The sequence below is a fragment of the Magnetospirillum fulvum MGU-K5 genome (assembly GCF_000442515.1).
GTDB lineage: Bacteria > Pseudomonadota > Alphaproteobacteria > Rhodospirillales > Magnetospirillaceae > Phaeospirillum > Phaeospirillum fulvum_B.
In genome coordinates this window covers 1-52367 of sequence record NZ_AQPH01000019.1, presented here as the reverse complement: position 1 = coordinate 52367, position 52367 = coordinate 1, and the positions used below count along the sequence as shown (strand labels likewise).

Here is a 52367-nt window from a genome sequence, read left to right as displayed (position 1 = left end):
TCGGCTCGACCCCTAGACGCCGGAGGAACGGGCCGCCCTGGTCGCCGCGATCATCGAACGGCCAACGGATTGGGTGGCGCAGGAGGTCGGCGGGCTCTCGACCACCCCGGTCTGGCAGCGCGGACGACTGGAACCGCACCACATGGTGATCCGCGTCTTCGCCGTCGCCACCGACCGGGGCTGGTCGGTGATGCCGGGCGGGCTGGTGCGGGTCTCGGGCGAGAACGAACTGACCACCGCCCGGCTTCAGGCCGGAGGCGGCGGCAGCAAGGATCTGTGGGTGCTGTCCGAAACCCGCCCGACCCCGGAAAATGCCGAGCGCAGGGCGACGGCTCCGGTCAAGCTGGTGCGGGGCAGTCGCGATCTGCCCTCGCGCGTCGCCGACACCATGTTCTGGCTGGGCCGCTATCTCGAACGTTGCGAGACCACCACCCGATTACTGCGGGCGGCGTCGCAACGGACCGAAGACGCGCTGGATCAGGGCGACGGCCAACGCGCCACCGATACGATCCAGACCATCGCGCGGTTGGGGCTGACCCTGCCGCCGGGGCTGTTGAGCTATCCGCCCCATCATTTGCCCGCCGCCGTGGTCGAATTCCACGCCACCGGCCATCCCGGCAGTCTGGCCGACCATGCCGGACGGATGATCCGGCAGGCGGGCAATCTGCGAGACCGGCTGTCGCTCGATACCTGGCGGGCGCTGCAACGCCTCAAGGACGAGATCGACGCGATGACCAGCGCCAGCGGGCGCAGCGACACTCAGGGTCGGCTCAATCAGGTGGTGCTGACCGCCGAGGCGGTCAGTGGGCTGGCGATGGAGAACATGACCCGGGGGCCGATGTGGCTGTTCTGGGACACCGGCCGCCGGGTCGAACGCGCCGGAGCGATCGCCGACACGCTGGGCGGCGCGCTGGCGGGCGCGACCCACGAGCAGATGGTGCCGATGGACCTGCTGCTCGACATCTGGGACAGCGTGATGACCTACCGCTCGCGTTATCTCGCCGCGCCGCGTCTCGCCGCCGTGCTTGATCTCTTGATGTGCGACGAGAACAACCCCCGCGCGCTCGGCTTCCAATTGGCGGCGCTGGCCGGGCATATGGACCGGCTGGTCGCGATTTCGGGCGAGACCGGGTTCCTGCGCGCCGAGCAGCAATTGATGACGGTGCTGTGCGGCACCGTGCGGACCACCGACGTCACCGTGATCGCGCGTTATGACACCGATGGCGGCTTCATTGATGCCGAACGTCTGCTCGAAACGCTGCGCTCGCGCCTGTGGGAACTGTCCGAGGTAATCTCGCGCGAATACTTCACCCATGCCCAATGGCATTTGCCGCTGCATCCGATGGACCCGCTGCCGTGAAATACCGTGTCCGCCACCTGACCCGCTATCATTACGGCGCGCCGGTTTCGCTGTCGCACCATGCCGCCCACCTGCGCCCACGCGGCGACAGCAGCCAGCGTCATCATGGCGTCGATCTCGACATCACCCCCTTTCCGGCGGTGCTGAAGGATGACCGGCTCGATTATTTCGGCAACCCGACCACCTTTTTCACGATCCAGGAGCCGCACACTACCCTGGAGGTCGAGGTGCGTTTCGTCGTCGAAACCCACGCCCCGCCGCCCTTGCCCGCCGATGGCGGCGGCCCGTGGGAGACAACCCGCGACCGCCTGACCGCCGGCACCGGAGCCGGGATCGAGCGGAGCCTCGACTTCCTTCACGCCTCGTCGCAGGTGCCGCTGCTGGCCCAGGCCGCCGCCTATGCCGCGCCCAGCTTCCCGCCGGGGCGGCCGTTAGCCGAAGCGGTGCTCGATCTGGTCCGCCGCATCCACACCGATTTCGTCTTCGACCCCGATGCGACCTCGGTCGGAATCCCATTGGCCGAGGTGTTTTCGGGCCGTCGCGGCGTGTGCCAGGATTTCGCCCATGTCGGCATCGCCTGCCTGCGCGCCACCGGGCTGGCGGCGCGCTATGTCAGCGGCTATATCCGCACCCTGCCCCCGCCCGGACAGGAAAAGCTTCAGGGTGCCGACGCCTCGCACGCTTGGCTGTCGGTGTTCCTGCCCGGCTGGGGCTGGCTGGAGGTCGATCCGACCAACGACATGATCGCGGGCGAGGATCATGTCGTCGTCGCCTGGGGACGCGATTATGACGATGTCAGCCCGATCCGGGGGGTGGTTCTGGGCGGCGGCGATCACCATGTTGAGGTTGCGGTGGACGTCGACGTGATCCGGCCTTGAGCCTCCACCGCCAGCCTGATCGGCAGGCGGAGGTGTCTCTCATGACCAGGGGAAACGGACTCTCTCGGGACGGATGGCGATGAGCCCGCTGGAATCCTGGGCGGGATTCTGGTCCGGTCTTGGCCCGGAAACGCTTGACCGCCTCAACGATCTGGCCAGCCCCGATTTGCGCTTCGTCGATCCCTTCAACGATGTCCAGGGCCGTGATCAGGTCAAAGCCCTGTTGGGCCGGATGCTGCGCGATCTCGGTGCCCCCTCATTCGTCGTGCTGGATTGGGCGATGGGCGGCAAGGGGGGCTATCTGCGCTGGGATTTCGCCGCCACCATCGCCGGACAGCGCCTGTCGATCGCCGGGATGAGCGAGGTTCACTTCACCCCGGCCGGTCGGGTGTCGCTGCATCGCGATCATTGGGACGCGGGCGGACAGGTCTATGCCCGGGTACCGCTGCTGGGCCTCGGCATTCGAATGATGCGCAAGCGTCTGGCGTCATAAAGCTTTCCTATTCCAACCGCCCGACAAGTGATCTACGGTCGTCACTGAATCGACGCGAGACGTCGGCCGGGCCGAGTGCGATGCTCGCCCGGACCTTTTCGCTATACTGGACGTGACGACCATCATGACCGCGCTGTCTCCGCTTGCCCCCGCTTGTTTCCCCGACATGCCCGTGATCGACGGCGTGCGCCTTGCCAGCCACGCCTGTGGCGTTCGCTATGCCGGGCGTACCGATCTGCTGCTGGTCGAACTCGATCCCGGCAGCCGCGCCGCCGGTGTGTTCACCCGTTCGCTGACCGCGTCGGCCCCGGTCGAATGGTGCCGCACCGCCGTCGCCACCGGACGCGCGCGTCTGCTGGTGGTCAATTCCGGCAATGCCAACGCCTTCACCGGCGGGGCCGGGATCGCCTCGGTCGAGCGCACCGTCGCCAAGGCCGCCGAGATCGCCGGGTGTGCCACGACCGAGGTCTATGTCTCCTCGACCGGCACCATCGGCGTGCGCCTGCCCGACGAGAAGATCACCGCCGCCCTGGCCGACGCTCACGCCAAGCTTGCCCCCACCGCGTGGGAAGAAGCGGCGAAGGCGATCATGACCACCGACACCTATCCCAAGGGCGCGGCCCGCACCGCCACCATCGACGGCGTTACGGTGCGGATCAACGGCATCGCCAAAGGCTCGGGAATGATCGCCCCCGATATGGCGACGATGCTGTCTTATGTCTTCACCGATGCCGACATTTCGGCCGAGGCGCTTCAGGCGCTGCTGAAGGCGGGCACCGACCGCTCGTTCAACGCCATCACCGTCGATAGCGACACCTCGACCAGCGACACGCTGCTGCTGTTCGCGACCGCCAAGGCGGGCAACACCCCGATCGCCGATGCCGCCGATCCCCGCCTCGCCGATTTCAAGGCCAAGCTGTTCGACCTGCTGCTCGATCTGGCCCATCAGGTGGTCAAGGACGGCGAAGGCGCCAGCAAGTTCATCTCGATCAAGGTCACAGGGGCTGACACTCCGCGTGCCGCGCATGTGATCGGCATGGCGATCGCCAACTCGCCGCTGGTCAAGACCGCGATCGCGGGCGAGGACGCCAATTGGGGCCGCGTCGTGATGGCGGTGGGCAAGTCGGGCGAAAAGGCCGACCGGGATAAGCTGTCGATCCGGATCGGCGGCGTTCTTGTCGCCGACCAGGGCGAAGTCGTGCCCGGTTATGACGAAACCCCGGTCACCGCCCACATGAAGGGGCAAAATATCGAGATCGAGGTCGATGTCGGCATCGGCAGCGGCGAAGCCCAGGTGTGGACCTGCGACCTGACCCACGCCTATATCGACATCAACGGCTCGTACCGCACCTAAGACCAAGAGCGGACGGAAGGGGAGGCGGTCGCCTCCCCTACGCCAGCAGCATCGCCAGCACCGAATCCAGCAACGGCCAGCCCTCGGGCGTCGCGCGCAATCGCCCGCCGACGCAATCAACCAGCCCGGCCGCGCAGAGGCGATCCAGACCGCGCCGGTCGATCACCTGATCGACGCTCAGCCCGCACCCGGCGGCCAGCCGGGCCAGATCAATCCCCTCGGCCAGACGCAGCCCCATCATCACCCGTTCGGCGGCGAGCGATTGCGGCGACAGTCCCTCTTCGCTCGCGGTGCCGTGACCGTCGGCCTCGACCGAAGCCAGCCACGTCTCTGGCTCGCGGGTCTGGGCAAACGCAGTCCCGCCCACCCGTCCATGCGCGCCGGGACCGATTCCGATCCAGTCGCCACCGCGCCAATAGGTCAGATTGTGGCGGCATTCCGCGCCGGGACGGGCATGGTTGGAGACTTCATAGGCGGGCAACCCGGCCTCGACGGTCATCGCGCGGGTCAGATCGAGCAAGGCGCGGCCCAGATCGTCGTCGGGCGGTTCGATCCCGCGCTGCCCGAAGATTGTGCCGTCCTCGATCGTCAGTTGATACAGCGAGAGATGCTCGGGAGCGAAACTCAGCGCCTCGGCCAGTTCCGCCCGCCATGCCGCCACGCTCTGGCCGGGGCGGGAATGGATCAGGTCGAACGACAGGCGGGGAAAGACGGCGCGGGCCATCTCCAGCGCGGCGCGGCCGGTGGCGACATCGTGGGGACGACCCAGCCAGCGCAGCGAAACGTCGTCAAGCGCCTGAAGCCCGAGCGAGAGGCGTTCGATGCCGGCGGCGCGATAGGCGCGGAAGCGACCGGCATCGGCGCTGTCGGGATTGGCCTCCATCGAGACTTCCCAATCCGGCGCACAGTCCCACAGGCCTTGCGCCCGCGCGATGATCGCGGCAACGATGTCGGGATCGAGCAGCGAGGGCGTGCCGCCGCCGAAAAACAGGCTGGTCGGTCGCCGCCCTGGTGTCCGCTCCGCGAAATGCTCAAGCTCGGTCAGCAGCGCCCGACCCCAACGGCGCTGATCGACCGCCCCGGCGACGGGTCGGCTGTTGAAATCGCAATAGGGGCATTTCGACCGGCAGAACGGCCAATGGACATACAGCCCGAAACCGGCATCCGGTTCCGTCGTCACCCCGGTCAGCCGGGGGTAAAGCAGGCCGCGACCAACTGCCGGAAGGCGTCGGCGCGGTGGCTGATGGCATGCTTGGCGGCGGGCTCGATCTCGGCAAAGGTCAGGCTGCCGCCGATCGGACGAAAGATCGGGTCATAGCCGAACCCCTTGTCGCCCTGGGGCGGCCAGACGATTTCGCCCGCGACGGTGCCTTCGAAGCTGTCGCAATGACCATCGGGCCAGGCCAGCGACAGCACGCAGACGAACTGGGCCGAGCGATCGGAAGTGCTGCCCAATTCGGTATTGATCCGCGCCATCGCGGCGGCGAAATCCTTGTCCGGCCCAGCCCAGCGGGCGGAAAAGATCCCCGGAGCGCCGCCCAGAGCGGTCACCGCCAGACCGGAATCGTCGGCCAGCGCCGGGAGACCGCTGGCGGTCGCGGCGGCGCGGGCTTTCAATTCGGCGTTGGCGACGAAGGTCGCCCCGGTCTCTTCCGGTTCGGGCAGTCCCAGCGTCGCGGCAGAGACCACATCGGCGCCGAACGGCGCAAGCAGGTCGCCGATCTCGCGCACCTTGCCCTGGTTATGGCTGGCGATGACCAGCTTTCCTCCGCCGAAACGCCGGGTGTTCATCACGCCTCCAGAGCCCGCTTCTGGATTTCGACCAATTCGCCGATGCCTTTTTCGGCCAGCGCCAGCAATTCCAGGAACTGGTCGCGGGCGAACGGGCATTCCTCGGCGGTGCCCTGGATTTCGACGATGCCGCCGCGCCCGGTCAGGACGAAATTGGCATCGGCCCAGGCGGTCGAATCTTCGGGGTAATCGAGATCAAGCACCGCGACCCCTTCGCACAGGCCGCAAGAGACGGCGGCGACATGATCGGTCAACGGCACCGCCGCCAGCAGGCCCTGCTCGACCAGCTTGCGGAAAGCCAGTGCCAGCGCCACCCAGCTTCCGGTAATCGCAGCGGTACGGGTGCCGCCATCGGCCTGAAGCACGTCACAATCGATGCGGATCTGACGCTCGCCCATCGCGGCGAGATCGACCACCGAGCGCAGCGAGCGGCCGATCAGGCGCTGAATTTCATGGGTGCGGCCGGATTGCTTGCCCTTGGCCGCCTCGCGGTCGGTGCGGGTGTGAGTCGAGCGCGGCAACATGCCGTATTCGGCGGTGACCCAGCCCTTGCCGGTGTTGCGCAGGAACGGCGGCACCCGCTCTTCGACCGAGGCGGTGCACAGGACGTGGGTGTCGCCAAAGCGGGCAAGACACGATCCTTCGGCATGCCGGGAAAAGCCCGGTTCAAGGCTGATGGTGCGAAGCTGATCGAAGGCGCGGCCGGACGGTCTCATTGCAAACGGGTCCTCTTGGTTCATACGGGCGGTGACCCTAGCCCGGATTTCCCGCCCTGTCACGAGCGAGGGAGTCGGGTCATCGTCTCTGGAGGCGGCGGAGCCGCCGACTGGGCCATTGAGGCCCCGCGAGCTGATGCGAGCGAGAGCCAAACGGGCCGGATGGACCGTGCCGGCGATTGAGGGCGCTCTCCTTAAGAATCGCGTCAGCGACGGCTGGAAGTCAGACCGATCCCATCCTGGCGGCGCAACGCCACCTCGCGGCGGGCGTCGTCCTCACGGGCTTCGCGCAGGGCGTCCTCGGTGGCGTCGATATGGGCTTCGCTGAGGCGACGGGCCAACGCCCCATCGCGGGCCAGGATCGCCTGCCACATCGCCCGGTGCTGAGCCAGAAAGCCGTCACGGACCCCCCGGCGGCGGTACAGATCACAGCGGTCATAGAACACCCCGCCGCGCAGCATCTCGAAAATCCGCAACATCACCCGGGTGGTGACAGGGTTGCCCGCCGCTTCACACAACGCGGTGTGAAAGTCGGTATCGGCGGCGGCTTCCTGATCGGGATCGTCGTGGAGGTGGGCATCCTCCAACGCCTGGACACAGGCGGCGATCCGGGCCAGATCGGCCTCGGTCGCCCGCGTCGCCGCCATCTCGGCAACCGATCCGGCCATCAGGCGGCGGAATTCGAAATAATCGAAGGCGGTCTCGGGATGGCCGTGCAGCAGCCCGGCCAGCGGCTCGGACCCGCCGGTGTCGGCGTCGCGGCTCACCATCCCCCCTCTCCGGGCGGACGATAGCGGACGTCGATGCCCCGCAAAGACAACAGCTTGGCCAGGGCCAGGGTGATGAAGATCCCCAGCCACGCCCCGGCCACCACGTCGGAGAAATAATGCACGGTGGTCAGCACCCGGCTCGACGCCACCAGAATCGCCAGGGCGATATAGGCAAGGCTATAGCGGGGAAACACCAGGGCCAGCGCGATCATCGCCGAAAAAATCGCCTGGGAATGACCCGACGGGAAGGAATTGACCGCCCAGCCATGCGAGAAGGGGGTGAAGGTCGCAATCCCCTGCTCGAACAGAACCTGGGGACGGCTGCGCCCGACCAGATACTTCAGCAGAGAACCGATCAGGCCCGACACCGCCATCGACAGGAAGACAAAGCCGGGCGCCCAGGCCAGACGGGTGAACCGCTCACGCGCCGCCGGGCTGACCGCAATCCGCCGCGCCAGCAGGAACACCAGGGTCAGAATCCCGGTCGGGATCAGCCACACCCCGGCGATGCCCACTTCGGTGACGATCTTCAGGAAGCCCTCGAAATCGCCCGACACCGTTTCCTTGAACAGCAGCGCCAGCGGCTCGTCGAGCAGGAAGACGCCAAGGCCGCCCAGAATCAGGGCGTACACCGACAGCCATTCCATCGGCGAAGTGATGGTGCGCCGCCATTGCCGCGCCACCGCGCCACGCAAACGACTGGACTTCTCCCACCGCGCCGCGATCGAGATTGCGACCCGCTCGAACGGCAGCAGCATGCTATCGATCACACTCACGGCTTCATATCCTCCACCGCATAGGCGGTCAGCACCACCGGGCGGCCGCGCGAGTAATTGAATCCCTTGACCTTGCCGACCGCCGCGACCTTCAACGTCCGCGCCGCGCATTCGGCCTGGAACGCACTTTCCTCGCGGTCGGAAATCAGAACCAGGGTTCCGGGGCGGTTGGCCAGGATGATTGCCGCCTCGCCCCCGTTGCTGAGCTTGGTATCGGTACCGAGCAGGAACACCAGGCTGGGTTCGGAATAGCCCGCCACCACCACCGGCCCCTGATGCGGCCGGGCGGCGGCCAGTTCGGCAACCGAGCGGCTGACCCAAAGCTGGTTGAGCTGGGGCAACACCCCGTCCATCACCACCGGGAAAGCGGCACAGGCGGTCACCAGCACCGCGAAGGCAGCCCCCAGCACCCGGCTCTGGATCATCAGCCACGCCGACAACAGCCCGGTCCCGGCAATCGCGACAAAGGCGGGCAGACTAGTCAGGTCGAACCGATCACCAAAGCCCAAGGGGGCGAGCAGCACCGCGCCCGCGATCGCCAGCGCGATCAGGCTCCACGCAATCGCCCACAGCCGCGAGGTGCGGCCAAAGCGCATTTCGCCGCCCCAGGCCGCCGCCGCCATCAGCAGCGCCAGCGCGGGAAAGGTCGGCAGAACGTAATGCGGCAGCTTGGTCGGGATCAGTTCGAACATCACCCAGGCCGGAATGATCCAGGCGAAACAGAACCGGACCTCGGGCCGGGCCCGCTGGCTCCAGGCCCAGATCAGCCCCGGCACCAGCAGCAGCGAGGCGGGCCACAAGGTCACCGGCGACAGCAGCAGATACATTCCGGGCGGCGCGCCGTGGCTTTCCTGCGCCCCCAGCAATTTGGGCAACAGATCGCCTTTGACCGCTTCGCCGACAAAGGCGCCGTCGGTCGCCTGACTGATCGCGAAGAACCACGGTGCCGCGATCGCGGTCGCGATCGCCAGCCCCTCGATCGGGCGCAATCCCCACAGCCAGCCTGCCCCGATGACCCGCCGGTCGGCGATCACCAGGGTCAGAATCGTCAGCAGCAGGATCACCGGCACCACCGGCCCTTTGAGCAGGACCGAGACGCCGATCGCGACCCAGAAGGTCAGCGCGGCACCAAAACCGGGGGTGGTATCGTTGCGCCGTGCCGCCAGATAGAACCGCCCCAGCACCGCTTGGGCCAGCACGACCGAGGCCAGCAACATCGCATCGGTTTTGGCCTGATGGGCCTCGGCGACCAGCAGCAGACACGACGCCAGCAGCGCCGCGCCCAACAACGCCGCCGGAGGCCCGAACAGCCGCCGTCCGATTCCAAAAGTCATCAGCGCCGCCGCCCACGCCGCCAGCACCGAGGGCAGACGATAAGGCCACGGCTCGCGGGTGGTGGGATCGGAAAAGGCAAGAACGCTGGCCGCCTGAGCCCAATAGGCCCCGGCCGGTTTCTTTGCCCGCATCTCCGACTGGAACTGAATCCGGACGTAATCGCCGGTTTCCAACATCTGACGGGTCGCCTGCATGAAACGGGATTCGTCACGGTCAAGCGGAGGCACCGTGACCAGTCCCGGCATGTACAGGAACAGGCACATCAGGGTAAGCAGTAGATAAGGGCGGGTGCCGCCAGTCAGCCGATCCACGTCCTGGTCTTCCTGCAATAAAAGAAATTTACGAGGGCATCAACAGCACGACACCCCCCACGAGGTCAAGCCCACTCCTTAAGGAAGCGGGTCGTAACGGCTTTCGTTCCGACCGAAGAGGCTAGGCCGCCGCTTCGATCCGGTCGCACAGAGCATGACCGATCAGGATGTGCATTTCCTGAATACGGGCGGTCACCGGACTGGGCACCACCAGCAACGGATCGGCCAGACCGACCATCGCCCCGCCGTCGCGGCCCGACAGACCGGCGGCGACCATGCCGTTGGCCCGCGCGGCCTGAAGCGCCTTCAACACATTGGGGCTGTTGCCCGAGGTCGAAATGCCGATGGCGACGTCACCCGGCTGTCCCAACGCCTCGATCTGACGGGCATAGATATCGTCGAACGAGAAATCGTTGCCGCAGGCGGTCAGGATCGAACTGTCGGTGGTCAGCGCCAGCGCCGCCAGCGCCGGGCGATTGACCCGATAGCGGACCACCAGTTCGGCGGCGAGATGCTGGGCATCGGCGGCGCTGCCGCCATTGCCGAAGAACAGAATCTTGCCGCCACCGGCCAAAGCGGCCAAACAGGCTTCGACCAGATGGCGGAACGGCGCACGCACCGCCGGGCCGGTCAGGGCCAGCACTTCGGCATGTCCGGCAATCTGGTCGTCAAGAAAATCGGCGAAATCCACGGAATCGGACTCCTCTCGGCACGGTGTGGCGCGATGATTACCGCGCCGCACCCTTGGCGGCAATGCTTTATCCCGCAGTGCGGCGTCCCCGCGTCGCCCCCGGAGCCATCGGCGGCCGCTTGGCCCCGTCGGCCCCGCTGGCCCCCGGATCGAATCCGGCCATCAGCCGACGCAGGCGGGGGAGATAACCGCCCTTGTGTACGCTCTGCCAGCTTTCCAGCCGCCACACCCGGTTCTCGGCCTGGATATGGGGCGGGCAGACATAAAGTCCAGCGGTCACCCTCCGCCCCGCCGCGTCGGTGACGGCAACGATTCCGACATCGTATTCCCAGCCTTCGTAATAGGCCAGCCGCGCCCGGTCCAGTTCGCTCAGACCGCCGACCAGATGCCCCTCGACCCGCCCGCCGGGATGGGGTCGCAGCATCGGATAAGACCGCCCGGCGACGTGAACCCGGCGCACCCCGCGCACCGAGGCCGGTTCGATCCGCACACTGGCCAGCGAATGGCCCAGCACCAGGGCCAGCACGTCCGGGTCCATCAGGGTGCCGAAGAAGAACATCGGCGCGTCGGTCGCCACCGCGTTCATCCCAGGTAACGCCCACGCAAATGGGCCTCGAACAGTGCGGGGTCAAGCGGCCGCCCGGTCGCGGCAATCATCAGATCGGAGGTCGAGAGCGACGAGCCCTTGCCGTGGATTTCGGCGCGCAGCCAGTCGAGCAGCGGCCGGATATCGCCCTGGGCCAGCGCGTCGGTCAGGCCGGGAATTGCCCGACGGGCGGCATCGAACAGTTGGGCAGCGGTCATCGCGCCTAGGGTATAGGTGGGGAAATAGCCCCACGACCCGCTGTACCAATGGATATCCTGCAAGCAGCCCAGGCGGTCGTTGGGCGGCGTGATTCCGAGCAAACGGCGATAGCCTTCGTTCCAGGCGGCGGGAAGGTCTTCCAGCTCCATCCGGCCTTCGATCAGCGCCCGTTCCAGCCGATAGCGGATGATGACATGGGCGGGATAGGTCACTTCGTCGGCATCGACACGGATAAAGCCGGGTTCGACCTTGATCCCGCGCCGGTACAGCGCCTCGGCCTCCCAGGCCGGACCGGCGACGTCGAAGGCGGCGCGGATCGCCGGTGCGGCGAAATCGGCAAAGGCCCGCGAGCGGGCCACCTGCATCTCGAACAGCAGCGATTGGGATTCGTGCATCACCATGCCGCGGGCGCGGGCGACCGGCTGGTGACGCCAACGCCCGCCCGGCAGACCAAATTCATAAAGGGAATGGCCGGTTTCGTGGATCACTCCCATCAGCGCCGAACTGAAATCGGCCTCGTCATAGCGGGTGGTGATACGGGTATCGTCGGCATGGCCGCCACAGAACGGATGGTGCGAGATGTCGAGCCGACCCCGGGTGAAATCGAACCCAAGGCGTGTCATCATGTCGAGGCCCAGGGCGCGCTGACGCTCGATCGGGAACGGTCCGGGCGGCGGCGCGGGCGGCGGATTGCGGCGCTGGGCCTCCAGCACCTCGGCAATAAAGCCGGGCAGGAAGCCTTCCAGATGATCGAACACCGGGTCGATCGCGGCGGCCCGCCCGCCCGGCTCGTACTGATCGAGCAGAGCGTCATACAGCCCGACTCCCAGCCGCTCGGCCTTGACCGCGCCGACCTCGCGCGCCAGCGACAGCACCGTCTTCAGCGAAGGCAGCACCTGGGCAAAATCGGCGGCGGCACGGGCCTCGCGCCAGACCATCTCACAGGCGGCCTCGGCCCGGGTCACCGCCTCGACCAGATCGGCGGGCAAGGCGGCGGCATGGACCCAATCGCGCCGCATCTCGGCCAGATTGGCCCGCTCCCATCCCTCCAGCGTTTCGCCCTCGGCGGCGTCGAGCAGGTCGGGCAGGTCCGGCGCGGCCATGATCTGATGATGCAGGCCGCGCAGCACGGCGAACTGCTCGGCACGGGATTCGGCGCTGCCGTCCGGCATCATCGTCGCCATGTCCCAGTGCAAGATCGACAAGGCATCACCGATCACCGACGCCTTGTGAAAACGGGCTTCAAGCTGGGCATAGGCACTGGTCATGGCAGATCACATCTCGCGCGCAGGGGGGATCTCGTCGTTTGACCAAGGATAGACCATGGCTCCGACGGCGGGAAATCGTATAATCGCCCCCTTCCCTTTCCTCGATCAGGAGTCGCGCCGCCATGTCCGCTCAACCGAGATTCGCCGTGATTCTGTCGGGCTGCGGCGTCTTTGACGGAACCGAGATTCACGAATCCGTCCTGACCCTGCTGGCAATCGACCGGCTGGGCGGAACCTATCGCTGCTATGCCCCCGACCGCCCCCAATTGCATGTCGTCAACCACCTGACCGGCGCGGTCGCCGCGGGCGAGACCCGCAATGTCCTGGTCGAATCCGCCCGGATCGCCCGGGGCGTGATCACCGATCTGGCCGAGTTCGACCCGGCCGAGTGTGACGCCCTGATCCTGCCCGGCGGCTTTGGGGCTGCCAAGAATCTGTGCGGCTTTGCCATCGATGGAGCCGCCTGCGCCGTCGATCCCGCCACCGAACGGGCGGTGCGGCTGATGCTGGCGGCGGGCAAGCCGATCGGGGCGCTGTGCATCGCCCCGGCATTGCTGGCGCGGATCGTCGGCGACGGGGCCGAACTCACCATCGGCAATGACAGCGGCACCGCCGCCGCGATCGACCAGATGGGCGCGCATCACCGCACCGCCGGTCCGGGCGAAGTGATCATCGACCCGGTGCACAAGATCGCGACCTCGCCCTGCTATATGCTGGACTCGACGATCGCGACGATTGCCGTTGGGGTGGAGAACACCGTCCGCGCCTTGCTGACTCTGATGGGACGCTGACCGTTGGATTTCACCGAAGCGCAGACCCACCGCTATGCACGCCACATCCTGCTGCCCGAAATCGGCGGAACCGGACAGGCGCGTCTGCTGGCGGCAAAGGTGCTGGTGGTCGGGGCCGGGGGCCTCGGCTCGCCGCTGATCCTGTATCTCGCCGCCGCCGGGATCGGCACCATCACCGTGATCGATGACGACACGGTCGAGCTGTCGAACCTCCAGCGTCAGGTGCTGCACAAGACCTCCGGGTTGGGCCAGCCCAAGGTCGACAGCGCCGCCGCCGCGATTGCTGACCTCAACCCGGACGTCCGGCTGGTGCCGGTGCGCGACCGGCTGACCGCCGCCAATATTGACGCCCTGATCGCCGAACATGACATCGTTGCCGACGGGTCGGACAATTTCGCCACCCGCTTCCTGATTAACGATGCCTGCCGCCGCGCCGGCCGGACCCTGGTATCGGCAGCGATCCGCCGCTTCGACGGACAGCTTTCGACCTTCCGCGCCGATGGGCCGTGCTATCGCTGCCTCCACCCCGAAGACGTCGTTGATGGCGACGGCCCCACCTGCGCCAATGCCGGGGTGCTGGGCTCGGTGGCGGGAACGCTCGGCACGATGCAGGCGACCGAGGTGGTCAAGGAAGTGCTGGGGATCGGCGAAAGCCTATCGGGACGGCTGCTGCGCTATGACGCGCTGAAGGCAACGGTCAGCATCGCCCGGCTGCACCGCGATCCCGCCTGCCCGGTCTGCGGCGACCATGGCTGAGGCCACCCGGACCGAAACCGGACCGCTGGCGCTGGTGGTGTTCTCCCCCGCCTTCGAGCGGGTTCACTATGCCCTGGCGATCGCCGCCGCCGCGCTGGCCTGCAATCGCCCGGTCACTCTGTTCTTTGCCATGGCCGCCACCCGCGCCCTTGCCCGCCCCGCTGCGGATGGGACTCCCGGCTGGGCCGGGCTGGGGTCGGATCAAGGCGGACAAAGCCCCGTCGAGATCGATTCCGCCTTGCGTGCCAAGGGGATCGCCGGATTCGAAGACCTGTTCGCCGCCTGCGTCGGGCTGGGGGCGTCGGTAATGGTGTGCGAGATGGGGCTGCGCGCCCTCGACCTCACCCCGGATGCCCTGCGCGACGACGTCCCTCTGCGTCCCGGCGGCCTCGTCACCTTTCTCGGTGAAATCGGCGGCGCTGGGGCACCGATGTTTATCTAGGACATCGTGCGTCCTGTTTGACGCGCACGGCTCTACACATCGCGCTCGGGGTCGATGTCGAGATGGCGTTTGCCGTATTTTCCGGTGAAGGTCGGTCCGTCGTCGATTTCGACATGGACGCGGACCAGACCATCGGCCTGGCGCACCAGTTGCTCGTTCAGCGCCAGAACCTGTTCCCACGACCGGAATGCCAGGGTGGTCAGGCTCAGCCACCCTTCGAGAGCGGCCTGGTGCATCGTCAGCATCGCTCGGAATGGATCGGTCATCGCGGGTTCTCCCCAGCATGGCCCGATCCCGCAATGGAATCGGGGCGACTGCTATCGTAAACCGCAGCGCCCCGAGATACCATCGTCACGCAATTTCGAATTGAAAATACCGTGACACAATGACGACAGATAGGATCAGTTGGCCTGAGCGGTCTGGTTCTTCTTGGGCTGCTGATGACGCGGGGTCTTGCTGGCCGCCTTGGTCACCGGAGCCGCGCAATCCGACATATGGTCAGGACGGCCGACCGTCTGTCCGGCAAAGGCGATCAACTGAGGCGGGCTCATTTGCATCACCTGATCGAACATCTGCGCCCGGGTTTCGCAATACGAATCGACCTCGTGCACCCGCACCGATTCGCGGTTGGTGACCTGAGTGTTGTAGCGATCGAAGGCTGCCGGGCTCTTGAAATGGGTCCGCAGGACCTGAGCATTGTCGGACAGGGTCGAGCCGAAACGGCCGACATAGCCGCCCCATTTGGCATGCAGCGAGGAATCTTCGCCCCGGCAATTCAACGCCGCAACCTGAAGCTGGTTATGCAACTGCCGCAACTGAGCGGCTTGAATTTGTTCGGGGGTAGCGCAGGCCCCGCCGGTTTTCCCGCTGCTACGGGCATCGGCGGCAAAAGACGGAAGGACAAGACAGCAGGCGACAGCAAGGACGCGGATCCGATTCACGGCCGACACCTCCAGGGAACTGGGACTAGAAAAGCGGCGTCAGTATCTGCCCCTCGTGTCCAAGACTCAACTGGCTTCAGCCGTACTAGGTATTTTATCGGTCGAATCCCCGAACGGACGCAGATGGCCGAGAAAGTCGCGGGCGACCGTCGCCCAGGAAAAACGGGCGGCGTGCTCGCGGCAGAGCTGGGGCGACAGCGCCAGCGCCGCCCGCGCCGCCTGCCCCAAATCTTCGGACAGCACTCCAACCGGGGCATCGCCGACGACGTCGCGGGGGCCGGTGACCGGAAACGCCGCGACCGGCACGCCACAGGCCAGCGCTTCCAGCATCACCAGACCGAAGGTATCGGTGCGGCTGGGAAACACGAACACGTCGCCATCGCTATAGGCTCGGGATAATTCGTCGTCGCCATTGACGATGCGGAAATGGGCCTCGGGATAGCGCTTGATCAGCCCGGCCCGCGCCGGACCATCGCCAACCACCAGCTTCGACCCCGGCAAATCGAGGTCGAGAAAGGCGGGCAGATTCTTTTCGACCGCGACCCGTCCGACATAAAGGAACACCGGACGGGGCAGATCGAACAGCCCCTTGCCGCGCGGGCGAAAGGCATCGGTATCGACCCCGTGCGACCATTCGACCGCCCCGGTGAAATCGCGTTCGCGCAATTCCCGATAGACCGAGGGCGATGGGCACAGCGTCGCCGCCGCCGGCTGGTGAAAATAGCGCATCAGCGCATAGGACCATTCAAGCGGCAATCCGGTCCGGGCGGTGACGTAATCGGGAAATTTGGTGTGATAGGCGGTGGTGAACGGCAGCGACCGCTCCAGACACCAGGACCGCCCGGCCCAGCCCAGCGGCCCCTCGGTGGCGAGGTGAACCGCATCGGGGGCAAAGGACTCCAACATCGCCGCCAGCCGCGCGGCGGGAAACAGCGCCAGGGGGATTTCGGGATAACTGGGGCAGGGAATGTTGGGAAAGGCACCCGGTTCGAACACCGCGATCTCGTGCCCCATCGCCTCCAGCGTCGCGGTCAACGCCGTCAGCACCCGGACCACGCCGTTGCGCTGCGGTGTCCAGGCGTCGGTGACCATCGCGATACGCATCGGCGCGCTCTCCCCTATCTATCGTCGCAGGGTTAGGCCCTCTGGCCTATCGAAGGCAAGTGACGAGACAATGACAGAGGGGGAAACCCCTATGATGCAGGCAGCGTAAAGGAAAACACCGACCCTTCGCCCGGAACGGACTCGACCCAGATACGGCCACCGTGGCGATCGACAATCCGCTTACAAATCGCCAGCCCGATCCCGGTGCCGTCATAGCGCCCCTGGGGATGCAGCCGCTGGAAGATGCGGAAAATCCGGTCGAAATAGGCCGGTTCGATCCCGATCCCATTATCGGCGACGTCAAAGCGCCAGTCGGCCCCTTGGCGGGAACAGGCGATCCGAATCTCGGGCACGCGGTCAGGCAGACGGTATTTGAGGGCATTGCCGACCAGATTCTGAAACAGCCGGGTCAATTGCGCCCCGTCGCCCATCACGTTGGCCGGACTGGTCGGCTCCTCAACCGTAATCCGGGCATCGCATTCGGCGATGGCCGAGCCAAGATCGCGAACCGCCTGATCGATCGTCGAGCGGACATCGACCGGAACAATCGGATCGCCGCCACGTTCGATACGGGCGTAATCGAGCAAATCGAGCACCAGCCGATCCATCCGCCGCGCCCCGTCGCGGGCATAGTCGAGGAATTGGCGGCCATCCTCGTCCAGCACCGCGGCGTACCGTCGCTCGATCAACGACAGATAGCTGCTGATCATCCGAAGCGGTTCGCGCAGATCGTGGCTGGCGACATAGGCGAATTGTTCCAGTTCCTCATTCGAGCGCTGGACCTCGGCGATGTGGCGGGCGATCTGAGCCTCGGCTTCGGTCTGATCGGTGATATCGCGCGAGAACACCGCGACTCGAAACGCCTTCCCCTCGCTGTTGACGACCGGGTGAATCATATTGTCGAACACCCGACCATGGCGCCGGTCGACCAGCCGCTCGGGGCGGCCCGACGCGATCACCGTCGCGACGGCGATGCGGCGGGTGACCGAGGTCTCGGGCGGGAACAGGTCCCACAAATTGCTCCCCAGCATCGTTTCGACCGGAATCCCCAGCCGATCGGCCAGAACGCCGTTGCAGGCAAGCAGGGTTCCGTCGGCCTCGATCAGCAACGTCGCATCGACCGAGCAATTGAGCAGCACCTGGATCAGCGACTGGCTTTCCTGCAACACCGCCTCGGCGCGCTTGCGATCCTCGATCAGGCGCAAGGTGCCCTCGCTGCCGGAAAAGCGGCCGCCCCCCTCCGCGAACAGGCGGGTGCTGGCGGAAACCCACACGGGATGTCCATCCTTGTGGCGCATCTGGAATTCGTAATCGGTGACCGAGCCGCCGTTCGCCAGCATCGCGGCCAGAATCGACGATCGCAACGTGGGATCGATTAAAGCCACCGCCGTCGGCTGACCCAGCAATTCCGAGGCGGTATAGCCCAGCACCGTCTCGACCGAGCGCGACAGCATCGAAATCCGGCCATCGGCATCCGAGCGATAGAAGATGTCGGTCATGTTATCGAGAATCGATCGCAAGTCCGTTTCGGAGCGGCGTAGTTCGTCGGTGACTCGCGACAATTCGGTGATATCGGTCATCGCGCCGACGATCCCGGCAACGCTGCCGTCGGCATCGAGGAAGCGCGCCTTGCTGAACAGCATCCGATGCAGACTGCCGTCGGCAAAGCGGATCGGAGCCTCATAGGTCTGAGGGACCCCGTCGAGCAGAACCTTGCGGTCGGCCTCGATATGCAAGGTGGCCAGATCGGAACTGTTGAAGTCAAAGCTGGTTTTGCCAACCAGACTGTCGCGACTGAGCCCCAGGGCCTGTTCGAAGGCCCGATTGACGGTCAGAAAGCCGCCATCGACGCTCTTGGCAAAGACGGGTCCGGGCAGGGTGTCGATCAGGGCATCGCGCAAGGCAAGCTGGCTGCGGATCACCCGCCGCGCCGCGTCATACTGGGCGATGCGGCGCTCCAGGGCCTCGGTCTGGTGGGCGACCTGAGCCTTCAGCGAAGCGGCGACGATCTCACCATCCATCCGCAACAAGGCAATAGCGATCAGCAGATTGCCGAAACTGCTGATGGTGTAATAGAGCGCCTGGGCTCCATCCATCGTCGGGAAATCGGCGATCGGCCCCTCGACCGTCAGCACCACAATCCCGCGCAGCAGCAAAACCGCGCACCATACGCCGAGAACCCCTGCGATCAGCGGCGATCCGGCGGTGGGATCGGCGCGGCGAGCCTGGACCAGAATCCAGGCGGCATGAAACAGGATCGGAGCCCGGGCAAGCGAGACAAGGGCGACGCGGGCATTGACGCTGTCCCACGGGCCGACGCTGGCGAATGCAACGGCAAGGAACAGGAGCAGGATCAGACCATGCGGCCACCACACTTCGCGGCGATTGGCCAACGTGCAGGCCCCGGCATGGACCGCCACCGCCGACATCATCACCAGCAGATTGCCGAGGACGATCGCGACCTCCATCGTCAGAATGTCGCGCAGCAAAATAATGATGAGACCGGCCCCATAGAGCCCAGTCGACGCGGCAAAGGCAATCCAGCGGCGGTCGCCGCGCCGGGCCCAGCCGAACACCAGAATGACCAAGCCCACGGCCAGCGATAAGGTTGCCGCCGAGAAAGCCAGGGTTCCGACATCCAGTCTCAGCATCCGCTGCCTTCCTCTTTAGCCAGGACGTCTTAGACGACCAACCCGTCAATCAACCCATAAGGGGTATTCCAGGCTATCACATTTTATCGTGTGATCACTCTTTCGCGCGCACCGCCTCTGCCGCCAGGACACGGGTAAAGGCGGCGGGATCGGCCAGCAGGCGCAGAGCCAGGGACAAATCCTCGGCGGCATCGGTCCGTCGCGCCGGGGGGCAGAGATCGCGCAGACGGGCGCGCAGAGCGGTGTCGTCCAACCCGACGTGACGCCACACCGCCAAGGTGCGGGCGACCCGTCCGAGGTCGCCGCGTTCGGACGCGGCCTGGGCGGGCGAGGTGCACAGCGCGGGAAACACGCCCAGCCCATGCAGGGCATAGCCGCTGGGGGCATGAAAGCGCGACCAGGTCAGGGTGATCTCGCCATCGTTGGGCAGGCGAATCACGGTCTGGACCGTGCCCTTTCCATACGAATTGGTCCCGATCAGCACGGCGCGACCGGAATCTTGCAAGGCCGACGCCAGGATTTCAGCCGACGAGGCCGAACGCCCATCAATCAGTACCACCACCGGCAAATCCTCGGCCAGATCGCCGGGACGGGCGGTCAGCACGGCATCGGCGGCGGGATTACGGCCCTGGGTCGAAATGATCGTTCCGTCGGCGATGAACAGATCGGCGACCGCCACCGCCTTATCAAGCAGCCCGCCCGGATTGCCGCGCAGATCGAGCACCACCCCTTTCAGCCGCGCCCCCATCCTGTCGCGCGTCTCGCGCAGCTTGGTTTCGAGAGTGCTGGCGGTGCGCTGGTTGAAGCTGCTGATCCGATAGATCGCGATCCCGCCGTCCAGGGTCTGGGTCACCGTCTTGGGCACGATCAGCGACCGTTGCACTTTCGCTTCGACCATCTTGCCGCCCCGGCGCAAGGTCACGATCAGGGCGCTGGCGACCGCGCCGCGCAGGCGGGCGGAAATCTCGTTCCGCTCCAGCCCACGGACCGGCTTGCCGTCGATCAGGACGATCACGTCATCGGCCTGCAACCCGGCCCGCGCCGCCGGAGTATCCTCGACGACATCGACGATCCGCGCGTCGCCCTCGATCAGTTCGAAGCGGATCCCGATGCCGCCGAACCCGTTGCGGCTGGCCCGGTTGTCGCGCGCCTCGGCCGCTCCGGCATAACGGGAATGCAGATCGGCAGTGCCCAGGGCCCCTTCGAAGACAGCCCGGTACAGCCGTTCGGAATCGGCGTCGCGCACCAAGGGGGACAAGTCGCCCGCATCCAGCGCCGCGCTGATCACCAGCCGGGCCCAGGATTCGACATCGTCGGCGGCGGGAGCGGGATAATCGGCAACGACCCGGTCGGCATTGCTCAACCGCACCCGACCGCCTTGAAGAACGACGGCGAATTGGGGGTCGATATCGGCCAGCCCCCGGATCGCATCAAGGGCGACGGCCGAGGCGGGCACCTGCTGAAGCTGCCGCTCGACGATCGCGGCCAGCCCATAGGCGACGGTTCGTTGCGCCTCGACAACGTCCCAGGCGGCCTGCGCCTTGGGAGCGGAAGACAGGAGCGCGATGACGGCGAGAAGCGCCACGGCGCCTCCCCCCCTCCATCTCCTCATCACGGCGAAAGCGCGCAGCGCGGACACGGTGATCTTTGCTTCCTTCCATCCCCCCGAGGCGCGTGGGCGATCAGCGGCCCCGGCGACGCGGCGGCGCGGACGAGGGGCGACGCGGTGCCCGCCCCGGCCCCTGCCCGGCCAGTCCGAACACCATCGAGCCGGTCAGCACGTTGGCTTCCCGCAACGACACCTCGATCAATTGGCCAAGCTGAAAGCTCTTGCGGCTGCGCCGTCCGATCAGGCAATGCCGCGCCTCGTCGTGATCGTAGTAATCGTCGGGCAGGCTGGAGATCGGCACCAGCCCGTCGGCCCCGCTGCCATCCAGCGTTACGAACAGCCCAAAGCGGGTCACCCCCGACACCCGGCCGATGAATTCGTCCCCGACCCGGTCGGCCAGGAACAAGGTGACGGCGCGATCGACCGCCTCGCGCTCGGCGGTCGAGGCGCGTCGTTCCGTGGCCGAAATATGTTGCCCCCATTCCTCGTACTGCCCAACCGCATCCGCAGGCAGCCCGCCCTCGCCCAGCCCCAAACCGGCGACCAGAGCCCGATGGACCAGCAGATCGGCATAGCGGCGGATCGGCGAGGTGAAGTGGGCGTAGCGGGCAAGGCCCAACCCGAAATGCCCAAGGTTTTCAGGCGAATAAGCGGCCTGCGCCTGCGAGCGGAGGATCACTTCGTTGACCAGCGAGGCATGGGGCGTTCCCGCCACCGCCGCCAGGATGCGGTTGAAATGCTCGGGCTTCAGCACCTGCCCCTTGGCCAGTTTGAGGTCGAGACCGCGCAACACCTCCCGCAGGCCATCGAGCTTTTCCGCCGAAGGCTGATCGTGAACCCGGTACATGCAGGGCTGGCCCTGCTTCTCCAACGTCTCGGCCGAGCAGACGTTGGCGGCGATCATGAAATCCTCGATCAGGCGATGGCTGTCGAAGCGTTCGCGCTCGACCACCCCGGCGACCTGTCCCTCCTCGTTCATCACCACCTTGCGCTCGGGCAGATCGAGTTCAAGCACGCCGCGTTGCTTGCGCGCCCGGCCCAGCGCCTCCCACGCGCCATACAGCGGAGCGATCACCGGCGCGACCAGCGGGGCGGTCTCGTCGTCGGGCTGGCCGTCGCGGGCGGCCTGGACCCGGGCATAGGTCAGCCGGGCCGCCGAGCGCATCAGCCCGCGCAGGAAGCGGTGACGGCGCTTGTGGCCGTTCTGGTCGATCCAGAACTCGACGGCAAGACAGGGGCGTTCCTCGGCCGGCTTCAGCGAACACCAGCCGTTTGACAAATCCTCGGGCAGCATCGGCACCACCCGGTCGGGGAAATAGACCGAATTGCCGCGTTTGAACGCCTCGCGGTCGAGCGCATCGCCGGGGCGGACGTACCACGAGACGTCGGCGATCGCGACCAGGCAATGCCAGCCGCCGGGATTGCCCGGATCGGTATCGGCCTCGGCCCACACTGCGTCATCGAAATCGCGGGCGTCCTCGCCGTCGATGGTAATCAGCGGCACGGCGCGCAGATCGGTCCGCGCTCCCAGCGGAGCCGGACCGGCGGCGGCGGCCTGGGCCAGCGCCTCGCGGGGGAAATCGAACGGAATGTCGTTGGTGTGGATCGCCACCAGACTGATCGAGCGCGGCCCGCCCAGCGGCCCCAGCCGTTCCTTCACCACCGCCTGACGCAGGCCGTACAGCCGCCCCGGCAAGATGTCGGCCAGCACCAGTTCGCCGGTTTCGGCCCCGCCGCTTTCGCCCTTGGGCACCATGTAATCGGCTTTCTCGCGCCGACTGGTCGGGCGGATTCGACCCGACCCATCGGGCAGCGGCTCGAACACCCCCAGCACGCGGGCGCGGGCTTCGCCGACGATCTTGATCGGACGGCCTTCAAAGGTATCGTCCCGCATCCGGCGCAGGCGGCACAGCACCTTGTCGCCGATCCCGACCGCGGGCTGACCGGGGCGGAAGGGAGCCAGGAAAATCCGGGGCGGCCGTCCCTCTTGCTCCCACACCACCGGCCGGGCCAGCAATTCGCCGTCGGAATCGGTGCCGATCACCTCGACCACCCCGGTTTCGGGCAGGGTTCCGGGGTTGGAGAAGCGGCGAGGCTGGTCACGCCGCACCGCGCCCTCGCCTTCCAATTGGCGCAGGATCGCCTTCAGATCGATCCGGTCGTCACCACGCAGACGGAAGGCACGCGCCAATTCGCGCTTGCCCACCCGGCCGGGCTGGGCGCGGATGAAATCCAGGATCTCTTGTTTCGACGGAAGGGGCGCGGGCCGGGCCGCGGGGCGCGAGGCCTTGGGCGGTTTGGGCGGCTTAACCGATTTCGGTGCTTTGGGGGGCGTCTTGCTCATCGCGGCAGCGTATCCCGCCAGAGGCCGCCGGGGCAATCATCCGCTCGCGGTCGGGCCCTGGGGAGATCGACCCCCCGATTCCCCAGGGCCACCGCAATGGTGTTAACGGGCGGGCTTGGACGACAACAGGCCCTTCTTGCCCGGCTTGCCCTTCCAGTCGGCCGCATCGGCGGGGACCTCACCCTTGCGGGTGATGTTGGGCCACTGCCCGGCATACTGACGGGCGATTTCGACCCATTCGGCCGCACCGGGCTCGGAATCAGGCACGATGGCTTCGGCCGGGCATTCCGGTTCGCAAACGCCGCATTCGATGCATTCGTCAGGGTTGATCACCAGGAAGTTCTCCCCCTCGTAAAAACAATCGACCGGGCAGACCTCGACGCAATCCTGGTATTTGCACTTGATGCAGTTTTCGGTGACGACGTAAGCCATCTCTCTCTCCAGTTTCCCGTTTGCCCCACGGACCGTACCGCCGGGCCTCATCCATGGCGAACCCGAGCGATAGCACAGCGCCTCACCCGGCTCAACGCACGCTTCGACCCGGCGCGAAGCTCCTACCGCAGCGGCGTCCGCAGACGGACCGGCTTACGCCGCCCGTTGCGCACCATCAGGTTCAGCACTTCGATCCCCAGCGAGAACGCCATCGCGAAGTACAGATACCCTTTGGGAATATGGAACCCGGTTCCGTCGGCGACCAGGGCCACCCCGATCAACAGCAGGAAAGCCAGAGCCAGCATCTTGATGGTGGGGTGGCGTTCGATCAGCCGCGACATCGGGCCGGAGGCGACCACCATCACCAGGGCGGCCAGCAGCACCGCCGCCACCATCACCTCGATGTGGCTGGCCATGCCGACGGCGGTAATCACCGAATCCAGCGAAAAGACGATATCGAGCACCGCGATCTGCGCGGTGACCGAGAGCAGACCGGCGGTGGCAGGAACGGCAACCGCAGCCACCGAACTCGCCTCGGGAGAAGCGCGGTCGCTCTCGTCATCCTCGCCTTCCAGGCTGCCATGAATTTCATGGGTGGCCTTGGCGACCAGGAAGACGCCGCCGCCGATCAGGATGATATCGCGCCAGCTGACCGGATGCCCCCACACCGAAAAGACCGGCTCGACCAACCCGGCGATCCAGGTCAGCGAGCCGAGCAGCGCGATCCGGGTCAGCACGGCGAAGCCCAGCCCAAGCCGTCGGCCCAGCGGGCGGAGATGCACGGGCAAACGGTTCGAGAGGATGGAGAGATAGACCAGATTGTCGATGCCGAGCACAATCTCGAGCAAGGACAGGGTGGCCAGACTCAGCCAGATTTCGGGGTTGGTTAGCCACTCCATGGAAACGGGTCCTTTTCACGACGATTATGGGGGCGATTGTAAGGGAAAATTGACCTCTTTCCACCTCGTGATAAATAGAGGAAAACCGAGTCGTCTCGCACCAACCGATGGGTATCGGTTGCCTGCCGCTCGACACACCGATACCATTACCACTCCAGGACGGTCGGTCATTCGCGGCCCGATTCGGCAATAAGGAACCAGGGTGAGCGACAGAGTCGAAGCCAGCACAGCACCAGCGGCGTCTGAATCGGCGGACGAGACCGAGAGGCGTCTGAAGGGGCTGATCGCCTGTCTTCCCGGCATCGCCTTCCTCCGCCGTCTGTCGCCCGACGGCACGATCAATTACCCGTGGTTCAGCGACGGAGTGCGGGAGATCCTGGGCTTTTCGACCCAGACGATGGGCGTCAATGCCAAGGGCTGCCTTCACGTCATCCACTGGGCCGACCGCGACCCGCATATCAACGAAATCCACCGCTCGGCGACGACGGTGACGATGTGCCGCGAGGAATACCGCGCCATTACCGCCTCGGGCGAAGTGCGCTGGATGCGGGGACAATCGATCCCCCATCGCTGTGACGACGGCACCCTTGAATGGATCGGCGTCGTGATCGACGTCACCGACGAACGGCGCGCCGATCTGCGCCTCGACATGCTGATGGACCATGCCGAGGATTCGATCCTGATCCTCGACACCCAGGGGCGGATCGATTCCGCCAACGCCGCCGCCCGGCGATTGTTCGGCCGTGACGACGAATCGCTGGTCGGCCAGCCGCTGGCGGCCCTGCTGGTCCCGGCGCTCCGCCACCCCCAATTGCTCGATTCCGCCGACACTTCGCCCGCCAGTATCGTCGGCGGCGGACCGCGCGATCTGACCGGCCTGCATCAGGACGGCACCACCTTCGCTCTTGAATTGTCGACCAGCGAAGTCCGGCTTGACGGCCAGCGCCTGTTCGTCGGCATCGGCCGCGATGTCACCCGCCGCCGCCAGACCGAAGCCGCCCTGCGCGAGACCGAACAGCGGCTGCGCGCGATCGCCGCCAACATGCCGGGCATCGTGTTTCAGCGGGTGTTGTGGCCGGACGGACGGCTGGAATTTTCCTATGTCAGCGAAGGCTGCCGCGCCGTGTTCGGCATCGGCCCCGAGGAATTGATCGCCACGCCCGACCGCTTTCTCGACATGTTGCCGGACGACGAACGTCTTGCCTTCATGACCGGGCTGGGCCGCTCTGCCCGGGCGATGGAGCCGTTTGACGAGGAAATCTCGGTGCCCGGCCCCAATGGCCGCCGCCACTGGCTGCGCGGCCAATCCCGCCCCACCCGGCGCGAGGGTGGCGAAATCGTCTGGGACGGCGTCATCATCGACGTCACCGACCGCAAGCTGGCCGAACAGCGCCTGTCGTTCCTGGCCTATCACGATCCACTGACCCGGCTGCCCAATCGCACCGCCTTCCTGGAGCGGTTCGAGACCGCCCGCGACGAGGCCAGGCGGCAATCCTCGCTGCTGGGGATCGTCAGTTTGGGACTGGACCGGCTGGGCGTCATCAATGCGACGATGGGGCATGATGTCGGCGATCAGGTGCTGATGGGGGTGGCCGATCTGATCCGCGCCTCGATCGGCCCCAATGACATCATGGCCCGGGTGTCGGGCGATCACTTCCTGTTGCTGCTGACCGGCTATGACAATCGCCGGATTCTCGAAGACGCGCTCGACCGTCTCCACACCCAGGCCCAAACCACCGTCTCGGTCGCCGGTCAGGATTTCGACGTCTCGGCCGCGACCGGCGTCGCCCTGTTCCCCCGCGACGGCGAAGACGCCGAAACCCTGATCAAGAATGCCGACGCCGCCCTGCAACGGGCCAAGGGTCAGGGCACCGCCAGCTTCCAGATGTTCACCAAGGAACTGAGCACGCGGGCCAGCAAAACCCTGTCGATGCAAAACCGGCTGCGCCGTGCCGTCGATCACGGCGAGTTGTCGGCCCATTACCAGCCCCAGGTCGATCTGATCAGCGGCGATATCGTCGGGATGGAGGCGCTGGTGCGCTGGACCAGCCCCGAATTAGGGCCGGTCTCGCCCGCCGATTTCATCCCGGTCGCCGAGGAATCCGGCCTGATCGACGTCATCTGCGAGTTCATGCTCGACACCTGTACCCGCCAGACGCGGGACTGGCAGTTGGCCGGGCTACCGGCGGTGCCGGTCGCGGTCAATGTGTCGGGCCGCCAGTTCCAATATGCCCGCCGCCTGATCGGTGCGTGCGAGCGGGTGCTGGCCGCAACCGGGCTGGAAAGCCGCTGGCTCGAACTCGAACTGACCGAGACCTCGGCGATGCGCGATGCCGACAATGCGATTGCGGTGGTCCAGCGCCTGAAGGAAATGGGCATCGGCTGCGCCATCGACGATTTCGGCACCGGCTATTCCTCGCTGTCGGTGCTGAAGCGTTTCCCGATTCAAAAGCTGAAAATCGACCGCTCGTTCGTGATGGACGTCGCCGCCGATCCCAACGATGCCGCCATCGTCGATGCCATCATCGCGATGGCCAAGGCGTTGAAGCTGACCGTGGTGGCCGAAGGGGTCGAGCGGCAGGAAGACCTCGACTTCCTGCGCGATCTCGGCTGCGACCAGATCCAGGGCTATATCTTCAGCCGCCCGCTCCCCGCCGAGGCGATGCGCGATCTGCTGGAGCGGAAACACCGGCTGGGCACCCCGGCGCGCAAGCTCGGCACGCCGAGCTAGGCTCCCCCTTTGTGGCCGCAGCCACAGACCCCCGCTTCGGCCGGGGGCATCCTGATCGCCCGGTGATGGTCGCCCGACCACCACTCTTGACCGCAAAAGCAGGACCGACCTCGCGTCCGGCATGGTATGCTGGACCGCAGACCAGAGCGGAGCCGCGGCGATGCCCCTTCCCCAATGGATCGAAACCCTCAGCGTCGGCGTGCCGCTGATGGACCTGCAACACCGGACGATGATCGACATGCTGAACCGGCTGGGCTTGTCGCTCGAAACCGGGACCCAGGCGATGATCGAGCAAGGGCTGAACGACCTGATCGATTACGCCCAGTTCCATTTCGAGACCGAGGAACGGCTGATGCTGGCCTGTAACTATCCCGATTTCGCCGAGCATCAGGCCGAACACCGCCAGCTTCTGGACGATATCCAGACGCTTCGCCGCCGCAGCGGCAACACCACCACGACCCGAACCGAGATCATCGACATCCTGACCAAATGGGCGATGCGCCACATCATCGGCAAGGATCTGGCCTATCGCCCCTATGTCGTCGGCCACCCCTTCGCCGAGGGATAAAGCGGGCGGCCCTTAATACAGGTGCTGGCCGCCGGTGACGAAGACCTCGGTGCCGGTGACATAAGCGAAGTCAGGCCCGCACAATTGAAAGACCGTCCCGGCGACGTCGGCGGTGGTTCCCATCCGTTCCAGCGGGATACGCGGCACCAGCGCCTCGTACTCGGCGGAAATCATCTCGGTGCGAATCTCGCCGGGGGCGACGGCATTGACCCGGACCCCCAACTGGGCCATCTCGGCGGCCATTTCGCGGGTGAGGCCGGACAACGCCGCCTTCGAGGTCGAATAGGCCGATCCAGCGAAGGGATGGACATAATGCCCGGCGATCGAGGTGATATTGACGATCGCCCCCTTGCCCCGGTGCAACGCGCTGGCAAAGCCGCGCGCCAGCCGCAACGGCGCGAAGAAATTCAGCTCGAAAACATCCTTCCAGCCGTCGATCGAGCCGTTCAGCACCCCAAGACGCTCTTTATAGGGCGTCTTGGGGCTGACACCGGCATTGTTGACCAGGGCATGGAGCGGGGCCGAGCCCAACACCGCATTGGCCTTGGCGATGAACGCCTCGGCCCCGGCGGGGTCGCCCAGATCGGCGGCGATGTGACACAGCCAGTTGCGGTCGATCTGGCAGGCCTCGGGCACATCGACACGGGCGCAGGTGATGACCCGCCAGCCTTCGGACAGGAAGCGCCGGGCGATGACATGGCCAATCCCCCGGCTCGCCCCGGTCACGACGACGGTGCGGGTCTCGCCGCCGCTCATCTGGCCGCTCCGGCCGGGCTGACCGGCATCATCCGCAGATTGGCCCCGTTGCCATCACGCGAGGTCGGCAGCGCCGCCAACGGTGCCAGCAGCGGGTCGAGCACCGACACCGCCCGCACCAGGGCCTTGCGCTCTGAGACCGAGCCACCCGCCACCGCTTCGGCCAGAACCTCCCACGGCTTGCGCGGCTCGGGGAAGGCGACCAGATCGACCGGGTCTTCCGGCTTCAGCTTGGCGACTTCGCGGATCGCGGCGACCGCTTCGTACCAGCCACCCAACCCGTCGACCAAGCCATGTTCGCGGGCGTCGGACCCGCTCCACACCCGGCCGCGCGCCAACTGGTCGATCTTGTCGGCGGGAATGGCCCGGCCCGCGACCGCCTTGCCGGTGAAATCGGCATAGATCGCGTCCAGCATCGCGTCGATCCGGGCCTTGGCCTCGGGCGGGAACGGACGGTTCATGCTCCACATCGTCGCATTATCGCCCCGATGCAGTTCGTCCCAGCTCACCCCCAGCTTGCTCCAGAATTCGTCCAGAACCGCCTTGCCGGTGAACACCCCGATCGAGCCGGTCAGGGTGCCGGGCTGAGCCAACACCCGGTCGGCTCCCATCGCGACGAAATAGCCGCCCGACGCGGCGACATTGCCCATCGACACCACCACCGGCTTCCCGGCGGCGCGGGCCAGCGCCACTTCGTGCCAGATCGTGTCGGACGCAGTGTACGAACCGCCAGGGCTGTCGATCCGAAACAAGATCGCCTTGACCGAATCGTCCTCGACCGCATCGCGGAAAGCCTGGGCGATGGTCGCGGCCCCGAACCCGCCGTCATCGTCAAAGCCGGGACTGGATTCGCCGCGATGAATCGCGCCCAATCCAGAGATCAGCGCCACCTTGGTCCCGTGCGCCGAGGGCAGACGGGAGATGTAATCGGCGATGTCGATTTCCTCGGCGGCCCCGTCACCACTCCCGGCGACGGCGGTCCACGCCTCGTCACGATAGCCGACGCGGTCGATCAGACCGGCGGTCAGCGCCTCGGACGGCAGATAGGGACCCTTGCCGATCAGCGCCTGCACCCGCTCGACCGGCAGCTTGCGCCCGCCCGCGATCCCGGCAACGATCTGCCCGGTCCAGGAATCGAGCAGACGGCCCAAATTCTCGCGGTGCGCCGCGCTGTAGGAGGTTTGGGTAAAGGTCTCGATCGCCGATTTGTATTCGTGGCGGGCGAAGAACTGGGTCTTGATCCCCAGCAGATCGAGGGTGCCTTTAACGAAGGGGCTTTCGGCAACGATTCCGGTCAGCCCGACATCGCCCGACGGCTGCAACCACACCTGACCGAAGGCCGAGGCGAGGTAGTAATCCAGCGTGCCGACGCCGCCGTCACCCAAGGTCTCGGCGAACAGTACCGCCGGTTTGCCCGAGGCGCGGAAGCGGGTGATGGCATCGCGGAGTTCCTGACCGTCGGCCAGCCCCAGCGAGGCGTGCCCCTGCGTCGCGAACAGCCCGACCACCCGGCGATCGGCGGCGGCGGCGTCGATTGCCTCGATCACCTGACGCAGCACATAGGAATGCTCGCCCGACAGCGCCGCCATCGGGTCGCCGTCCGGCGCGCTGCGGAAGCGGGATTCAAGATCAAGGGTGACGATTCCGCGATCAGGCGGCGTAGAGGTCGTCCCGCCGGTGGCCAGCCGATAGGCGACCAGACCGGACAAACCGATCCCGGCAAGAGTCAGAAATCCAGTGACGGCAAGAAGGATGACCAGGACTCGGCCCAGGCGTCGCATGCTATTTCCCTTCGGCAGAACGGTAGCCTGGGGGGATTATCCCAGCCGCCGGAAGGAAAGCAACCCACGCCAGGTCCTCCGTCGGCAAACCCCCAGGGTGCGGGGAGTGTACCTCAATCCTTTCGCGTGCCGCAGAGCAAAACGGATGGTGTACAGAACCGCATAAATTTTCTAAGCTCCGGCCCGATCATGCGCATTCTTGCCGCCCTCGCGACGGCACTGCTGTTGGCGGTGCCCTCCTCCCATGCTCTCGCCCAGGAAGACGGCCCGTTGGCCGCTCTGGTGGCGTTGCAACCGCTGCCCGAACCGACGCCTCCCGATATCGACGCGGTGCTGAAGGCACAATGGCCGACTTATTACCGTGCGTCGGGCGAATTGAGCTTCGGCCCCGATCAGGTCCGCGCCGGTCGGATCGACCTTGACGAGGATGGCAAGGCCGAACTGTTTCTGCTGCTTGATTCCCCGGACTGGGCCACCGACAGCGGCGGGCCGCTGATGGTGGCGCGCTGGACCAACACCGGGTGGGAACCGATCGGCTGGAGCTATGCCCAGCCCGAGGAGGTCTATCTCACCACCGAGCGGGCTGGCGGCTGGTCGACCATCCGCACCCCCGCTTATTGGCTGCGCTGGAACGGCAAGGTTTATCGAGCCACGCCGCGCGTCGTCGAAGCATCGCCGCAGCCAGAGTAAGACCCCACCGCGGGCGTCCTACTCGAACGGTTATGGGGCGGACTATCCGGCGGGGTGGGAGTATAGAACATTCTCCGAATACGCTTGTATTCTCCGAACCGCTAGAACATCCTTGGTTGATCTTTCTACCTACCAAAAGGACTCCTTTACGGGAGTCCGGCGCCGGTTCCGGTGTCACTGAGGGGTCGATCGATCGGACCCCGCATGAGAGCATGCGGGCCGGGACTGTTACTAAGTGGAGATCCCCAATGCCGACTGGTACCGTGAAGTGGTTCAATAGCACCAAGGGTTACGGCTTCATTCAGCCCGACGACGGCACCGCCGACGTTTTCGTTCACATCTCGGCGGTCGAGCGCGCCGGTCTCAGCAACCTGAACGAAGGGCAGAAGCTGACCTTCGAGACGGAACGCGACCCCCGCAAGGGTAAGACCGCCGCCGTCAATCTGAAGCCGCTCTGATCGCCAACGCGATCATGACGATCCCGGGCGCGGCCTTATCCGCCGCGCCCCTTGGGACCCGGACGTTTCGCCCGGCCCCGCCCCATTCCCCCCCGCGTCAGACCGCTTCGTCAGCCGCCGCGCCGATCGCCGCGCCCAATCCGTTCATCAGGGCGACGAAGCCGGGGAAGCTGGTATCGATCGCCTCGGCCTCGTTAACCGCGACGGGACGCTCGGCAGCCATCCCCAGAACCAGGAAGGCCATCGCGATGCGGTGGTCGAAATGAGTGGCGACCAAGGCGTCTCCGGTTGGGGCGCGGCCCTTGCCGTGAACGATCAGGGTATCGGCCTCTTCCTCGACCGCAACACCGCAGGCGGCCAGCCCGCGCGCCATCGCCGCCAGACGATCGCTTTCCTTGACCCGCAGTTCGGCCAGCCCGCTCATCCGGGTGGTGCCCTCGGCAAAGGCGGCGGCAACCGCCAGGATCGGATATTCATCGATCATCGAGGGTGCCCGTTCGGCCGGGACATCAATCCCCTTCAGCCGCGAGGCGCGGACCCGCAGATCGGCGACCGGCTCGCCCGCCTGATCGCGGCGGTTCTCGAAATGCAGATCCGCCCCCATCTCGCGCAGGGTCTGGTACAGCCCGGTGCGCAGCGGGTTGATGCCGACGCCGGGCAGAACGATTTCGGACCCTTCGACCAGCAGCGCGGCAACGGCGGGGAACGCCGCCGAGGACGGATCGGCCGGAACCTCGAACTCCCGCCCGGTCAGTTCGGGAAAGCCGGTGACGGTGATCGCCCGTCCGCCAGTCTCGGTCGCCTCGACCCGGACGTCGGCCCCGAAATTACGCAACATCAGTTCGGTGTGATCGCGGGTGGCCTCGCGCTCGATCACCGTCGTCTCGCCCGGCGTGTTGAGCCCGGCCAGCAGCAGCGCCGACTTCACCTGGGCCGAGGCGACCGGCAGTTCGTATTCGATCGGCAGCGGGCTCGCGGTGCCGATCACCGCCAGCGGCAGCCGACCGCCCTCGCGGGTGAAGAACCGCGCCCCCATCCGCGCCAACGGCTCGGTGACCCGGCGCATCGGCCGCGACCGCAGCGAGGCATCGCCGGTAAAAAACGAGGTGAAGGGATGGGTGGCGACCAGCCCCATCAGCAGCCGCGCCCCGGTGCCGGAATTGCCCATGTCCAACAAATCGGCCGGTTCGGACAGACCGCCGACGCCGCGCCCGAACAAATGCCAGCGCCCATCCTCGTGACGGGTGATTTCGGCCCCCAGCGCCCGCATACAGGCGGCGGTGCGCAGCACGTCGTCGCCTTCGAGCAAACCGCTGACGACGCTTTCGCCCACCGCCAGCGCGCCCAGCATCAGCGCCCGGTGCGAGATCGATTTATCACCCGGCACGCGGGCCGAACCGGAAAGCGCCCGGACCCGTCCGGAATGCAGCGTCTTGGCCATGATCACCCCATCTCCCCTGCCGTCGCCGCCGCGATCTCGGCGGGGCCAAAGCTCTATCACAAGCCACGCTGGCGTCATAGACCGGCAGCGTTGCCACGAATTGGTTTTGACACAGGGTGGGGAACATGGCAAATGCCCCTCCAGACAGCAAAATCACCGGACAACGTTCTAGGAGGATCGCCAGGTGGCCAAGCCGGAATGGGGACACAAGCGCACCTGCCAAAGCTGCGGCTGCCGTTTTTATGATCTGAAGCATGTTCCGATCATTTGCCCGAAATGTGGCTCGACCGTCGAACCCGACGTGCCTTTCAAGGTGCGGCGTGCCGGCGGCGTCCCGGTCGAGAATAAAGCGGCTATTCCCGCGGCCGTCGCGGCCGAGATCATCGAGACCGAGGTCGACGACCTTGCCGAGAGCGTGGTCGACGACGAAGACGCCGTCGAGAGCGACGATGCCGCCGAGGAAGATGAGGCCAGCCTGATCGAGGACGCCTCGGATCTGGGCGAGGACGACGACGACATGGCCGAAGTGATGGAACACATGGACGAGGGGCTGGAGGACGAGGTTTAACCCTCGTCCAACCCGCCCGAGGCCGGACGTTTTCGGATAATGAAAAAAAGCGAAATTTTTCGCTTGCAAGGTCAGCCCGAAGACAATATGTTCCGCCTCCACCGACGGAGCCCCAAACCCGCCGGTACGAAATAAAAAGGGGCCATAGCTCAGTTGGGAGAGCGCTTGAATGGCATTCAAGAGGTCGTCGGTTCGATTCCGTCTGGCTCCACCAAGTTTAAGGGCTTAGCTGAGAAATCGGCTAAGCCCTTTCTGTTTTCCGATTTCGCCTCGCACATCATCGCAACATAGACACGGCACCGTTCGCTCCCCGGAAAGACCGGCAGCACCGGACGACGCCTTCCGCGTGCCTGCTCGCCTGCGGCAATGCTTGAAGGTGATCGCCTTCGTTGACGCAAGCCGCTACTGTCAGGCCGAAATCAGGGGGCCATCGTGCTGTCAGCGCGGCTCCGGCAATCGGGGGAAACCAGATCATGAGCCGCCCAGCCGGACTCATCCGCGCCGCCGCCTGGGGCTGCGTCGGACTGCTGTGCATCCTCTCCTGGATTCCGGGGGATGAGATGATTCGCACCGGCATCGGCGGCCATATCGAACATTGCGTTGCCTATATGGGGGCAACCGCGATCATCGCCTTCGCCTATGCCGGGCGCTTTGGCCTTGCGGCGGTGGTGGCCGCCCTTGCGCTTTATGCCGGGGTGATGGAGTTGGGGCAGACTTTCGTGCCCGGACGACATGCCGCGCTGGAGGATTTCCTGGCAAGCGCCAGCGGGGTGGCGAGCGGGGCCGCGCTCTTTGTCCTGGCCCGCCGCTGGGTGGCCAGCCACAAGCAGGGCAAGCGGCTGCTGGCCGAACTCTCAGACTGAAACGGCGGATGCCCCGGCTTCGCCGCCGGAGCGGGCTACAGGTACTTGACCAGCGACAGGCTGGTGATCTTGCCCAAAGCCGAATACGAGGCTTCCAGCGTGTTCTGAAGCTGGGAGATCGTTACCGAGACTTCGGCGACATCGACCGACTTCAAATCACTGACGCGATCGGTCAGCATCGTCACCGCATTGTCCTGGGTGGTCTTGACCGCTTCCAGACGGCTTGACGACAGCGACAGCCCCCCCTGGGTCTTCAGCAGATCCTTCAGCGCATCGGTGGCAAGGTCATAGGCCGCCTTGACCTTCGACGAATCGACCGAGGACGTCGACGTTGCCGACGACGAGATGTCTTTCAGCATGTTGGCGGCACGCAACGCTTTCTCGAACCCCGAAGTGTCGGCGGTAACGCCATAGGTGATCGTCTGGTCGTCGGAAACCCGGATCGAGGCCAGGCTGGAATCGCCCTGGTAATAGCTGGTGTCGGCGGTCGTCGGCGCGGCGGTCAAGAGCGAGACATCCACCGGGGCGGTGTCGGTGCGGCTGCCGCCGAACAGATAGCGGCCATCGACCTGCACGTTCATCAGCGCAGAGAGATCGTCGAGCAGATCGTCGCCAAGGGCGGCGTAATCCGTCGTCGAATTGGTGTCTGACATCGCGGTCGAGAGGGTGCTGCGCAGCGAGGTCATCTTGTCGGCGATGCTGCCGACACTGTTGTACATCACCTCGACCCGGTCCAGCACGGTTTGGGTGTTGCTGGACCAGGCCTTGGTCTTGGTGAGCGCATCCTCGACCGAGACCAGCCGCGACGAATCCGTTGCCCCCAGCGCGGTATAGGTGGAGGTCTTGAGCCCCGAGGCGTTTTGCAGTTCGGCCCTGGCCAGACGCGATTGCAGCGACAGCGTCGAACTCAGCATCGTCTGTCCCAGCCCGAAGGTCGATACGCGTTCCATGATCACCTCACCGCTTGCAACAGGGCGTCGAACATCGACTTCGCGGTGCTGATCACCTGAGCCGAGGCGGAATAGGAATTTTCCAGCGCCGAAATCGTCGCGCTCTCTTCATCGACATTGACGCCGTATTTCGACGAAAAGGACGAGGTCAGGGTCGACAGGGTGGTTTCCTGGCTGGTGGCCTCTTCCTTGGCCGCCGACAGACGGCTGGAGACCCCGGACACCACGTTTCCGGCCTTGCCAGCCAGCCCGGCCGAATTGATCGCGTCGGCCAGGGCCTGGACCTGGGATCCCGATCCAGCGCTGACCGCCACGCCCCCCGCCGTCAGCGCCGCCGTCCCGGTGTTCAGCGACGAGGTCGCCAGCAGATCGGGCGTGGCGAGGATGTCGGAGCGGACCGCGATCGTTTCGGCGCCGCTGCCGCTCAGCAGATCGTTCAGGCCCAGCGCGGCCGACAGCGATTGCGCCGGAGAGCGAGCGGTGCCGTCCAGCGACGACACCGAACCGCCCGACAGCGCGACTCCGTTGCTCGCATTGTTGGCGGTCAGCGACACCGAGCCGGTGGTGGAATCGATCGCGGCGGTCAGCCCCAGCCCGGCGGAATTGATCGCCGACACCAGCGAGCCCAAATCGGAATAGCCCGACAGGTCGAAGGTCGAGGCGGCGACCGTCTTGCCCGACGAATCGGTCACCGCAACCGACAGGTTGCCGGTCGCGGTCAGAGCGGAGGCGGCATCCAGTCCGGTGACGCTGCCGCTCAGGCTGTTGGGCGGCGGCGACGCGGTCCCGTTGTTATAGACGCTGTTGATGGTGTCGCGCAGGCCGGTGGCGAGGCTGTCCAACTGAGTTTGAATCGCGGGCAAGGTCTTGTCGCGCATCGTCACCAGGGCGGCGACGCTGCCGCTTTTGATCGTACTGGTGATGTCGGTGCCGTCGAGAGTGATACCGGACAGGCCGCCGGGATAGGTCGCGCTTGAGGTCACCGTCCCCGCCTCGTCAAAGGACAGGGTGTGCACACTCGAGTTCAGCAACGGCGCGCCGCCGCTGGTATAGACCACCATCGCCCCATTGGCCTGGGTGAAATAGCTGACCCCCATCACTGCGGACAGATCGGCCACCTTGTTCATCCGCTGGTCTTCGAGATCGGCGGTCGACTGGCCCGACGCCTTGGCGCGGACGATCGAATCGTTCAGCGCGTCGATCGCCGACAGCGCGGTATTGGCGGTATCGACCGCATCGGCGATATCGGAATCCGCCGCCTGCCGCAGGCCCTGCACCTCGGACGAGGTGGTGCGCAACGCCGCCGCCGCATCGTCGAGATCGCCGACGACCTCGCTTTTCAGCGTCGCGCTTTCGGGCGTCGTCGCCAGTTCGGTCAAGGCCGAGGACAGCGAGGACAAGGATGTCGCCAGCGTGCCGCCGCTGCTGGCGCTGTCCGAGGACAGCGAGCCCAGCGCATCGCCCAGCCGGTCGAGATAATCGGCATCGACCGAGGCCGCTTCCTTCGTCGAGGTGGTGGCAACGATACTCTTCAACAGCCAGGGATCGACCTTGCTGACGATCGCCGAGATCGTGGCCCCGGTCCCCACCCCCGCCGTGACGTCGGTGACCTTGGTCGCGGATTTGCGTGTGTACCCATCGGTATCGGCATTCGAGATATTGGCCGACGACACCGCCATCTGGGTTTCGAGCGCCCGCAGCGACCGCGACGCCGTGGACAGAGCAACGTTGAGCGACATCTTCGGCCTCCTTCGCGAATCCCCACCCGTCCCCCAGGATCGGGATCAGGCGTGAAAATTGGTTCCGGCAGAGGGGAAGTGGGCCAGCATCATCTCGCCGTCGGCGCCATAGGTCCGACCCTCGGCGGCGTCTTCGTGCAGCGCCGCAAGCGCCGCCTCGACCCGGCGCCGCGATGCCGTCATCGCCGCTTCCAGCCGGGCCAGATTTTCATTGGCGACCAGCCGCAGATCGCCCACCGCCTGCGTCAGGGTGCGGACGAAGTCGGGATCGGCGGCCAGGGCCTGGGCGGCCTCGGCGCGGACCTGATCCCACAAATCGGCATATTCGGCGGTCAGTTCGCCCTTGCGGTCCGAGGTGGCGACCAGACCGGCGGGAAATCCCGCGGCCAGCAGCCGGTTTTCCTCGTCCATCACGGCGGCCAGTTCGGTCACCACCTCAAGCAGGGCGTGGGCCGAGGTTTCGACGCGGGCAAGCTCCGAACGATCGGCGGTGGCGGTCTGAAGCATGGCGGGGCTCCTTGTCTCGAAATGGGGCACGGCAGGTATCAGGAACGATGGTCGTGGGCGGCGGTCGTCGTGCCCTGGCGATAGGCCCGCACGGCGCCGTCATGACGGTTCAGGGCGCGAAGGTCGTCGGCCAGAGCGGCCAGATCGCCTTCCAGTTCGGCGATCAGGGTTTCAAGATCGCTGATCGCGACCGAAACCCGGCGGCGGACCAGCCGACGCTGGTCGTCGGGCAGTTCGGCGATCTGTTGGGCCAGAATCTCGGCAAGCTGGCGGGCGTCGAGGTCGGGATCGACCGTCTCGCCCGGCGGAGCGGGCGGCAGAATCTCGCGGATTTCCTCGATCCGGCGTTCGAAGCGACGTTCGGAAAGGGAAATAACCTGGGCGGTGTCGCGGGTGTTGGTCATCGGGAAAATCCTTTCGCGGCAATCGGTCAGCGGACGGCGCTAATCAGATCGTCGTACATGTCCTTGGCGGTGTTGATGACCTGCGACGCGGCGGAATAGGCCTGCTGCGCCACGATCATCCGGGTGAATTCGTCGCCGGTATCGACGTTCGAGGATTCAAGCGAACTGGACTTGATCGTCCCGGTCCCGTTCTCGCCCGCGACGCAATAGACGTTGTGAGCCCCCGACGTGGTCGATTGCTCGTAGACGCCGTTGCTCATCGCGCTCAGACCGTCGGAATTGGGGAAGGTCGCGACCGCCAGCTTGGCGATCGACACCTGAAGACCGTTGTCGTACTTGGCGTAAACCGTGCCGTCCGAACCGAACGAGACGCCGGTATAGCTGCCCGCCACCGCCCCATCGCCGACGATGCTGGTGATGTTGATGCCGGTCCCGTTGTTCTGCTGGGTCAGGCTGCCATCGTCGCCAAGATCAAGCTTGATCGTGCTGGTCGCCGAGGCGCCGTTGCTCCAGGTCGCGGTCAGGTCGGGGGTCGCGTCCGAGGTCAGTTTCCCGGTGCCGTCGAAGGTCAGTGCAATCGTCGAGGGCGACAGCGTGCCGGTGGTGGTAGTGCCGTCGGTGGTCGAGACCATGCTGCCCAGGGTCAAATTCCAGGCGTTGGTGCCGGTCTTGGTAAAGGTCATAGCGACCGTGCTCGACCCGCCCTGGCTGTCGAACACCTCCATCGAGGTGGAGAAGGTGTCGCCGGTACTGGCACTGGCCGGAAGGTTGGCCTTGATGACCTCTTGCGTCGTCGGGATCGGCTGCTTGTCGTTGATGTTGACCTTGACCGGCGACGGGTCGGCGATATTGCCGGTGATGTTGCCGTAGGCGTCGGTCGCCGCGCCCTGGACGTAGTAATTGTCGCCCAGGACCAGATAGCCCTGGTCGTTGATCGAGAACTCGCCGTCGCGGGTATAGAAATCCTGCTTGCCGTCCTTGCCGTAGGTCAACACGAAGAAGCCGTTGCCATCGAGGGCAAGGTCGGTGCTGTTCGTGGTCGCCTCGATCAGGCCCTGGGCATCGACGTTCTGACGGACCGAGGAGGTGACGCCCCCGCCCGGATAGGCAGTGGTGCTGTATTGCTGGGTGACGAGAGAGGCAAAGCTGGTGGTGACCGCCTTGTAGCCCGTCGTCGAGGAATTGGCGAGATTGTTGGAAATCATCGACAGCGCCTGGCTTTGCGCCTTCAGCGCGGAGACGGCGGTGTTCATGGCCCCGGCGAGTGACATGGCGGTTCTCCCTGTCAGGCCGCGAGGCGCGTTACGTTCGACAGCGAGACGGAGGTCCCGCCCAGCTCAAGCGAGGTGGTGCCATCGGTGGAATCCACCGCGGTCACCGTCCCCTTGATCGACGTGGAGGTCTCGATCGCCGCCCCGGCTGAATCGAGCGCGGTCACCTTCAGCGTGTAGGTTCCCGCCGGGACCGCCTTGCCCTTCGAATCGGTGCCGTCCCAATCGAGGGAATGGCTGCCTTTGCCGGTTTCGCCGGTGCCGCTCCACACCGTCTTACCCGCGGAATCGGTGATGGTCAGCGCGACCGAGGACGCCTTGCTGTCAAGGTCGTAGCCCCAGGTCGCATCGACGGTGCCGTCCGACTGGACAGAGATGCTGTCCCCTTCGGCCTCGACGACATGGCCGAGATAGCCGACGCTGCTGGAGAAGGTTGACGACGACAGCGACGACAACACGGTGTCGAGCTTGTCGTTGGTCTTGATCTGCTGTTCCAGGTTCGAATACTGGACCAACTGACTGGTGAACTGGGTCGCGTCGGTCGGATCCAGCGGATTCTGGTTGGTCAACTGGGCGCACAGCAGTTTCAAGAACGTGTCGTAATTGGCTGAAAGGCCAGAAGACGAGCTGGACGTCGAACTTGTCGATGTCGTGGATGACGTCGTGGATGTGACCGCTGCGGTCATGGCGCACCCCATTGAAGAAATCCAGCGACAGTCAATCCGTCGCTCTCTGATTTCTTCTACGGACGCACCTGGAATATCTGGCGCACCATTTGCCAAACACCCACAAACAACAGAATATGATTGCCCTGGATGCGCAAAGACATCCGACAGCACAGAGTGCCGCGGATGTCTTTATCTTGTGCTGTTACGGACGCACGGCCAAACTCAGGCGGTGTTTTTGGGGAGAAGCGCGCGCAAAAACACCCCGCCCCCGTGAATCCTGGATCGGACACGGGAGATGAGTAGGCTTAAAGGAACGGGAGCCCCGGCAAACCGGGGCGATCCGACCTAACTGACGGTACGCTTGAGCCGGTCGGACGGCGACAACGGCGCGCCCGACGTGGCAAGGATGCGATCGACCAGTCCAGGCGGGGCCTTGGGCTGCGACGTGCGCAAGACATCGCCGATCTCGGCCGCCTCCGCCAGCAGACGCCGTGCCTCATCTGATTGGGCTAACAGGCTTTCGGCGGAAGTGCGGTCATCGGTGGGCCAATCCGCGAGGACATCACCCAACCGGTCGAGGAGGTCGGAGAACTCCTCCAGTGTGATCGTTCTGGTCATTTATACGCCTCGATTTCTTCGTCGGCGGGGACAGGGCACCCCTTCAGGGCTGCGATTACTCTATCCCAGATCGTATAGAGAATACAGGGGGTCCTCGCCCCGTCGCCAGGGCGAGCCTCACGCGCCCAGGCCGCAACGGGATGACCCGGGCGCGATAACCGCCACACTCAACTAGCCGACAGCGCGCAGCGAGGGACTTTCCGGCACCCCGGCGATCTGGGCCCAGGCATTGCGCAACTGGCGCAACCCGTCTTCGATGCGATGGCTCATCGCCAATGCTTCGGGACGCCCAGCCGACCGCATCAGCGCCTTCATGTTGGCTTCGTAGGTCTGCTGCAACCGCCGGGCAACATCGCCGCCGCGATCGTAATCAAGCGCCGACAGCAGCCCGCGCAACAGATCGATGGCGCGGGTGATTTCCTCGAACTGCCGGGCCCAATCGCCCTGCTCGGCGGCAAGACCGGCATTCCTGACCCGGACCAGCACGCCGTCATACAGCATCACCACGGCATGAAGCGGCGGCACGGTCATGCTGGCGGTGCGATAGGCGGCGCTGGCTCGCTGCGAATGGTTCATGGGACTCCTCCGTCAAACGATTATGATGAAGAGCTTTCGGCCTTGTTCAGGGCTTCAAGCAGATCGAGAACCGATTGGGCTTTGGCCAGCTTCGCCTCGATTTTTGAGTACTTATCCAGAAGAAAATCCCGATAGCTCTCGGCGTTGGTCTGGATCGTCGATATCCGGGTTTCCAGATCGCCGTTAGTGTCCTGGAGACCGCTGATCTTTTCGGTCAACTGACCGTCGTCACTGTTGGCAACGGTATCGATCGCCTGATACATCCGGTCGGCGATCCCCTGGCTGATCTTGACCGAGATCGTCTGGGTGGCTTTGCCGGTAAAGACAAAGGACAGCCCGTCATAAATGCTGCCCTTGACCCCTTTGATCGTGTTGCCGCTGACGGTGAACAACGACGTATCCCCCCCGACCGAGGCCGAACTGATCGAGCCCGTCGTCGCATCGACGGTTACCTTCAGGTCGAAATCGGCAGAGGTGGGGCCGTCGCCGTGCGACAGCAGCTTCAAATTTCCCGACGAGGTGGTTGCCTGATAGGAAAACAGGGTCTGGACCGAGGACAGGGAATTGGTCAGGGCGTTTTCAAGAATTGTATCGTCGACCACCAGCTTGTTGCTGCTGTCCATCGTGATCCCGATCGTCGCCAACGAGGTGCTATCAATCGCGGTTCCCAACATTGATTGCAGCGTGCTTGACGTGCTGCGCAGCAGCGAATCGCCGAACAACGTCGCGCTACTACTGGCCGTTCCGTCGCTGCCGGTGGTCTGGTTGGTCAGGACCAGATCGCGGAAGGCATTGTAGGCGGTGACGAAGGCGTTGATCTGGGTCGAGATGCCGGAAAGATCGTTGGCAACCTCCAGCGACAGGGTGTTGCCCGCCTCGGCCTTGTAGAGATTGAGCGTCACCCCGTCGATCGCATCGTCAATCGTATTGCTCGATCGCGTGATCGGCACGCTATCGACCGTCAGAACCGCGCCCTGAGCCTTTTGCAGCGGAACGACCTTGGTGCCCGCACTGTCGGTCAGGCCAAGCTTGTTGAGGACATTGTCGCCAGAGGTGGTGGACAGGGTGATGTCACGATCGGTTTCAACGCCCGACAGAACGATCATGTAGGCGCTGTCCGAACTCTTGACCACCGAAGCGGTGACCCCGGTCGAGGCTTTGGCGGCATTGATGGAATCGACGATATCGTCGAGCGACATATCGGCAGTGATCGAAATATCGGTACTCAGGGTCCCGGTCGTGCTCAGCCCGTCGCTGGTCGCCTTCGTCCCCAGGGAAAAGGTTCCCGTCCAGCCGAGATCGTCGGACCGGCTGCTGACCGAGCCGCCCCCCAGACGTTCGACCTTGGCGACCTGGGTCACCTCGATATCATGGGTGCCGATCTCGGTGCCGTCCTCGACCGTCGCCGACAGAATGCCGCTGGCAGCGGTCGAGGTCGACGAGGTCAGATAGGTGGTGCGATCAAGAAAGACGTCGGAGGCTTTGCCTTTGGTCCCCGGCGCGCTGCGCAGGGTATTGAGCGAGGTTTCCACCGCCTGCAACTTCGTTTGCATATCGGTGTAGGCGGCGATCTTGGTCTCGTTCTTCGTGACGCTGACCGAAAGGGTATCGGCTTTCGCCAGCCTGGCCTGATAGGCCGCTTCGACCAGGGTATCGGTATCGAACTCGTTGCGGTTCTGCGAATAGCTGGTCGTGCCCGACGTGGTGCTTGTACTCGATGTCGTACTGCTGACGCTGCTGGTCATGGCGAAGCCTCCCCGGAGCGGAAACGTTGGAACGGGGCGGGATCAACGCCCCGCCCCCTCCCCTCACCGCCAACCGGCGGCGCGGCTTAACGTCCTAGCTCTTCAGCAGGCTCAACAGATTCTGCGGCATCTGGTTGGCCTGAGACAACGCGGCGATAGCCGCCTGGGTCTTGACGTCGTCCGACGACAATTGCGACTTCTCCGCCGCGACGTCGGCATCCATGATCACCGATTCGGCCGAGGTCAGGTTTTCCGAGGCGGTCGAAATCGTCTCGGAGCGGAACTCGAACCGCGACATCGTCGCACCGATTTCGGCGCGGGCCTGCGACACCTGGGCAATCGCCTTATCCAGCGCGTCGCTGGCCTGCTGCGCCGCGGTCTGGGTGCTGACCGAGGTCGAGCCGATCTTCAGCGTGGTCGATCCCAGGGTCGCGGTGGTCACCGCGTTGATCGAGACGTTGATGGTATCGGCGGTCGAGGTGCCGACCATGAAATCAACGCCGGTGCTGGCGCCGACCAACTTACCGGCGGTATTGATCAGACCGAGCGCGGTGGCGGCGGTGCCGGTGCCGTTGGTGATCGTGCTGATCGTCTCGTCGCTGTTGGCGGCGGCCAGGACCAGATGCTGGAGACCGTTGGCATCGGTGGTGATCGAGGCGCGGACGTTCGCCGCCTTCGGCGTCGCGGTATTACCGGCATTGATCGAGTCGACGACGTCTTGCAGGCTGACCTTGCTGGCGGTGCCATCATAGGAATCTTTGATGGTGTAGGTCACCGAGGTCGGAGTGGTGCCATCGGTGGTGGTGATGGTGATGGTGTCGGCATCGGCAACGCCGGTCAGATCCGTCGCCTGCGCATCGGTCAGGCCCGAGGTCGAAACCGAGGACAGGCTGGTCGCCGAGGCAAAGGCGCTGGTGCCGTCCAGCAGCGAATTGCCGTTATAGGTGGTCGATTTGGAGATGCCGTCGATTTCCTCGCTCAGTTCGGAATATTCGGCCTGGATGTAGGTCCGCTCCGAATCGGTGACGGTACCGGAATTCGACTGGGTCGACAGCGACTTCATGCGCTGAAGAATGTCGGCGATACGCGCCAGACCGCCATCGGCAGTCTGGAGGATCGAACTGGCCTGAGACGCGTTGGTCGAAGCCTGGCTGAGCACCGTCACGTCCGACTGAATCCGGGTCCCGATGGCGAGGCCGGCGGCGTCATCCGAAGCCTTGGTGATGCGCGATCCCGATGCCAGCTTCGACAGGGTGCTGGACTGGTTCGAGGAATTGAGGTTGAGGTAGCGGAGCGCGGAATTCGAGGCGCTGTTAGTCGAAATGACGGGCATGGAATGTCTCCTTCTGATCCTTCATGTTCCCGGAAGCGGGACCGGCCATCGTTCGGAAGGCCTTCTCGGTTGGAACGGATCGGGAGACGGTTTCAGGCGGGAATTTTTACTCCTGAGCGAGAAGGTGACGGAACTCGGCCTCGGAGCCCCGTAAAGAGTGGCGGAGCCCCTGCCGCCCCCGCTTCAAAAGGCTTTCCACCGCGCTGACGGTGGTGCCGAGAACCTGGGCGATCTCGCCATTGCCCATTTCCTCGAAATAGGCCAGCGTCACCGCCGCCCGCTGTTGATCGGGCAACTTGCCGATCGCCTGCTCCAGGCGGCCATAGACCTCGCGCCGGTGCAGGCTGTCGACCGTATCGGGACGGTGTTCGGCCGGTTCGGGCACATCGTCGATATTGGCATTGTTGGGCAGTCGGCGCAGATCAATGCAGCGATTGACCACCACCCGATACAGCCAGGTGCTGAAGCGGGCGCGGCCCGGTTCCCATGACTGGCGGTGGGTCCAGGCCTTGACCATCGAATCCTGGGCCACGTCCTCGGCATCGGCGACGTTGCGCAGCATCCGCAGAGCCAGGGCATAGGCCCGGTCGACATGGCGCTCGACCAGAACCCGATAGGCCTCGCCATCATCCTGCTTCATCCGGGCAAGCAGAGTTTCGTCATCCAGCGTTTCAGGAGGGAGGGCATCCCCGCTCCGTAAACTCGTCGACTGATTCATCATCGCCATCTGCCTGTCTCCACCGTCAGGACCGATGCCACCCCATCCCGAGCGCAGTCCGTCTCATAGCTTACACGCATGGGCAAAGCGGTACAGGCGGTGAAAATTACTTTTTTAACAATGGGTTAATAGGATTCTTTTGCCGGGTACCCGGCAATTACTGCCCAGTTGCCGGTCATATTTTGCCAAGTGACGATTTTTTGCGCATGGATCGACATCCCTCCTCCGTGGAAGCCATGGTGCGGGATTTTATCTGGCAAAAAAGAGGGAAAAACCATGGTCGACAGCCTTCGCGGCACCCCCCGACCCGAAGACCTGCTGGCCGAACTGGCGGCGGCCCGGAGCGATCTGGCGCGGGTCGATCACGCCACCCGGATGGTTCGGGCGCAATCCCGGCTGGAGTCCCTGCTGCAAGCGGTGAGGACTGAAGCTGCCAACGGAGACCCGCAAAGGATGAATGCCCTGGCTGGAGAGGCCGAGCGGGTTCTCCAGTCTCTCAGCGACGGTACCGCCGCCCGCTATCCCGCCGAGATCGAACAGGCCCGCGCCCTGACCCTGCGGATCAAGGGACTGTGCGAGCCCCCCACCGACGGCTCGGTCAAGATCGAGGTATAAGCAAAAAAGAACGGCCTCGCTCCGTCGTGAACCGGAGCGAGGCCGTCGTCTTGGCGGGCCGAAAACGGCAAACCGGTCTCAGCCGCGAATACTCTCCAGGAAGTTGGCCACTTCGGTCCGCAGACGATCGGCGCTACCCGTCAGCGAATCCGCCGACCCAAGAACGGACTCGGCCGCCTGCCCGGTGGTCACCACCGCATTGGTGACGCCGCCGATATTGGCCGAAACATCCTGGGTGCCCTGGGCGGCCTGCTGGACGTTGCGGGCGATTTCCTTGGTCGCCGCGCCCTGCTGCTCGACCGAGGCGGCAATGCCGGACGAAATTTCCCGCACATTGTCGATCACCTCGCCGATCGTCTTGATCGCGGCGACGGCGCGGCGGGTTTCTTCCTGCACCGCGTTGATCTGGCTACCGATTTCCTCGGTCGCCTTGGCGGTCTGGTTGGCAAGGTGCTTGACCTCGCCCGCAACGACGGCAAAACCCTTGCCCGCATCGCCGGCGCGCGCCGCTTCGATCGTGGCATTCAGCGCCAACAGGTTGGTCTGCGCCGCGATATCGTTGATCAGCTTGACCACCTCGCCGATCCGGTCGGCGGCGGTAGCGAGGGTCTGCACCATCACATTGGTCCGTCCCGCTTCTTCCGACGCGGTCTTCGAGATTTTTGCCGCTTCGGTCACCTGCCGATTAATCTCGGTGATCGAGGCTGACAATTCCTCGGCGGCGGACGCGACGGTCTGGACGTTCTCGGTGGCGGAATCCGCAGCCGAGGCAATCGACCCAGCCTGGGTGCTGGCCTGACGCGCCGCCGCCGACATCGTTTGTGCCGTTGCCTGCATCCCCTGGGCCGAAGAGGCGACCTCGCGGACCAATCCCATCACGCTGGTTTCGAAACTGTCAGCCAGATTGTGCCGCGCCTGCTTGCGTTCCGCCGCACTTCGGGCGGCGGCCTCGGCCTGTTCGGCCTGCAATGCCTCGATGCGGATCGCATTGTCTTTGAACACCTGGACCGCCTGCGCCATCTGGCCGATCTCATCGACCTGATCGCGCGAGGGAACTTCGATCGATTTGTCACCCGCGGCCAGACGCTTCATCGCATCGGTCATCGCCACGATCGGACGAGCAACTCCCCCAGCAGCCAGCCACATAATCGCGATCGCCACCAAGGCCACCATGGCGCTGGTGATCGCCGACCACATCACCGAACTCGAAGCGCGCTCGGTCAGACTCTGGCCCAGGGTGTTGGCCTCGGCCATCACCACATCGCGGGGAACCTCGATCAGGACCGACCACGGCTTTTCCGTCCGCCCCAGCCGGATCGCCGCGAAGGTGCGCAAGGTATCGCCCTGCCACTCCGAATTGTTTCGGCCCGCCTGAATGGTGGACAGATCGGTCTGCCACGTCTGCGACTGCGCCGCATAGGATTGCCCGATCAGTTCGGGACGAGCGCTGTCAGCGACGATCAGGCCCATATTGCTGAGGATCACCACCCGGTTCTTGCCGCCGAACAGGCTGCGATTGACGTCCAGGGCCAGCTTCTGAACGAATTCCAGGTTGAAGTCGGCACCGGCGACGCCAAGGAACTTCCCCTTGACGACAATCGGCACCGACAAGGTCGCCAGATAGACCTGACGTCCCTGCACGATGTAGGGCAGCGGATCGAGCACGCTTTCCCGCCCATTGGTCTGAGGCCCGATATACCAGCCCCCCTTCATCACGCCATTGGGATGGAGGTCGTGGCTGTCATACTCGACCAGGGCCTGCATCGCGATCTTGCCCGACTGATCGCGGTTCCAATAGGGAATGAAGCGCCCGGTCGAATCGGTTCCAGTGTCGCGGCGATTGCGGAACGCTTCGTCATTGCCGTCAAGCGCGTTGGGTTCCCACGCCGTATAGGTCCCGTTGAACAGCTCGTTCTGTTTCAGCACGTTCAACAGGATTTCATTAATATGTCGGCGTCGCGACTCGGGCGGGACGCCCCCTTCGGCCGAGGACGAAACAACCATCGCAAAGCTGTGCGCCATCGTTCGCGCCGCGATCAGGGCGGAATCGAACTCTGACCGCAACAGACCGGCCTGGGCGCTGGCCAGATTGTTCATCGATTCGCGGGTCTTGGAATCGAGGATTTCCGAGGTCCGGCTGACCACCAGGGCATTCCCCGATTTGGTGGTAATGACGCCATAAACGACCTGGACCGAAATGGCTCCAATGAGACAGAGCCCCGCGAAAATAGCGATTTTCGCTTTGATCGATGTCAGCTTCATGCCATCCCCCATCGTTCCATCGCCGCGCCAAACACGCATAACTAGACCATATGGTTTAGGCATTAGCTTACATCAATATGACCTTAGTGTCACACCATAGGAATGTGGTAACTGAGCGGGCCGGGCGAATTGTTGGCGGGTCGGCCTCATTGGGGGGAAGAGGGGCGCGCTCCGGCTTCGTACCATCCCTTGCTGGCATTGACGATCTTGACCACCGACAGCATCACCGGCACCTCGATCAGCACACCGACGACGGTGGCCAACGCCGCTCCGGAATCGAAGCCGAACAGAGAGATCGCGGCGGCAACCGCCAGTTCGAAGAAATTGCTGGCTCCGATCAGCGCCGACGGACCGGCGACGCAATGGGGCACACCAAAGCGACGATTGAGCCAATAGGCCAGCCCGGAATTGAGATAGACCTGGATCGTGATCGGCACCGCCAGCAGCCCAATCACCAGCGGCTGGGCGATAATCTGCTCGCCCTGAAACCCGAACAGCAACACCAGCGTCGCCAGCAAGGCCACCAGCGACAGCGGCCCGAGACGGGACAGGGTAACGGCCAGCGCCGATGCCCCGCGCGCCAGCAAGGCCCGGCGCCAGAGCTGCGCGATGATCACCGGAACGACGATGTAGAGGCCGACCGAGATCAGCAAGGTCTCCCACGGCACCGAGATCGCCGACAGGCCAAGCAGCATCCCAACCAGCGGCGCGAAGGCCACCACCATGATCAGATCGTTCAGCGCCACTTGGGACAGAGTGAAATGCGGCTCGCCTTTGCACAGGTTCGACCACACGAACACCATCGCGGTGCAGGGGGCGGCGGCAAGCAGGATCAACCCGGCGATATAGGACTCGATCTGTTCAGACGGGAGATAGGGCCGGAACAGATGACTGATGAACAGCCAGCCCAACGCCGCCATCGAGAACGGCTTGACCGCCCAATTGATCAGCAGGGTCACGCCGACACCACGCCATTGCTCCCGCACTTGGCCCAGCGCGGCAAAGTCGATCTTCAGCAGCATCGGCACGATCATCAGCCAGATCAGACCGGCGACCGGGAGATTGACCCGAGCTACTTCTAGCCCTGCGATGGCATGGAACGGCGCGGGAAAGACATGCCCCAGCGTCACCCCGGCACCGATGCACAGAGCGACCCACAGGGTAAGATAGCGTTCGAACCGGCTCATCGTCTCAGACCTCCCCGGCCCGGTCAGCCCCCAGCGCGATCAGGCGGCGCACTTTTGCCTCGATCTGACCATAGACGTCGCGGAACCTGTCCAACCGCTCGGCCTCGCTGCCCGTCGCCGCCGCCGGATCGGGAAAACCGACATGCAGCTTTGCCGGATGGCCCGGCCAGATCGGGCACATCTCACCGGCGGCGGCGTCGCACACGGTGATGACCAGATCCATCTTGGGGGCCGACGGCAGCGCGAATTCATCCCAGGATTTCGACCGCAGCCCTTCGACCGCATGGCCTTTTTCCGCCAGCACCGCCAGCGTCAGCGGATTGACCGCGCCGGTCGGGTGACTGCCCGCACTAAAGGCGCGCCATCGCCCCTCCCCCAGCGCGTTGATCAGCACTTCGGCCAGTACCGAGCGGGCGCTGTTCCCGGTACACAAGACCAGAACGTTGGTTACTGTCCTCGTCATGGCATCGTCTCCGTGTCGGTGGTCGGCATCGCATCGCGTCCCCGTGCGCAGAGCGAAGACAAAGCGACGGCCGAGATTTGAGCAAGAACGCGGGCGTCTTCTGTCACGGTCGGGTCGGTCTTCAGCGACTCCCCTACCAGCCCCAGAAACGCCTGGGCATAGGGGTTCAGAGCGCGCTCGGCCCAGCGGTAATAGACCCACTTGCCGTCGCGACGCTGTTGCAGCAGCCCGGCGACTTTCAGCGCAGCCAGATGTTTGGAGGCGGTGGCGGGGGCAAGGCCCAACACCGCCGTGATCTGACACACGCACAATTCGCCGCGTTCCAGCAGCTTCAGGATGCGGATGCGGGTGGGATCGGCAAGGGCTTTGGCAACGGTCTCGAAGGTCTCTAGCATTTGCGCACAGGCCGCTATCGTTTTCTCATTTTGGAAAATGATAGCAACGAATCGACGGCTGACCAAACCAATTCCGGACAGGAAGCGGGCGCTAAGGCTCTCCCACCAGCGGGGTCACCGTCCCATGGGTGATCCAGGCGGCGATCGCCCGCATCACCGCCTCTTCGCGTCCACGGAATCCATGCTCGCTAAACGCTTGGCAGGCGGGACCGCTGGTATCGCGGGCACCACGGACACTCATCAACGGAAGCTCACCGATCGAGGATTTGAGCTCGCGGTACGGCGTAACCGGGCAGGGATCGCCAATATGGTGCACGAACACCTGCGGCACCGTGGCCTGTTCCCAATCGAAACCGGACATCCCACTCTCGAAGGCGTGTTGGGACGTCCCGGCAAAGGTCGCGGTATGCACCGCTCCGGCCAAACTCGATCCCAAACGCCGCGCCAGATTGGCGCTGGAGACCGTGCCGAAACTGGTTCCGACCACATAGACCGGCTTCGGGCCAAGCTCTTTCAAAAGCGCCGAGATCAGGGCGGTGATGTCCTCGGCATATTGAGCCGAGCGGCGATATGTTGCATCACAGCCGTCCCATTCGTCGGTGGGACAATCGACCAGCACGGTCGTCACCGAATCGTCGTTGAGATGACGCCGGGCCCGAGCGAGAAAGTTGCCCTTCAGATCGAAGTTCGGTGCGCCGTTCTCGTTCCGCAGATGGAGTAGTCCCGGACTGCCGACAAACAACAACGCGATCCGGTCGGGAGTGCTGCCAATTCGTTTGCTGACTAGGCCCCGGATCTCGGCCCCGCGCGGCAATGGCGCGGTAACGATGTGTTCTTCCAGTCCCTCATTGGCCTCAATGGACAAGGCCGCCTTCGGCACGGCGGTCACCACCGCGAGAGAGAGGAGTGCGGCGATCATGAGCTGTTCCTGAATTTGTTACCGCTCAGAGATAGAGTCCCGTCTGGTGTTGATGCCCGAAATGGGCGGTGATGGCAACCAGGGCCGGGGCATGCCCCGGCCCTGGTTGCGTTCGGGATCGAGCGGCCATCTCGGCGGGGGTGGCACCGCCGAGGCTGGTATGGGGTCGCACATGGTTGTAGTCCTCCTTCCAGGCAGCGAGGACCGCCCTGGCGTGGTTCAATGAGGTGAACAGCGTCTCGTTGAGGCATTCGTCGCGCAGCCTACCGTTGAAGCTTTCGATGAAGGCGTTCTGGGTCGGCTTGCCCGGTGCGATGTAATGCCATTCGACCCGGCTTTCCTGGCACCAGCGCAGGATGGCCATGCTGGTCAGCTCAGTGCCGTTGTCGGACACCATCATCATCGGCCTGCCTTGCCGAGCCATCAGGGCATCCAGTTCCCTAGCAACTCGGGCGCCGGACAGTGACGTGTCCGCTACCAGGGTCAGGCACTCACGGGTATGGTCATCGACCACGGCCAGGATGCGGAAGCGTCGGCCGTCGGTGAAGGCGTCGGAGACAAAATCCAACGACCAGCGTTGGTTCGGCCCCATGGGGATCGCCATCGGTGCTCGTGTTCCCAGGGCCCGCTTGCGGCCAGTGCGGCGACGCACCGCCAGCTTTTCCTCCCGGTACAGCCGCAGCAGCTTGTTGCGGCTGAGCATGATTCCTTCCCGCTCCAGCAGCAGTCCAAGACGCCGGAAGCCGAATCGCCGACGCTTGGCCGCCAGATCCCGCAGACGGGAGCGGATCGCTCCGTCGTCGGGACGGCACGACCGATAACGGACCACCCGCCGAGAAATCCCCACGATGCAACACGCCCGACGTTCGCTCAGCCCGAACAACTCCCGGACATGCGCGACGGCGCTACGCCTGACGGCGGGCGTCACCATTTTTTTGAGGAAATCTCCTTCAAAACCGCGTTGTCGAGCATGGCTTCGGCCAGCAACTTCTTCAGCCGGGCGTTCTCGTCCTCCAGCGCCTTCAGCCGCTTGGCCTCCGATATCTCCATACCGCCGTACTTGGCCTTCCATTTGTAGAACGTGGCATCCGAGATGCCGTGCTTGCGGCACACGTCAACCGTCTTCGCCCCGGCTTCCTGCTCCTTGAGGATGCCGATGATCTGTTCCTCGGTGAAACGACTGCGCTTCATTCGTCCGCCTCCTGTCGTCGACGGACTCTACCTCAGGACGGACACATTTTTCTGGGAACAGGTCACCGAAATGGGCGTGAACGCCACACTGTTTGAAGTTGCTTGCGCGCCGGAGACAGCAAAACGCCGCAGCTTTGGGGGCTGCGGCGTTTTTTTGTTTTGATGGATTAGACACGACAAAGCCCTGTCTCGGGCGAGACAGGGCTTTGTTGTATTTTGGTTTCGGTGTCTGTCTTTTCCCTGCGACCATTTCCCTCCGGGGGATTGTCGCTGAGCCTTCCTAAATGCCCGGACCTGGGGTAACCCAGGTCCGGTCAAAGTCAGGCTATGCGCCAATTTATTCGCCTACGGCTCATACCCTGAAGGCGGGAGGCGCCATGTCTTCCCCATATCCAAAAACGCAAAAACCCGCCTCAATAGGCGGGTCTCTGCG

The 52367-nt window shown here is 64.9% G+C and carries 53 protein-coding genes, 1 tRNA gene and 1 pseudogene; 16 read left to right on the top strand and 39 right to left on the bottom strand.

Annotated features, from left to right (window positions below; genetic code table 11):
* Positions 1-31 precede the first annotated feature (31 nt).
* From K678_RS19730 to argJ, 5 genes and pseudogenes are all read left to right on the top strand, one after another.
* Positions 32-205: pseudogene (locus K678_RS19730) on the top strand (circularly permuted type 2 ATP-grasp protein); the annotation flags it as partial.
* On the top strand, positions 191-1360 hold the full coding sequence (locus tag K678_RS07100; RefSeq protein WP_269210506.1) for an alpha-E domain-containing protein: 1170 nt from the start codon (positions 191-193) through the stop codon (positions 1358-1360). The pseudogene K678_RS19730 and the gene K678_RS07100, both read left to right, overlap by 15 nt.
* The gene (locus K678_RS07095; protein WP_021131779.1) at positions 1357-2238 is read left to right on the top strand and encodes a transglutaminase family protein; all 882 of its coding nucleotides are present in this window, start codon (positions 1357-1359) and stop codon (positions 2236-2238) included. Before K678_RS07100 ends, K678_RS07095 begins: the two co-directional genes overlap by 4 nt.
* A gap of 79 nt (positions 2239-2317) precedes the next feature.
* The gene (locus tag K678_RS07090) at positions 2318-2731 is read left to right on the top strand and encodes a nuclear transport factor 2 family protein (RefSeq protein ID WP_039852325.1); all 414 of its coding nucleotides are present in this window, start codon (positions 2318-2320) and stop codon (positions 2729-2731) included.
* A 124-nt stretch (positions 2732-2855) separates the two neighbouring features.
* Entirely contained in the window at positions 2856-4085 is a 1230-nt protein-coding gene (gene argJ / locus K678_RS07085; RefSeq protein ID WP_021131777.1) for a bifunctional glutamate N-acetyltransferase/amino-acid acetyltransferase ArgJ, read from the top strand.
* A gap of 37 nt (positions 4086-4122) precedes the next feature.
* On the opposite strand, the gene hemW is transcribed toward argJ, so the two are convergent.
* From hemW to K678_RS07040, 9 genes are all read right to left on the bottom strand, one after another.
* Positions 4123-5265: a radical SAM family heme chaperone HemW gene (gene hemW / locus K678_RS07080; protein ID WP_021131776.1), complete on the bottom strand. Its 1143-nt coding sequence runs from the start codon at positions 5263-5265 to the stop codon at positions 4123-4125.
* A gap of 5 nt (positions 5266-5270) precedes the next feature.
* Positions 5271-5876, bottom strand: a complete 606-nt coding sequence (gene rdgB / locus K678_RS07075; RefSeq protein WP_021131775.1) for an RdgB/HAM1 family non-canonical purine NTP pyrophosphatase — start codon at positions 5874-5876, stop codon at positions 5271-5273.
* Complete coding sequence (rph, locus tag K678_RS07070) at positions 5876-6592, bottom strand: ribonuclease PH (protein WP_021131774.1); 717 nt, start codon at positions 6590-6592, stop codon at positions 5876-5878. Before rph ends, rdgB begins: the two co-directional genes overlap by 1 nt.
* A gap of 206 nt (positions 6593-6798) precedes the next feature.
* The gene (locus K678_RS07065; protein WP_021131773.1) at positions 6799-7362 is read right to left on the bottom strand and encodes an FCD domain-containing protein; all 564 of its coding nucleotides are present in this window, start codon (positions 7360-7362) and stop codon (positions 6799-6801) included.
* The gene (locus K678_RS07060; RefSeq protein WP_021131772.1) at positions 7356-8138 is read right to left on the bottom strand and encodes a phosphatase PAP2 family protein; all 783 of its coding nucleotides are present in this window, start codon (positions 8136-8138) and stop codon (positions 7356-7358) included. The genes K678_RS07065 and K678_RS07060 overlap by 7 nt, the downstream gene beginning before the upstream one ends.
* A complete protein-coding gene (locus K678_RS07055) occupies positions 8135-9784 on the bottom strand; it encodes an ArnT family glycosyltransferase (RefSeq protein WP_021131771.1) in 1650 nt (549 codons plus the stop codon). Before K678_RS07055 ends, K678_RS07060 begins: the two co-directional genes overlap by 4 nt.
* Positions 9785-9905: 121 nt before the next feature.
* Complete coding sequence (locus K678_RS07050; RefSeq protein WP_021131770.1) at positions 9906-10475, bottom strand: D-sedoheptulose 7-phosphate isomerase; 570 nt, start codon at positions 10473-10475, stop codon at positions 9906-9908.
* Between the two features lie 67 nt (positions 10476-10542).
* Positions 10543-11061, bottom strand: coding sequence for a gamma-glutamylcyclotransferase family protein (locus tag K678_RS07045; protein ID WP_021131769.1), 519 nt, complete (start codon positions 11059-11061; stop codon positions 10543-10545).
* Positions 11058-12548 (bottom strand): carboxypeptidase M32, encoded by a 1491-nt coding sequence (locus K678_RS07040; RefSeq protein ID WP_021131768.1) that lies wholly within the window; start codon positions 12546-12548, stop codon positions 11058-11060. Before K678_RS07040 ends, K678_RS07045 begins: the two co-directional genes overlap by 4 nt.
* A gap of 122 nt (positions 12549-12670) precedes the next feature.
* On the opposite strand from K678_RS07040, the gene elbB reads away from it, so the two are divergent.
* From elbB to K678_RS07025, 3 genes are read left to right on the top strand one after another with little or no spacing between them, the layout of a single operon-like run.
* Positions 12671-13339, top strand: coding sequence for an isoprenoid biosynthesis glyoxalase ElbB (elbB, locus tag K678_RS07035; RefSeq protein WP_021131767.1), 669 nt, complete (start codon positions 12671-12673; stop codon positions 13337-13339).
* Positions 13340-13342: 3 nt separating this feature from the next.
* Positions 13343-14095 (top strand): HesA/MoeB/ThiF family protein, encoded by a 753-nt coding sequence (locus K678_RS07030; protein ID WP_021131766.1) that lies wholly within the window; start codon positions 13343-13345, stop codon positions 14093-14095.
* Complete coding sequence (locus tag K678_RS07025) at positions 14088-14537, top strand: DsrE family protein (protein ID WP_021131765.1); 450 nt, start codon at positions 14088-14090, stop codon at positions 14535-14537. Before K678_RS07030 ends, K678_RS07025 begins: the two co-directional genes overlap by 8 nt.
* A 32-nt stretch (positions 14538-14569) precedes the next feature.
* Here the strand turns inward: K678_RS07025 and K678_RS07020 are convergent, their stop codons facing one another.
* The 8 genes from K678_RS07020 to K678_RS06985 all read right to left on the bottom strand — a co-directional run bounded on the left by K678_RS07020 (position 14570) and on the right by K678_RS06985 (position 24517).
* Positions 14570-14803, bottom strand: coding sequence for a hypothetical protein (locus tag K678_RS07020; RefSeq protein WP_021131764.1), 234 nt, complete (start codon positions 14801-14803; stop codon positions 14570-14572).
* 135 nt (positions 14804-14938) lie between these two features.
* The gene (locus tag K678_RS07015; RefSeq protein WP_021131763.1) at positions 14939-15478 is read right to left on the bottom strand and encodes a hypothetical protein; all 540 of its coding nucleotides are present in this window, start codon (positions 15476-15478) and stop codon (positions 14939-14941) included.
* Positions 15479-15544: 66 nt separating this feature from the next.
* Positions 15545-16582 carry a glycosyltransferase family 4 protein gene (locus tag K678_RS07010; protein WP_021131762.1) on the bottom strand — a complete coding sequence of 346 codons (1038 nt, stop codon included), beginning with the start codon at positions 16580-16582 and terminating at the stop codon, positions 15545-15547.
* A gap of 89 nt (positions 16583-16671) precedes the next feature.
* Positions 16672-19233: a PAS domain S-box protein gene (locus tag K678_RS17645; RefSeq protein WP_021131761.1), complete on the bottom strand. Its 2562-nt coding sequence runs from the start codon at positions 19231-19233 to the stop codon at positions 16672-16674.
* Positions 19234-19327: 94 nt separating this feature from the next.
* A complete protein-coding gene (locus K678_RS07000) occupies positions 19328-20818 on the bottom strand; it encodes a S41 family peptidase (RefSeq protein WP_021131760.1) in 1491 nt (496 codons plus the stop codon).
* 97 nt (positions 20819-20915) lie between these two features.
* The gene (rnr, locus tag K678_RS06995) at positions 20916-23186 is read right to left on the bottom strand and encodes a ribonuclease R (RefSeq protein WP_021131759.1); all 2271 of its coding nucleotides are present in this window, start codon (positions 23184-23186) and stop codon (positions 20916-20918) included.
* A gap of 102 nt (positions 23187-23288) precedes the next feature.
* Positions 23289-23618, bottom strand: coding sequence for a ferredoxin FdxA (gene fdxA / locus K678_RS06990; protein ID WP_021131758.1), 330 nt, complete (start codon positions 23616-23618; stop codon positions 23289-23291).
* Between the two features lie 122 nt (positions 23619-23740).
* On the bottom strand, positions 23741-24517 hold the full coding sequence (locus K678_RS06985; RefSeq protein WP_021131757.1) for a TerC family protein: 777 nt from the start codon (positions 24515-24517) through the stop codon (positions 23741-23743).
* Between the two features lie 202 nt (positions 24518-24719).
* On the opposite strand from K678_RS06985, the gene K678_RS06980 reads away from it, so the two are divergent.
* Both K678_RS06980 and K678_RS06975 read left to right on the top strand, forming a co-directional pair.
* Positions 24720-27248, top strand: a complete 2529-nt coding sequence (locus tag K678_RS06980) for a sensor domain-containing protein (RefSeq protein WP_021131756.1) — start codon at positions 24720-24722, stop codon at positions 27246-27248.
* 160 nt (positions 27249-27408) lie between these two features.
* A complete protein-coding gene (locus tag K678_RS06975) occupies positions 27409-27816 on the top strand; it encodes a bacteriohemerythrin (protein ID WP_021131755.1) in 408 nt (135 codons plus the stop codon).
* Positions 27817-27828: 12 nt separating this feature from the next.
* Here the strand turns inward: K678_RS06975 and K678_RS06970 are convergent, their stop codons facing one another.
* Positions 27829-28572 (bottom strand): SDR family NAD(P)-dependent oxidoreductase, encoded by a 744-nt coding sequence (locus tag K678_RS06970; protein ID WP_021131754.1) that lies wholly within the window; start codon positions 28570-28572, stop codon positions 27829-27831.
* Positions 28569-30353, bottom strand: a complete 1785-nt coding sequence (gene sppA / locus K678_RS06965; protein WP_021131753.1) for a signal peptide peptidase SppA — start codon at positions 30351-30353, stop codon at positions 28569-28571. The genes K678_RS06970 and sppA overlap by 4 nt, the downstream gene beginning before the upstream one ends.
* A gap of 189 nt (positions 30354-30542) precedes the next feature.
* Between sppA and K678_RS06960 the strand changes: the two genes are divergently transcribed.
* Together K678_RS06960 and K678_RS06955 are read left to right on the top strand one after the other, a co-directional pair.
* Positions 30543-31043 carry a hypothetical protein gene (locus K678_RS06960; RefSeq protein ID WP_021131752.1) on the top strand — a complete coding sequence of 167 codons (501 nt, stop codon included), beginning with the start codon at positions 30543-30545 and terminating at the stop codon, positions 31041-31043.
* Positions 31044-31291: 248 nt separating this feature from the next.
* The gene (locus tag K678_RS06955) at positions 31292-31501 is read left to right on the top strand and encodes a cold-shock protein (RefSeq protein WP_021131751.1); all 210 of its coding nucleotides are present in this window, start codon (positions 31292-31294) and stop codon (positions 31499-31501) included.
* A 97-nt stretch (positions 31502-31598) separates the two neighbouring features.
* Here K678_RS06955 and aroA read toward each other — a convergent pair whose 3' ends face one another.
* Positions 31599-32942, bottom strand: a complete 1344-nt coding sequence (aroA, locus tag K678_RS06950; RefSeq protein ID WP_021131750.1) for a 3-phosphoshikimate 1-carboxyvinyltransferase — start codon at positions 32940-32942, stop codon at positions 31599-31601.
* Between the two features lie 184 nt (positions 32943-33126).
* Between aroA and K678_RS06945 the strand changes: the two genes are divergently transcribed.
* The 3 genes from K678_RS06945 (at position 33127) to K678_RS17640 (ending at position 34373) form a co-directional block, all read left to right on the top strand.
* Positions 33127-33510: a TIGR02300 family protein gene (locus K678_RS06945; protein ID WP_021131749.1), complete on the top strand. Its 384-nt coding sequence runs from the start codon at positions 33127-33129 to the stop codon at positions 33508-33510.
* A gap of 138 nt (positions 33511-33648) precedes the next feature.
* Positions 33649-33724, top strand: a tRNA-Ala gene (locus tag K678_RS06940).
* Positions 33725-33983: 259 nt separating this feature from the next.
* Positions 33984-34373: a VanZ family protein gene (locus K678_RS17640; RefSeq protein WP_021131748.1), complete on the top strand. Its 390-nt coding sequence runs from the start codon at positions 33984-33986 to the stop codon at positions 34371-34373.
* Positions 34374-34408: 35 nt separating this feature from the next.
* Here the strand turns inward: K678_RS17640 and K678_RS06930 are convergent, their stop codons facing one another.
* From K678_RS06930 to K678_RS18565, 12 genes are all read right to left on the bottom strand, one after another.
* Positions 34409-35323 carry a flagellin gene (locus K678_RS06930; protein WP_021131747.1) on the bottom strand — a complete coding sequence of 305 codons (915 nt, stop codon included), beginning with the start codon at positions 35321-35323 and terminating at the stop codon, positions 34409-34411.
* Positions 35324-35325: 2 nt separating this feature from the next.
* Positions 35326-37062, bottom strand: coding sequence for a flagellar hook-associated protein FlgK (gene flgK, locus K678_RS06925; protein WP_021131746.1), 1737 nt, complete (start codon positions 37060-37062; stop codon positions 35326-35328).
* Between the two features lie 45 nt (positions 37063-37107).
* Positions 37108-37569, bottom strand: a complete 462-nt coding sequence (locus K678_RS17635; RefSeq protein WP_021131745.1) for a flagellar basal-body protein flbY — start codon at positions 37567-37569, stop codon at positions 37108-37110.
* Positions 37570-37607: 38 nt separating this feature from the next.
* On the bottom strand, positions 37608-37973 hold the full coding sequence (locus K678_RS06915) for a hypothetical protein (protein WP_021131744.1): 366 nt from the start codon (positions 37971-37973) through the stop codon (positions 37608-37610).
* 26 nt (positions 37974-37999) lie between these two features.
* Positions 38000-39244, bottom strand: coding sequence for a flagellar hook protein FlgE (gene flgE, locus K678_RS06910; protein ID WP_021131743.1), 1245 nt, complete (start codon positions 39242-39244; stop codon positions 38000-38002).
* Positions 39245-39258: 14 nt separating this feature from the next.
* On the bottom strand, positions 39259-39930 hold the full coding sequence (locus K678_RS06905) for a flagellar hook assembly protein FlgD (protein ID WP_039852301.1): 672 nt from the start codon (positions 39928-39930) through the stop codon (positions 39259-39261).
* Positions 39931-40257: 327 nt separating this feature from the next.
* Positions 40258-40530, bottom strand: a complete 273-nt coding sequence (locus K678_RS06900) for a hypothetical protein (RefSeq protein ID WP_021131741.1) — start codon at positions 40528-40530, stop codon at positions 40258-40260.
* A gap of 171 nt (positions 40531-40701) precedes the next feature.
* The gene (gene fliS / locus K678_RS06895; protein WP_021131740.1) at positions 40702-41106 is read right to left on the bottom strand and encodes a flagellar export chaperone FliS; all 405 of its coding nucleotides are present in this window, start codon (positions 41104-41106) and stop codon (positions 40702-40704) included.
* A 20-nt stretch (positions 41107-41126) separates the two neighbouring features.
* Complete coding sequence (gene fliD, locus K678_RS06890) at positions 41127-42851, bottom strand: flagellar filament capping protein FliD (protein ID WP_021131739.1); 1725 nt, start codon at positions 42849-42851, stop codon at positions 41127-41129.
* Between the two features lie 94 nt (positions 42852-42945).
* Entirely contained in the window at positions 42946-44184 is a 1239-nt protein-coding gene (locus K678_RS06885; protein WP_021131738.1) for a flagellin N-terminal helical domain-containing protein, read from the bottom strand.
* A gap of 106 nt (positions 44185-44290) precedes the next feature.
* Positions 44291-44911, bottom strand: coding sequence for an RNA polymerase sigma factor (locus K678_RS06880; protein WP_021131737.1), 621 nt, complete (start codon positions 44909-44911; stop codon positions 44291-44293).
* 116 nt (positions 44912-45027) lie between these two features.
* On the bottom strand, positions 45028-45180 hold the full coding sequence (locus tag K678_RS18565; RefSeq protein ID WP_155804488.1) for a hypothetical protein: 153 nt from the start codon (positions 45178-45180) through the stop codon (positions 45028-45030).
* On the opposite strand from K678_RS18565, the gene K678_RS06875 reads away from it, so the two are divergent.
* Positions 45179-45517: a hypothetical protein gene (locus K678_RS06875; protein ID WP_021131736.1), complete on the top strand. Its 339-nt coding sequence runs from the start codon at positions 45179-45181 to the stop codon at positions 45515-45517. The genes K678_RS18565 and K678_RS06875 overlap by 2 nt on opposite strands.
* 78 nt (positions 45518-45595) lie before the next feature.
* On the opposite strand, the gene K678_RS06870 is transcribed toward K678_RS06875, so the two are convergent.
* The 7 genes from K678_RS06870 to K678_RS19435 form a co-directional block, all read right to left on the bottom strand.
* A complete protein-coding gene (locus tag K678_RS06870) occupies positions 45596-47779 on the bottom strand; it encodes a methyl-accepting chemotaxis protein (RefSeq protein ID WP_021131735.1) in 2184 nt (727 codons plus the stop codon).
* A 146-nt stretch (positions 47780-47925) separates the two neighbouring features.
* The gene (gene arsB, locus K678_RS06865) at positions 47926-48966 is read right to left on the bottom strand and encodes an ACR3 family arsenite efflux transporter (protein ID WP_021131734.1); all 1041 of its coding nucleotides are present in this window, start codon (positions 48964-48966) and stop codon (positions 47926-47928) included.
* Positions 48967-48970: 4 nt separating this feature from the next.
* Entirely contained in the window at positions 48971-49429 is a 459-nt protein-coding gene (locus K678_RS06860) for an arsenate reductase ArsC (protein ID WP_021131733.1), read from the bottom strand.
* Positions 49426-49824, bottom strand: coding sequence for an ArsR/SmtB family transcription factor (locus tag K678_RS06855; RefSeq protein WP_021131732.1), 399 nt, complete (start codon positions 49822-49824; stop codon positions 49426-49428). Before K678_RS06855 ends, K678_RS06860 begins: the two co-directional genes overlap by 4 nt.
* Positions 49825-49915: 91 nt before the next feature.
* Complete coding sequence (locus tag K678_RS06850; protein ID WP_021131731.1) at positions 49916-50743, bottom strand: alpha/beta fold hydrolase; 828 nt, start codon at positions 50741-50743, stop codon at positions 49916-49918.
* Between the two features lie 25 nt (positions 50744-50768).
* Positions 50769-51785 carry an IS3 family transposase gene (locus K678_RS06845; RefSeq protein ID WP_231376222.1) on the bottom strand — a complete coding sequence of 339 codons (1017 nt, stop codon included), beginning with the start codon at positions 51783-51785 and terminating at the stop codon, positions 50769-50771.
* The gene (locus K678_RS19435) at positions 51668-51934 is read right to left on the bottom strand and encodes a transposase (protein ID WP_021131729.1); all 267 of its coding nucleotides are present in this window, start codon (positions 51932-51934) and stop codon (positions 51668-51670) included. The genes K678_RS06845 and K678_RS19435 overlap by 118 nt, the downstream gene beginning before the upstream one ends.
* Positions 51935-52367 lie beyond the last annotated feature (433 nt).

Coding starts and splice junctions, on each gene's coding strand:
- K678_RS07065 (WP_021131773.1), bottom strand. CDS start 7,362: ATGGTGAGCCGCGACGCCGACACCGGCGGGTCCGAGCCGCTGGCCGGG.
- K678_RS06915 (WP_021131744.1), bottom strand. CDS start 37,973: ATGACCAACACCCGCGACACCGCCCAGGTTATTTCCCTTTCCGAACGT.
- K678_RS06870 (WP_021131735.1), bottom strand. CDS start 47,779: ATGAAGCTGACATCGATCAAAGCGAAAATCGCTATTTTCGCGGGGCTC.
- K678_RS19435 (WP_021131729.1), bottom strand. CDS start 51,934: ATGAAGCGCAGTCGTTTCACCGAGGAACAGATCATCGGCATCCTCAAG.
- K678_RS06875 (WP_021131736.1), top strand. CDS start 45,179: ATGGTCGACAGCCTTCGCGGCACCCCCCGACCCGAAGACCTGCTGGCC.
- K678_RS07010 (WP_021131762.1), bottom strand. CDS start 16,582: ATGCGTATCGCGATGGTCACCGACGCCTGGACACCGCAGCGCAACGGC.
- fdxA (WP_021131758.1), bottom strand. CDS start 23,618: ATGGCTTACGTCGTCACCGAAAACTGCATCAAGTGCAAATACCAGGAT.
- rdgB (WP_021131775.1), bottom strand. CDS start 5,876: ATGAACACCCGGCGTTTCGGCGGAGGAAAGCTGGTCATCGCCAGCCAT.
- flgK (WP_021131746.1), bottom strand. CDS start 37,062: ATGTCGCTCAACGTTGCTCTGTCCACGGCGTCGCGGTCGCTGCGGGCG.
- K678_RS17635 (WP_021131745.1), bottom strand. CDS start 37,569: ATGCTTCAGACCGCCACCGCCGATCGTTCGGAGCTTGCCCGCGTCGAA.
- K678_RS07045 (WP_021131769.1), bottom strand. CDS start 11,061: ATGAACGCGGTGGCGACCGACGCGCCGATGTTCTTCTTCGGCACCCTG.
- K678_RS06955 (WP_021131751.1), top strand. CDS start 31,292: ATGCCGACTGGTACCGTGAAGTGGTTCAATAGCACCAAGGGTTACGGC.
- K678_RS06975 (WP_021131755.1), top strand. CDS start 27,409: ATGCCCCTTCCCCAATGGATCGAAACCCTCAGCGTCGGCGTGCCGCTG.
- argJ (WP_021131777.1), top strand. CDS start 2,856: ATGACCGCGCTGTCTCCGCTTGCCCCCGCTTGTTTCCCCGACATGCCC.
- K678_RS17645 (WP_021131761.1), bottom strand. CDS start 19,233: ATGCTGAGACTGGATGTCGGAACCCTGGCTTTCTCGGCGGCAACCTTA.
- K678_RS07040 (WP_021131768.1), bottom strand. CDS start 12,548: ATGACCAGTGCCTATGCCCAGCTTGAAGCCCGTTTTCACAAGGCGTCG.
- K678_RS07100 (WP_269210506.1), top strand. CDS start 191: ATGCCGGGCGGGCTGGTGCGGGTCTCGGGCGAGAACGAACTGACCACC.
- K678_RS07090 (WP_039852325.1), top strand. CDS start 2,318: ATGAGCCCGCTGGAATCCTGGGCGGGATTCTGGTCCGGTCTTGGCCCG.
- K678_RS06900 (WP_021131741.1), bottom strand. CDS start 40,530: ATGACCAGAACGATCACACTGGAGGAGTTCTCCGACCTCCTCGACCGG.
- K678_RS07025 (WP_021131765.1), top strand. CDS start 14,088: ATGGCTGAGGCCACCCGGACCGAAACCGGACCGCTGGCGCTGGTGGTG.
- flgE (WP_021131743.1), bottom strand. CDS start 39,244: ATGTCACTCGCCGGGGCCATGAACACCGCCGTCTCCGCGCTGAAGGCG.
- elbB (WP_021131767.1), top strand. CDS start 12,671: ATGTCCGCTCAACCGAGATTCGCCGTGATTCTGTCGGGCTGCGGCGTC.
- rph (WP_021131774.1), bottom strand. CDS start 6,592: ATGAGACCGTCCGGCCGCGCCTTCGATCAGCTTCGCACCATCAGCCTT.
- fliD (WP_021131739.1), bottom strand. CDS start 42,851: ATGACCAGCAGCGTCAGCAGTACGACATCGAGTACAAGCACCACGTCG.
- K678_RS06885 (WP_021131738.1), bottom strand. CDS start 44,184: ATGCCCGTCATTTCGACTAACAGCGCCTCGAATTCCGCGCTCCGCTAC.
- K678_RS06960 (WP_021131752.1), top strand. CDS start 30,543: ATGCGCATTCTTGCCGCCCTCGCGACGGCACTGCTGTTGGCGGTGCCC.
- K678_RS06855 (WP_021131732.1), bottom strand. CDS start 49,824: ATGCTAGAGACCTTCGAGACCGTTGCCAAAGCCCTTGCCGATCCCACC.
- K678_RS18565 (WP_155804488.1), bottom strand. CDS start 45,180: ATGGTTTTTCCCTCTTTTTTGCCAGATAAAATCCCGCACCATGGCTTC.
- K678_RS06970 (WP_021131754.1), bottom strand. CDS start 28,572: ATGAGCGGCGGCGAGACCCGCACCGTCGTCGTGACCGGGGCGAGCCGG.
- fliS (WP_021131740.1), bottom strand. CDS start 41,106: ATGAACCATTCGCAGCGAGCCAGCGCCGCCTATCGCACCGCCAGCATG.
- sppA (WP_021131753.1), bottom strand. CDS start 30,353: ATGCGACGCCTGGGCCGAGTCCTGGTCATCCTTCTTGCCGTCACTGGA.
- aroA (WP_021131750.1), bottom strand. CDS start 32,942: ATGGCCAAGACGCTGCATTCCGGACGGGTCCGGGCGCTTTCCGGTTCG.
- K678_RS06860 (WP_021131733.1), bottom strand. CDS start 49,429: ATGACGAGGACAGTAACCAACGTTCTGGTCTTGTGTACCGGGAACAGC.
- K678_RS17640 (WP_021131748.1), top strand. CDS start 33,984: ATGAGCCGCCCAGCCGGACTCATCCGCGCCGCCGCCTGGGGCTGCGTC.
- K678_RS07020 (WP_021131764.1), bottom strand. CDS start 14,803: ATGACCGATCCATTCCGAGCGATGCTGACGATGCACCAGGCCGCTCTC.
- rnr (WP_021131759.1), bottom strand. CDS start 23,186: ATGAGCAAGACGCCCCCCAAAGCACCGAAATCGGTTAAGCCGCCCAAA.
- arsB (WP_021131734.1), bottom strand. CDS start 48,966: ATGAGCCGGTTCGAACGCTATCTTACCCTGTGGGTCGCTCTGTGCATC.
- K678_RS06850 (WP_021131731.1), bottom strand. CDS start 50,743: ATGATCGCCGCACTCCTCTCTCTCGCGGTGGTGACCGCCGTGCCGAAG.
- K678_RS06930 (WP_021131747.1), bottom strand. CDS start 35,323: ATGGAACGCGTATCGACCTTCGGGCTGGGACAGACGATGCTGAGTTCG.
- K678_RS06985 (WP_021131757.1), bottom strand. CDS start 24,517: ATGGAGTGGCTAACCAACCCCGAAATCTGGCTGAGTCTGGCCACCCTG.
- K678_RS06880 (WP_021131737.1), bottom strand. CDS start 44,911: ATGGCGATGATGAATCAGTCGACGAGTTTACGGAGCGGGGATGCCCTC.
- K678_RS06905 (WP_039852301.1), bottom strand. CDS start 39,930: ATGACCGCAGCGGTCACATCCACGACGTCATCCACGACATCGACAAGT.